Below are 54,635 nucleotides of genomic sequence, written 5' to 3'. Positions count from 1 at the left end.
CGTTGGCCCTGGCCGTGGCCGGTGTCGTCCTGCCGGGCCTGCCGACCACGCCCTTCGTGCTGCTGGCCGCCTGGGCGGCCGCCCGCAGTTCGCCGCGGCTCGCGGGCTGGCTCGAAAGGCATCCGCTGTTTGGGCCGCTGATCTTGAACTGGCGCGCCGGCGGCCGCGTCAGCCGACGGGCCAAGCGCAGCGCGGCGGCGGCCATGGTCGTGTGCGCCGTCGTGCTGATCTGGCTGTCGCCCTCCCGCTGGGGGGCCGCCGCAGGGATCGGCGCCATGGCCTGCGTGCTGATCTGGCTCTGGCGGCGGCCGGAGCCTTGAGACTCGGATCGTGTCAGCGGCCGGGGGCATCGACGTGGATGGCCGCCTCGGCGGCACGCCAGGCTCGCGTCGCGCGCCGACAGGGGTTCAGGCCGACGGCCGTTCGCCGCGCGCCATCCGCGCGTCGATGTCGTCCAGCAGCGGCATCAGTTCCGCCACGCTGTCGATCACGTAGTGCGCCCCGGCGCTCTTCAGCTCCGCCGTCGCACGGGTGCGCACTGCTGTCTGGCCTGCGGCATCGAGCGCCTGCCACTCGGCCAGCGTCAGGCCCGCCGCATTGCCGCTGATCGCCAGCCCCACTGCCCAGGCGCCGGCATTCAGGCCCTCCTGCACGCCCACGCCGGTGTCGTCGACCTTCACCACCGTATGGGCCGGCCACACGCCGAGGTCGGCGAAGCAGCGGTACATCATCAAGGGCGAAGGCCGGCCGGCCGCCAGGTCGCCCGCGCACACGAGGTTGTCCGGCACATAGCCGGCTTTCGCGGCGATGGGCGTCACCACCTCCATGATCGGCCGGTTGTAGCCGGTGGTGGAGCCGATGCGCAGGCCACGCGCACGCACGGCGGCCACGGTGTCGAGCGCGCCCGGGATGAAGTCGCAGAAGTCGGGCACCACGGCCGCGTTCATGGGCGTGAACACCTCGTAGAGCTCGTCGATGTCGGCCCGCGTGAAGCCGCGGCCGAAGCGCGCCTCCCACTGGGCCGCCACGCTTGGCAGTTGGCTGAGCGCATGAATGTGGTCCCACTTGGCCACGCCCATGGGGCCGCGCGCCTCGGCGATGCTGAGGTCGATGCCGTAGCGCTCGAACAAGCGCACGAAGGCGCCCATGGGCGCGCAGGAGCCGAAGTCGATGATGGTGCCGGCCCAGTCGAAGACGACGGCCTGGAGTTTTTGCTGGTCAGTCATGGGATATGCGGAGGTCCGGCCTACCAAGCGGCGAAGACTTCTTCGGCGATGCCGAAGGCCGTGCTGGCGCCGGTGCCGCTGGTGACGATCACCAGCCGGGTGGCGTCGTCCGGCGCGTCGATCAGGCAGTCAGTGTCGGGCGACGAGGGATAGGTGCCCACCCAGCGTTGGGTGACGGTGTAGTCGGGCAGGTGCAGCGCCTCCTGCATGTGACGCAGCATCAACGCGTCTACCTGCGTGTCGGCGAAGGGTTCAAGCACCGGACCGTAGTGGTGGGAGTCCCCCACCACCAGCGAGCCGTCGGCGCTCTGCACCACGATCAGGTGGATGCCATGAGCCAGCGACCCGCCCTCCTCCGCCTCCAGCTGGGCCCGCAGCGCCTGCGCCGCCGGCAGCTTGCTGTAGCCGTGGTAGCGCACCAGGCTCAGGTCGGCCATGACCGAGCCGGGCAGCTTGAACCCCTTGGGTGGCTGAACACGCAGCATGTGCAACTGACACAGCTGCAGGCGATGCGGCGCCAGCCGCTCGGCAAACAGGCCGTTCAGTTCGATGTTGGTGCAGACGACCACGCGCTCCGCATGCAGCGTGGCGCGGGCGGTGCGCACGCGCGGCGTCGCCACCTCCAGCACCTGTTCGCTGAAGCGGAAGACCACGCCATGCGCCTCGGCCAGCCAGGCCGCCAGCAGGCCGATGGCGGTGCGCGACTCCACACGCGCCTCGTGCGGGCTGTAGAGGACCGCACGGGCCGGGCCTTCGGGCCCGTCCAACCGCAACGTCGGTGCGCGCTGCGCGGCCTCGGCCACGTCCAGCAGTTCGCAGCCTTCGGCCATCTCGGTGTCCATGAACTGCTCCAGCACCGCCAGCGCCTTGTCGCGGAAGGCCGTGAGGTACAGGCCCTGGTGGACCACCTCGACGCCAGCCTGCGGCGCCACCTCGCCCCACACCTCGCGTGCGCGTCGGGCGCGGCGCCAGGTGTCGCCGGCGCCCTGTCCGGTCACGGTCACGAAGCCGAAGTTGCGGATGGACGCACCGACGCAGGCGGCGTCCTTCTCGATCACGCAGACATTGAGGCCGCGCCGCGCGGCGGTGTACGCATGGGCCAGGCCGACGATGCCGGCACCGACCACGATCAGGTCGAAATGGGTGTTGCTCATTCGTGGGAATCCCTTTGGCTCATCGCAGCCGCCAGCGCTGGGTGCGGCGGTCCACCCAACGGCCGAGCAGCAGGTACAGCACGTTCACGATCGCCGAGGTCCCGGCGATCAATACCGCCATGGCGGCGGCAGCGCCGATCTCGCCCGCCTCGTCGAGGTTGAGGATGGCGACCGAGGCCAGGCGCGTCTCGGGCGAGTACAGGAAGACGACCGCCGAGATGGTGGTCATCGCGTTGATGAAGAAGTAGCGCGACACGTCCAGCAGCACGGGCAGGCAGATCGGCAGCGTGACGCGGCGCACGGTGGTGAACACCGGCACCTTGAGTGAGGCGGCGACGGCCTCGAACTCGCCGTCGATGGCCTTCAGGGCCGTCACCATGGTCAGGTGACCCGTCGTGTAGAAGTGCACCACCGTGCACAACACCAGCAGGCCCATGGTCTGGTACAGGCCATTGAGCGGGTTCCACGGCGCGTTGAAGAAGAATATGTAGCCCAGGCCGAGGACCAATCCCGGCACCGCCATGGGCAGCATGGCCATCAGCCGGATCAGGGGACGCAGCACATCCAGGCCGCGCGTCTTCTCCAGCAGGTAGGCGCCGCAGAACACCACGGCTGTGCCGACCACGGACGTACAGGCTGCCAGCAGCAGGCTGTTGAGCACCGCGCCGCCCAGTTCGGCATCGACGATGCCGGCGACGTAATGGTCGAGGCTGGGCGTGAGGTTGTAGGGCCACAGCTTGGCAAAGGAAGCGAACACCGCCATGCCGAACATCGCCACCATCAGTGCGCACACGAGCAGGCAATAGGCAGTCATGGCAGCATCGAAGCCCTTTGCAGGCCGGGGCGCCAGCGCCACGGCGCGCGCCGTGAGCATGGCCGTCTGCTTGCGCTGCACCAGGTGATCGACCGCGAAGGTCAGCAGCGCGGGCGCCAGCAGCAGCAGGGCGACGACGGCGCCACGCTGGAAGTCCTGCTGGCCGATCACCAGCTTGAACACGTCGGTCGCCAGCACGTTGAAGTTGCCGCCGACCACCTTGGGGATGCCGAAGTCGGTGATGACCAGCGTGAACACCACCAAGGCGGCGGAGATCAGCCCGTACTTCGCGCCCGGGAGCGTGATGGTGAAGAAACGCCGCAGGGTGCGCGTGCCCATCGCGTCGGCGGCTTCATAGAGCCGTGCGTCGGCCAGCGACAGCGCCGTCACCAGAATCATCAGCGCATGCGGAAAGGTGGCGAAGCATTCCGCCAGCACGATGCCCGGCGCGCCATAGATGCTCTCGAAGCCCAGCGCCTGCCACAGCCCCTTGGCCGCGCCCTGGTTGCCGAACCAGTAGATCAGCGAGATGGCCGACAGCAGCGAAGGCGCAAGCAGGGGCAGCAGCGTGATGCTGCGCAGCAGGCCCTTGGCGGGCATGCAGCTGCGCGTGAGCGCATAGGCGAAGCCGAAGGCCAGCGGGATGACGAGCGCCGTCACCAGCGCGGACACCCACAGGCTGTTCCAGAGGCTGCCCAGCAAGGCGGGCGATGCGAGGTAGGCACGGAAGTGGCCCCAGCCCGAGCGCTCCTCGGTCTGCTGCAATGCCTGCGACAGGATGGCGCCCAAGGGCAACAGCAGGCCGATGACCAGCAACAGCGCCACGGCCACCAGCAGCAAGTGCGCCACACGGTCGCTCCAGTGCACATACAGCCGGACGGCCGGCAGGCGGATCGCGGTCTGCATGCTCAGGCCTCCGCCGCGGGGAAGGCCCGCAGCCGGTCCAGCCGCAGCGCGAAGCGCAACCGACGGCCCTGCTGCACGCCGAACTCGTCCATCTGGTTGAGCGAGAACTGCAGCTGCAGCGGCCCCGGCAGCCCCTCCACCACCAGCTCGGCCAGGCAATTGCCGCCGAGGAACTCGATGTGCGCCACCGTGCCGATGCACAGGCCCGGATGGTCCGCGTCGAAGCCGGTCATCGCCCGGTCTTCCGGACGCAGGTAGAGCATCACTTCCCGGCCCGGTCGGTAGTCGGCGCCGTGGCCAGCCTCGACCTGCCAGCGCCGGTCGCCGCACCGGAACCAGCGCCCGCCCTCGGCCACGGCGGGCAGCCGGTTGACCTTGCCGACGAACTCGGCCACGAAGGGCGTCGCGGGCTCGCGATAGACCTGCAACGGCGTGCCCACCTGCTCGATCACGCCATGGTTCATCACCACGATGCGGTCGGCGATGGACAGGGCCTCTTCCTGGTCGTGCGTCACCATGATGGTGGTGACGCCCAGCCGGCGCTGCAGCGCACGGATCTCGTTGCGCAGGTGCACCCGCACGATGGCGTCGAGCGCCGAAAGGGGCTCGTCCAGCAGCAGCAGGCCTGGCGAGGCGGCCAGTGCGCGCGCCAGCGCTACCCGCTGCTGCTGGCCGCCGGACATCTGCGCCGGGTACTTGCCGCCGCTGCCGGGCAGGCCCACGAGCTGCAGCAGTTCGTCGACACGCGCGGCGATGTCCTTGCGCGGGCGCCGCTGGTTGACCAGCCCATACGCCACGTTGTCCGCAATGCTCAGGTTGGGAAAGAGCGCATAGGACTGGAAGACGATGCCGTAGTCGCGCTGTGCAGGCGGCAGGCGCGAGATGTCGGTACCGCCCTGCCAGAGCTGGCCGCCCGTCTGCACTTCCAGCCCCGCGATGATGCGCAGCAAGGTGGTCTTGCCACAGCCCGAGGGGCCGAGGAAACACACCAGCTCGCCCTGCGGAATGGTCAAGTCGATGGACTCCAGCGCCGTGAAGGCGCCGAAGCGCTTGTGCACGCCCTGCAGCCGCAGGTAGTCGGCCTGGGGCACGCTTTCAACCAGGGACAGCGGCGCCGGCGCAGCACCCATGCTGCGGTCGGCCGCATGGACATGCGCCGGCGCGTTCATCACTTCTTCGCCTCGCTCTTGGCGTCGTAGCGGCGCGTCCACTCGGCCAGGGTGCGCTCGCGGTTGGTGGCGGACTTCTCGAAGTCCATCTTGATCAGGCGGGCCTCGTAGTCGCCGGGGATGCCCGCCAGCTTGGGGGCCACGCCCGGCTGGGCAGTCACGGCGAAGTTCTTGCCGTAGAGCAGCATGGCGTCCTTCGACGTCGCCCAGTTCGCCAGCTTCTTCGCGGCGTCCAGCTTCTTGGTGCCTTTGTAGATGCCGACGGCCTCCAGGTCCCAGCCCAGGCCCTCCTTGGGGAACACCAGCTCGATGGGCGCGCCCTTGGCCTTGTTGGTGTAGCCGCGGTACTCGAAGGAGATGCCCGCCACGTATTCGCCGGAGGCCGCCATGTTGCAGGGCTTGGAGCCGGAGTGCGTGTACTGCGCGATGTTCTCGTGCAGCGCATCCATGTACTTCCAGCCGCCGCCCTTGCCGGCGTCGTCGCCCCACAGTTGCAGCCAGGCCGCGACGTCGAAGTAGCCGGTGCCCGACGAGGCGGGGTTGGGCATCACCACCTGGCCCTTGTACTCGGGTTTGGTGAGGTCCTTCCAGGTGGTGGGGACGGGGATGTTCTTCTTCTTGGCTTCGACCGTGTTGAAGCACACGACGGCACCGAACACGTCCATGCCGACCCAGGCGGGCGGGTTCTTCTTGTCGCGGTACTGCGGCATCACCGCGTCCAGGTTCAGTGGCGCATAGGGCTCGAGCATGCCCTGCTTGTCGAACAGCGCCATGCTGGAGGCGGCCACACCCCACACCACATCGGCCTGCGGATTGGCCTTCTCGGCCAGCAGCTTGGCAGTGATCACACCGGTGGAGTCGCGCACCCACTTGATCTCGATGTCGGGCTCGACCTTGTTGAAGGCACTCTGGTAGGCCTTGAGCTGGTCGGTCTCCAGCGCGGTGTAGACCGTCAGCTGGGTCTTCTGCGCGAAGGCCGCGCCGGTAGCGGCCAGGCCGATGAGGGCGGTCGCGATGGTCTTGACGGAAAAGTGCATGGGCAGGCTCCTCGATGAAATGACCGGGCGAATGTGCCGCCGCGAAACGACATCTTCGTGACACGGTCGCCAAGCAAAATCGGGGCCTGCTCCACCTCTTTGTCTATTGTTCTTTGTAGATCGTAGACAATCTACGCTCTCGAACCTACCATCGCGCCATGCCTGCCGCCCCTGCCAAGAAGGTCTCTTCCCATCCCGTCATCGCACAGCTTCAGTGCCATTCGCTGGCGAATGTGGTGCAGGCAGAAATCGAACGCATGATCCTGGACGGCGAGCTCGGCCCCGGCGCCAAGCTCACCGAGGCCACGCTGGCCGACCAGTTGGGCGTCTCGCGCGGGCCGGTGCGCGAGGCCTTCCGCATGCTGGAGGAAGGCGGCCTGGTACGCACCGAAAAGAACCGCGGCGTCTTCGTGCGCGATGTGCCCATCGAGGAAGCGCTGGAGATCTTCGAGGTGCGTGCCGTGATGGACCTGTATGTGGGCCGCAAGCTGGCCGAGACAGCCGCCCCGGCCCAGGTGCGCGAACTGCGGCAGCTGGTCGAGGCCATGGACCAGGCGGTGAAAGCGGGCGACGCCAAGGACTACCACCGCTTCAACCTCGCCTTCCATGACCGCCTGCTGGAGCTGGCCGGCAACGCCAAGCTGGTCGCCACCTATCGCAAGCTGGTGAACGAGCTGTCGCTGTTCCGCCGGCAAAACCTCACCGACGAATCGATGGCCGTCTACTCGCGCGAGCATCGCGCCATCCTCAAGGCCATCGCCTCCGGTGACCCGGATGCCGCGGGCCAGGCCATGTACCAACATGTGATGAACAGCCGCGAGCGCACGCGCCTCAACTGGGAGAAACAGCGCGGCTCGACCACGGGCAGCGGCGGTGCCTCGCTCGCCGCGTCCTGAGGCCCGCCATGTTGACCCTTCACGACATCGAGAACCTCTTCGCGCGCCGCGGCGCCGAGCAGTACAGCGGCGAACCCGTGACCCAGTTGGAACATGCGCTGCAGAGTGCCTACCTGGCCGAGCAGGAAGATGCCGACGACGCGCTCGTCACGGCCGCCCTGCTTCACGACATCGGCCACCTGCTCAACGACCAGGGCGAGACGCCCACGCTGCGCGGCATCGACGACCGGCACCAGTTCCATGCCCTGCCCTTCCTCCGCGGGCTCTTTCCGGATCGGGTCCTCGACGCCATTGCCTGGCACGTCGACGCCAAGCGCTACCTGTGCGCGACCCGTCCGGACTACTGGGCCGCCCTCTCGGACGACTCCAAGCGCAGCCTGGTTCTACAGGGCGGCGTATTCAGCGACGAAGAAGCCATGCGCTTCATGCAGCGCCCGCATGCGCAGGAGGCGGTCCGCCTGCGGCTGTGGGACGACACGGCCAAGCAGGCCGACCTCGCCACCCCCGACCTGCCGCACTACCTGGCGCGCGCGCGTCGCTGCATGCTGGCCCCAGGCGCATGACGCTGACGGGCCCTGTCGCGCTGGCCGTGCTGTTCGGCGCGGTGCTCCATGCCAGCTGGAATGCACTCATCAAGTCGGCGTCGGACAAGTCGCTGGACACGGCACTGATCCACAGCCTCGGACTGTTCATCGCGCTACCCATCCTGGCCTTCACCGGCCTGCCGGCCACCGCTTCGTGGCCTTATCTGGCCGCCTCGGTCGTGATCCATGTGGGCTACTACGTGGCCCTGGCCGGCGCGTACAAGCACGGTGACCTGGGGCTGGCCTACCCGGTGATGCGCGGCAGCGCGCCACTGCTGGTGGCCCTTAGCAGCCTCACGGTGATGGGCGAGCGCCTCTCGGGGCTCGCATGGTTCGGTGTGGCCGGCATCTGTGCTGGCGTACTCACGCTCGGTCTTTCACCCGGTCATCTGCACACGTCAGGGCACCGCGGCAAGGCCCTGGGCTTCGCGCTGGCCAACGCCTGCATCATCGCGCTCTATACGGTCGTGGACGGCCTCGGCGTGCGGGCCAGCGGCAACGCCGCCGCATACGTCGCCCTGCTCTTCGTCTTCGACGGCCTGCCCTTCATGCTGCTGGTGCTGTGGCGGCGCGGTCCGCAGGGGCGGCGTGATGCTCTCGCCTACATGCGTGGCCGCCTGGGTGTGGCGTGGCTGGGCACGGCGGCCTCGCTGGCCAGCTATGGCATCGCGCTCTGGGCCATGACGCGGGCGCCCGTGGCGGTGGTGGCGGCACTGCGCGAGACCTCGGTGCTTTTCGCCGCGCTCATCGGCACGCTGTGGCTGCGGGAGCGCTTCGGGCTGCAGCGCGCCCTCGGTACCGCCGTGGTGGTCGGCGGCGTGATGGCACTGCGGTTCGGATGACACGGGCGCGCAGCGCACAAAAGGCGGCGCCCCGTCGAGCACAGGGTCAGCGCTTGACGCAATCCGCGTAGTAGCGCTTCTTGCCCTTCTCGTCCACGCGGGCCACCAGGCCGTGGATGTCGGTCTCGAACCCCGGGCACTCCAGGTTGAACTGGCGCGCGAACTTCAGGTAGTCCACGATCTTCTTGTTGAAGACCTCGCCCGGGATCAGCAGCGGAATGCCGGGCGGATACGGCGTGATCAGGCTGGTGGTGATGCGGCCTTCGAGGTGGTCGATCTCCACGCGCTCGGTTTTGCGGTGCGCGATGTGGGCGAAGGCCTCGCTGGGCTTCATGGCCGGCTCCAGGTCCGACAGGTACATCTCGGTGGTCAGCCGGGCGATGCCGTACTTGGCATACAGCTCGTGCACGCGCTGGCACAGGTCGCGCAGGCCCATGCGCTCGTAGATGGGATGCTGCTGGCAGAACTCCGGCAGGATGCGCCACATGGGCTGGTTGCGGGCATAGTCGTCCTTGAACTGCTGCAGCGCCGTCAGCAGCGTGTTCCAGCGGCCCTTGGTGATGCCGATGGTGAACATGATGAAGAAGCTGTACAGGCCCGTCTTCTCCACGATCACGCCATGCTCGGCCAGGAACTTGGTGACGATGCTCGCCGGGATGCCGGTGGGCGCGAACTTGCCGTCGAGGTCCAGGCCGGGCGTCACGATGGTCGACTTGATCGGGTCGAGCATGTTGAAGCCGTCGGCCAACTTGCCGAAGCCGTGCCAGTTGCGCGCGCCGTTCTTCTTGCCGCCGTTGCCGGCGCGGGTCTCGCCCTTGATGATCCAGTCGTCGGCGCGACCGATGCCTTCCTCGACCAGGTGCTCCGGGCCCCAGACCTTGAACCACCATTCGTCCTTGCCGAACTCCTCCTCCACCTTGCGCATGGCGCGACGGAAGTCCAGGGCCTCGAGGATGCTCTCTTCCACCAGCGCGGTGCCGCCGGGCGGCTCCATCATGGCGGCCGCCACGTCGCAACTGGCGATGATGGCGTACTGCGGGCTGGTGGACGAATGCATCAGGTAGGCCTCGTTGAAGAGGTCCCGGTCCAGCTGGCGGTTCTGCGAGTCCTGCACCAGCACATGGCTGGCCTGGCTGATGCCGGCCAGCAGCTTGTGCGTGGACTGGGTGGCGAACACCAGCGATTCCTTGGGCCGCGCACGGCGCTTGCCCATGGCGTGGTACGGCCCGTAGAAGGGATGGAAGGCCGCATGCGGCAGCCAGGCCTCGTCGAAGTGCAGCGTGTCGACGTAGCCGTCGAGCATCGTCTTGATGGTCTCGGTGTTGTAGATCACGCCGTCGTAGGTGGACTGCGTGAGCGTCAGCACGCGCGGCTTGACGGTGTCGGCGTCGACGTCCTTGAGCAGCGGGTTGGCGCGGATCTTGGCCTTGATGGCCTCGGGCTCGAACTCGCTCTTGGGGATCGGGCCGATGATGCCGTAGTGGTTGCGCGTGGGCTTCATGAACACCGGGATGGCGCCGGTCATGATGATCGCGTGCAGGATCGACTTGTGGCAGTTGCGGTCCACCACCACCACATCGCCGGGCGCCACCGTGTGGTGCCACACCATCTTGTTGGACGTGGACGTGCCGTTGGTGACGAAGAAGCAATGGTCGGCGTTGAAGATGCGTGCCGCATTGCGCTCGCTGGCGGCCACCGGACCGGTGTGGTCCAGCAGCTGGCCCAGTTCCTCCACCGCATTGCAGACGTCCGCACGCAGCATGTTCTCGCCGAAGAACTGATGGAACATCTGGCCGACGGGGCTCTTGAGGAAGGCCACGCCACCAGAGTGGCCCGGGCAGTGCCACGAATAGGAGCCATCTTCCGCGTAGTCGATCAGTGCCTTGAAGAACGGCGGCTGCACCGTCTCGAGGTAGCTCTTGGCCTCGCGGATGATGTGCTTGGCCACGAACTCCGGCGTGTCCTCGAACATGTGGATGAAGCCATGCAGTTCGCGCAGGATGTCGTTGGGCAGGTGCCGGCTGGTCTTGGTCTCGCCGTAGATGTAGATCGGCACGTCGGTGTTCTTGCGTCGCACCTCGCCGATGAAGGTGCGAAGGTTCAGCACGGCCGGGTCGAGGTCTGGGCCGATGGTGAATTCCTCGTCGTCGATCGACAGGATGAAGGCGCTCGCCCGGCTCTGCTGCTGCGCGAACTGCGACAGGTCTCCGTAGCTGGTCACGCCCAGCACCTCGAAGCCCTCGCTTTCGATGGCCTGGGCCAGGGCGCGGATGCCCAGTCCGGAGGTGTTCTCGGAGCGGAAGTCCTCGTCGATGATGACGATGGGAAAGCGGAATTTCATGGGCTGTCGGGCTCCGGCTTTTGGGGGGTGCGCAAAGAAGGCGCGAAGTGTAAGGAATCCAGATGACGGCCGCGTCATGCGACGTGCCCCAGAATGTGGGGCTTCCCGCCACCTCTTTGCTGTAGGAACTCGTCCATGGCTCAATCGACGCTCTGGTGGCTGCTGGCCGGTGCAGCCGTCGCGCTGGAACTGGTCTCCGGCACCATCTACCTTCTGCTGACGGCCGTAGCCTTCGCGGCCGCGGCCGTCGCAGCGCATCTGGGTGCCGCGCTGCCCGTCCAACTGGTCGTGGCCGCCGTGGTCGGCGTGGGCACGGTGGGCGCCTGGTATCTCAAGCAGCGCGCGCGCCCCGCTGGACCGCCGCCGCAGGCCAGCCCCGACATGAACCTCGACATCGGCGAACGCGTGCACGTCGACGCCTGGCTCGCGGATGGCACGGCGCTCGTGCGTCACCGGGGTGCGCAATGGACGGCCGTGCTCCGCGCTAGCGGCCGCGGCCAGCCGGGAGCGCACCGCGTCGTCGAGTTGCAGGGCAACCGTCTTGTGCTGGAGCCTCTCTGATCATTCGGGACTGCGCCGAGCTCGCGGAACCTTTCAATCTCACTTCATCGAACTGCCATGGAAATCGCCCTCGTCATCCTGGTCATCGCCGTCATCTTCATCTGGCAGTCCATCAAGTTCGTGCCCCAGCAGAACGCCTGGGTCCGTGAACGGCTGGGCAAGTACCACAGCACGATGACGCCGGGGCCCAACTTCCTCATCCCCTTCATCGACCGCGTGGCCTACAAGCACAGCCTGAAGGAGATCCCGCTCGATGTGCCCAGCCAGATCTGCATCACGCGTGACAACACGCAGCTGCAGGTGGACGGCATCCTCTACTTCCAGGTGACCGATCCGATGCGGGCGAGCTACGGCTCCTCCAACTACATCGTGGCCGTCACCCAGCTGGCGCAGACCTCGCTGCGCAGCGTGATCGGCAAGCTGGAACTGGACAAGACCTTCGAGGAGCGCGACATCATCAACGCCCAGGTCGTGGCCGCCATCGACGAGGCCGCGCTCAACTGGGGCGTGAAGGTGCTGCGCTATGAGATCAAGGACCTGACGCCGCCCGCCGAGATCCTGCGCGCCATGCAGGCGCAGATCACGGCAGAGCGCGAGAAGCGGGCGCTGATTGCCGCCTCCGAGGGCCGGCGCCAGGAGCAGATCAACATCGCCACTGGCGAACGCGAGGCCTACATCGCCCGCTCCGAGGGCGAGAAGCAGGCGGCCATCAACAACGCACAGGGCGAGGCCGCCTCCATCACCGCAGTGGCCGAGGCCACGGCGCTCGCGATCGAGCGCATCGCGGCCGCCATCCGGCAGCCAGGGGGCGATCAAGCCGTGCAGCTGAAGGTCGCCGAGCGCGCCGTCGATGCCTACAGCAAGGTCGCGGCGGACGCCAAGACCACCCTGATCGTGCCCAGCAACATGACCGACACCGCCGGATTGATCGCCTCGGCGATGCAGATGGTTCGCGCGGGCCGCAGCGGCTCAAATCCGGGTTAGAATCATGGGCTCCACGGAGCGGTGGATGAGTGGTTTAAGTCGCACGCCTGGAAAGCGTGTGTGGGTTAATAGCCCACCGCGGGTTCGAATCCCGCCTGCTCCGCCAAATACGAAACCCGTTGCATGCGCAACGGGTTTTTTTTATGTCTGCAGCGCTGCCATCTGCTCCCCAGAGATGCTCCACTTTTGCGCAATTGTCGACTGTCTTAATTTTTGCGCACACTTTTGTTTACAGCGCAACGAGGGCGAGTTCACAATCGCGAAACAGCACGTAAGGAGCGCAACAGCATGGACAGCAGGTCAAACAGCGGCGCGGGTGATGGGGGTTCGGATCCGCGCGGGGGATCCACGGAATCCGGAGGAGGCGATCTCCGGCACCTTTTCCAATCCAAGATGTCCGAGGGTGCCAAGCGCAACTATCTGCTGAAGTTGCGAAACGCCGCGTTCGGACGTCTGCGCGAGCGCTCCGCCCGCAAACGCCAAGTCTGATCCGCCTCGCGCCAGAGTGCGCAGGCTGCCCTGACAGTCGCCCCGCCAGGCCTCCTGCGCTGCCAGACACGACCCGGCACGCACAGCCGTCCAGGATCGTTCGCGGTGAGGCACCGGTACTCACTCGCGAATCCGCGCCGGCGTATTGATTCCTCGCACCGCCGCAACCCGAAGGCATGGCGCCACCACGCGCTGAGCCACTCCTGCAGACGCCCTGCCCCGCCTGTTGAAACGCCCGTGGTGCGTGGGGCAAGAACTGCCCGAAAGAATGGCCGCCCCGTAACTCCGAGGCAACGGCCAAGGCATGACCAATGACGAACTCGCAGCCAAGCTCAACACGCTGCGCAACGAAGTACTGACGATGCGACTTGAACGACGGGGCCTGCTCTTCGCCCTCATGGCCATCATTTCCACCCACCCCCGGCACGAAGACTGCCAGTTCCTGCTCGACCACTACCTGAACGGCCACCTGGAAAAGTCCGAGACGGGGCGATCGCTGCCGGATGGCGCCAGGGAACATCTGCGGGCCTACGTGCGCTCCCTCCAGGACGCCGCGTCGCCCCATACCCCGGAGGCCGTCCAGGCCCTGCGCTCCAAGCTCTTCCCGTGGGAAAGCGATCCGCCGTGACCTGGAGGCCCCCGCTGCCGCACGACCGGCACACCTGCCGATAGGATGGCGGGCCGGCACGCCACGGACGCCTTACTCGGCTCGCCGCTGGCCCGTGCTCCCCCGCCACCTCAACCCGTTGACCGACTGGGATCAACGTCACCTCATGAAAATCGCCACCTGGAACGTCAACTCTCTCACGGCCCGCCTGCAGCATGTGCTGGATTGGCTGATCGCCAACCCCGTCGATCTCCTGTGCCTGCAGGAGCTCAAGATGACCGACGACAAGTTTCCGCTGGAGGTGCTCAAGTCCGCCGGCTACGAGGCCGCGAGCTTCGGCCAGAAGACCTACAACGGCGTCGCGCTGCTGAGCCTGTCGCCGCTGCGCGAGGTCCAGCGCAACATCGGCGGCTTCGAGGACGAGCATTCGCGCGTGATCAGCGCGACCGTCGACACGCCCACCGGCCCGCTGCGCGTGGTCAACGGCTACTTCGTCAACGGCCAGGCGCCGGGCTCCGACAAGTTCGCCTACAAGATGCGCTGGCTGGACGCACTGCGCGACTGGCTGCGCGCCGAGATGGCCGCACATCCGCGGCTGGTGCTCCTGGGCGACTTCAACATCACGCCGGAGGACCGTGACAGCTACGACCCGGTGGGCCTCAAGGAGACGATCCACCACACGACCGAAGAGCGTCAGCATTTCCAGGCGCTGCTGCAACTGGGCCTGGTCGACGGCTTCCGCCTGTTCGAGCAGCCCGAGAAAAGCTTCTCGTGGTGGGACTACCGCATGCTCGGCTACCAGAAGAACCGTGGCCTGCGCATCGACCACATTCTGGTCAGCGAGCCGCTGGTTCCCGAGGTGCGTTCATGCACCATCGACCGTGTGCCGCGCAAATGGGAGAAGCCCAGCGACCATGCCCCCGTGGTGATGGAGTTGGGCGGCTGAGCTTGTACCGCGGGCCGGCAGTGCCGGACGCGATCAGGCGTCGTCCTGATCCAGTCCGAGTTCGGCGATCTTTCGCGTGATGGTGTTGCGGCCGATGCCGAGCTTCTGCGCCGCCTCGATGCGGCGGCCACGCGTGAAGGACAGTGCGGTCAGGATGAGATGCGATTCGAAGCGCCGCGAGAGGGCATCCCAGACGTCCGGCTGACCGGCCGCCAGCATCGCCTGCGCTTCCGCGTCGAGCCCCTGCTCCCAACTGGCCGTCGCAGCCGCGGCCACCGTCGCCATGGGCGTCGCCGCTGGAGCCGCTGCGACCATTGGCATGGACACCGGCATTGCCGCGGCAGCGCCAGCGGCAGGCTCGAAGGCGGCCGTCTCCACCGGCGTCGTGACGGACGGCACGCCCGCCTGGAGCGGCGCGCCTGTGCCGAGGCCCGCCTCCGACGCCGCGTTCGACAGCACCTCGGGCGGCAGGTCCTTCGGCTCGATCAACTGGGCTGGCGCCATCACCGTGAGCCAGTGGCAGATGTTTTCCAGCTGCCGCACGTTGCCCGGGAAGTTGAAGGCCGACAGCTGCGACAGGGCCGCATCGGAGATGCGCTTGGGCTCCACGCCCAGTTGCTTGGCACTTTGCTGCAGGAAGTGGCGCGTGAGCGAAGGCACGTCCTCCTTGCGCTCGCGCAAGGCCGGCAGCCGCAGGCGGATGACGTTGAGGCGGTGGAACAAGTCCTCGCGGAACACACCCTGCTTCACCCGCTGCTCGAGGTCCTGGTGGGTGGCCGCGATCACGCGCACATTGGCCTTGACCGCGTTGTGCCCGCCGACCCGGTAGAAGTGCCCGTCCGACAGCACGCGCAGCAGGCGGGTCTGCAGGTCGAAGGGCATGTCGCCGATTTCGTCGAGGAACAGCGTGCCGCCGTCGGCCTGCTCGAAGCGGCCGCGGCGCATGGTCTGTGCGCCCGTGAAGGCGCCGCGCTCATGGCCGAAGAGCTCGCTCTCCAGCAGGTCCTTGGGGATCGCCGCCGTATTGATGGCCACGAAGGGCCCGTTGGACCGAGGCGAATGCTTGTGCAGCGCGCGCGCCACCAGTTCCTTGCCCGAGCCCGATTCGCCGGTGATCAGCACCGTCACATTGCTCTGCGACAGGCGGCCGATGGCGCGGAACACGTCCTGCATCGCAGGCGCCTGGCCGAGCATCTCGGGCGTGGCCTGCATGCGCTCCTCGGCCACCTCCTCGCGCTGGCTCTCGTCCACCGCGCGGCGGATGAGCTCGACCGCACGCGGCAGGTCGAAGGGCTTGGGCAGGTACTCGAAGGCGCCCCCCTGGAAGGCCGACACGGCGCTGTCCAGGTCGGAGAAGGCCGTCATGATGATGACCGGCAGGCCGGGATGCTTCTGCTTGATCTTGTCCAGCAGGTCCAGGCCCGAACCACCCGGCATGCGGATGTCGCTGACCAGCACCTGCGGTCCCTGCATCTCGTCGTCGTTGGCGGCTTCGAGCGCGGCGAGGACTTCGCGGGTATTGGTGAAGCTGCGCGTCGGCAGGTCCTCTCGCAACAGCGCCTTTTCAAGCACGAAGCGTATCGATTGGTCGTCGTCCACTATCCAGATCGGCTTCATGCAGCTCCTTGTTGTCCTTTCCTGCTACGGCAGCGGTATCAATATCGTGAAGTCGGTACGGCCGGGCACGCTGTCGCATTCGATGACCCCATGGTGCTGTTGCACGAAGGTCTGCGCCAGCGTCAGGCCCAATCCGGTTCCGCCTTCACGGCCCGAGACGAGCGGATAGAAGATGCGGTCCTTGATCGAGTCCGGGACGCCCGGGCCGTTGTCGATGACATGCAATTCCAGTGCCAGTCGCCACCACTGCTTGTTGAGGATGACCTGGCGGGCGATGCGCGTGCGGAAGGTGATGCGTGCATCGCCGGCCGCACGGCGCTCGGCCAGCGCCTGCGCCGCGTTGTGCGCGATGTTGAGCGTGGCCTGGATCAGCTGTTCGCGATCCCCGCGGAACTCGGGAATGGACGGATCGAAGTCGCGCTCGACCTCCAGGTCATGCGGAAACTCCGCCAGCAGCACCGAGCGCACGCGCTCGCAGACCTCGTGGATATTGACGTCGCCCACCACATGAGGCCTGCGGTGCGGGGCCAGGAGGCGATCCACCAGCGATTGCAGGCGGTCGGCTTCATGGATGATGACCTGCGTGTACTCGATCAGGTCGCGCGACTCGATCTCCATCTGCAGCAGTTGCGCCGCGCCGCGGATGCCGCCCAGCGGGTTCTTGATCTCGTGCGCGAGGTTGCGGATCAGCTCCTTGTTGGCCTGGGCCTGGTCGAGCAGCCGCACCTCGCGATCCTGCCGCACCTGCTGCTCCTGCGGCGACATCTCCAGCAGCAGTTCGGCCTTGCGGTCCGTCTGGGCCAGCGTGACCTGCACGGGCAGCGGCTCCTGCGTACCACGGCGCAGCTGTGCTTCGTAGCGCAACGTGGCGAAGTCGTTGGTGCGGGCGCCATCGATGGCCGTGCGCAAGGTCCCGGCATCGACGAAGAAGTTGCCCAGGGCTGCGCCTTCGAGCGTGCGACGCGATGTGCCCAGCGCATCCTCCAGGGCCGAATTGGCGAAGACGATGGTGCCGTCGTGGCGGATCACCACCACCAGGGTGGCAAGCAGATCGAAGGCCTGGAAGCGCTTGCTGGCGCGCGCAACCGTACCGAAGGCCATCAGCGCGACGCCGGCAGGCGGTCCAGTTCACGGCGCAGACTGGCCAAGTCGGCCTCGTTGCGCGCAATCTCGGCCTTCATCTCGGCCACGCGGTCCAGGTACTTCTGGTAGTTTCGCGCCTCGCTGCCCTGCTTCTCCGGCTCGCCGTTGTTGTAGTCCTTCATCAGTTCGGACTGGCGCGCCTCCAGCCGGCGCAGTTCGCCTTCAAGCACGCGACGGGCGTCGCTGTCGCGCGCCCGCTGCTCCGGCGAATCGACGCGAGGGCCGCTGCCGGCGGGCCGCGGGGAGGCGGTGGACGAAGGGGTGGACGCGCCGGCGGGCCGCGTCCCTTGCACGACGGTCACATTGCCGCCTTCGACGACCTTGCAGCCACGGCGTTGCGCATCGGCGGCGTTGTTGGTGTATTCGTTGCCGCAGCGCCAGATGCGCTCCTGCGCCTGCACGCCAAGAGAGCCGCCGAGGCCGAGCAACACAAGAAGAGGCAGGTAGGGTTTCATCATCGCGACCGGAGAGAAAGAGCTTGGCGCGCCATGGGCGATGCCACGCAACATTGTCTTGCAATTGGAAGACAGGCCGGCAGGCCGGTTCCCGCACCAAAGAAAAAGGACGGCCCGGGGGCCGTCCTTGTGCGCGATACCGCCGGGCGCCGAAGCGCCCGTGGCCATCACAGCGAGTAGTACATGTCGAACTCGACCGGGTGCGGAGCCATGCGGAAGCGCGTGACTTCGCCCATCTTCAGGTCGATGTAGGCGTCGATCATGGAGTCGGTGAACACGCCGCCCTTGGTCAGGAAGGCACGGTCCTTGTCGAGGTACTCGAGGGCTTGGTCCAGGCTGTGGCAGACGGTCGGCACCAGCGCGTCTTCTTCGGGCGGCAGATGGTACAGATCCTTGGTGGCGGCTTCGCCCGGGTGGATCTTGTTCTCGATGCCGTCCAGACCAGCCATCAGCAGGGCCGAGAAGCACAGGTACGGGTTGGCCGAGGGATCGGGGAAGCGCGCTTCGATGCGGCGACCCTTCGGGTTGGCGACGAAGGGGATGCGGATCGAGGCCGAGCGGTTCTTGGCCGAGTAGGCCAGCTTCACCGGCGCTTCGAAGCCAGGGACCAGCCGCTTGTAGCTGTTGGTGCCGGGGTTGGTGATGGCGTTCAGTGCACGGGCGTGCTTGATGATGCCGCCGATGTAGTACAGGGCGGTGTCCGACAGGCCGGCATAGCCGTCGCCGGCGAACAGGTTTTTGCCGTCCTTCCAGATGGACTGGTGCACGTGCATGCCGGAGCCGTTGTCACCGGCGTACGGCTTGGGCATGAAGGTGGCGGTCTTGCCGTAGCTGTTCGCCACGTTCCAGACCACGTACTTCAGGACCTGCGTCCAGTCGGCGCGCTCGACGAGTGTCGAGAACTTGGTGCCGATCTCGTTCTGGCCAGCGCCAGCCACTTCGTGGTGGAACACTTCGACCGGGATGCCCAGGCTTTCCAGCACCAGCACCATCTCGGCGCGCATGTCCTGGGTGCTGTCGACCGGCGGAACGGGGAAGTAGCCGCCCTTGGTGGTGGGACGGTGGCCGCGGTTGCCGCCTTCCATCTTCGCGCCGCTGTTCCAGGGGGCTTCGTATTCGTCGATCTCGCTGAACACGCGGCCGGCCTCATTGCTCCAGCGCACGCTGTCGAAGATGAAGAACTCCGGCTCGGGACCGAAGTAGGCGGTGTCGCCCAGGCCGGTGGACTTCAGATAGGCCTCGGCCTTCTTGGCGACCGAGCGGGGGTCGCGGTCGTAGGGCTTGCCGTCGGCGGGCTCGAGGACGTCGCACTGCAGGAACAGCGTCGTCTCTTCGTAGAAGGGGTCGATGTTGGCCGTGCTCGGGTCGGGCATCAGCTGCATGTCGGAGGCTTCGATGCCCTTCCAGCCGGCGATCGAGGAACCATCGAAGGCATGACCCGCGGTGAACTTGTCTTCATCAAAGGCCGAAACCGGCACGGTGACGTGCTGCTCCTTGCCGCGGGTGTCGGTGAATCGGAAGTCGACGAACTTGACCTCGTTTTCCTTGACGAGTTTCATGACGTCGGCGACGGTCTTTGCCATCAGGTTCTCCTGGGGGATTGGAAGGGTTGACGAAATTTGCGAGCAGGACGAACGCAGGTTCTATGCCATTTTCATTCGTTGTCCTACGCGGCACGTACGGCAGCGTTTGACGCTGGCGGTAGTAGCGTATGCACCGATATGATGCATCACAACTCAGCGCACCAATTCTGCGCCTATTGATGCACCAAAGTCGGACACACCTTGTTTCAGGCGTGCATATGCCGGTTCAAGTTGGCGCGTCTCGCCCTTGACGCCGAGTTCGATGTGGCGGCCGTACTTCGGGTGATCCACACTGGGCAGGCTGAATACCTTGATGCCCGAGAACTCGCGCTCGACCGCCTCCATGAGGGGCGTGAGGCTGGCTTCCATCGCACCGAAAACGATCAGCGAACGCTCGGCGATCGCCACCTCACGGTGCAGGGGCGCGTAGCGTTGGTCCAGCACCCACTCGACCATGGGCCACGCCATGACAGGGAAGCCCGGCACGAAATGCACATCGCGGACGCTGAAGCCGGGGATCTTGTTGTACGGGTTGGGGATGATTGAGGCCCCCTGCGGAAACACGCCCATATTTAGGCGATGCACGTTGTCGGCGCGGTCGGGCTCGTAGGGCACCCCCTGCTCGCGTGCGGTGTCCTGCATACGCTCGCGAATCAATTCGGCGGCCTCGGGGTGGAGCGCGAGGGGCACGCCGAGCGCCGCGGCTGCGCACTGGCGGGTGTGGTCGTCGGGTGTGGCCCCGATGCCGCCGGTTGAGAAGACGATGTCGGACCCGGCGAACGCCCGTCGCAGGGCCGCCGTGATGCGCGCGGGATCGTCGCCAACGTATTCGGCCCACGACAGCGACAGCCCCCGCGCACCGAGCAATTCGATGACGCGGGCCATGTGTTTGTCGGTGCGCTTGCCCGAGAGGATCTCGTCGCCGACGATGATCAGGCCGAAGGCGGGGCGTTCAGTGGAACTCATGGTGCGGGGGGATCGGAGGAAGGCAGGGCCGGCGGGGCGACGTCAGGCGGCGATCCCGCGGACGGAAGCAGTGTGGATGGCCCAGCGCCCGCCGCCTCCCGCCGCAGCTGCGACAGCGCCTCCAGCGCGTAATGGGCGAACCAAAGGGCGGAGAAGGCGAACACCAGCGTGTAGATCCACATCGCCACGGGAATCAGGATGAAGAAGGCCGCCGCGAACACCAAGCCGGAGGCCCAGACGATGCTCGGCGCCGCGCCGAGATAGCCGCACAGGATGCCGATGGTGAGCAGGCGCAGTCGATGGCGGCGCACGATGATGCGCCGCTCGTCTGCACTGGCATGCTCGGCCAGGGCGTCGAAACTCATCACGCGGCAGGTGAGCCAACCCCAGATCAGCGGTGGCAGCACGAGCACCAGCGGCGGCACCAGCCACAGCGGCATCGACACGAGCAGGGCCACCACAGCTGCCACCGTCAGCGCCACCGAGCGCACCACGCTGGCAACCATGCCTGCACCGTGCTTCTTTTCCAGGGTCGGAAAGCGCCGTTCGGCCACGAGACGCGTCAGTGCGGGCGCCATGAAGGCCGCCACGACGACCAGCGACACAATCGCCAGCACCGGGGTTGCGGCCAGCAGCACGATCAGGGGCGCCAGCAGGTTGCGGACATCGCCGACGAAAAGACGTTGGAGCCAGTTCCAGAAGCCGGCCAGCAGGGGCCAGGCATCCAGCGCGCCGCGCATCCAGCCGACCGCAGGCTCCCAGTAGAAGTAGGACAGGCCCACCGAGACCGCCACCATCAGCGCCAGCGGCACGAGCGACAGCAGGATGACACGCGGATGCAGGCAGTAGGCGGCCGCGCGCCAGCAGGAATCAGCGAGAAGACGCATCGGCGCGCAGCATAACCGCTGCCCGTGCGCCCTCGATGGAGCCGGGTGCGTCAGGCACGTCCCACAAGCCGTCGCAAGCCGAGCCACTGCTGCGACCAGAAGCCCCTGCCGTAGTCGCGCAGGCGGCCCTGGGCATCGGGCTCCACCTGGTCGCGGACGCCCGTGGGCAGATACCGCAGATCGAAGTTGGCGGTGCGCAGCAGCATGTCCCACCATGGCAGGAGCACGCCGAAATTGCAGCCCCCCAGCACGCCGGGGCGGCCCACCTCCTCATGGCCCACGCCGATCGCATGATGCAGCCGATGGAAGCGCGGGCTGACCCACAACCGCTCGCCCACTCGACCGAAGTGCAGCCGAAGATTGGCATGTTGCAGGCTCTGGCTGAGTTGGGTCAGCGCCACCAGGACGACGAACTGTCCAGGCGGCACACCGATGAGCTGGGCGACCACGACGACGATGGTGCTGTGGATGATGTCGTCCAGCAGGTGATTGCGGGCGTCGCTCCACATCGTCATCTGCCGCTGCGAATGATGCAGCGCATGCAGCCGCCACCACCAGTCGATGGTGTGCTGCCCGCGGTGGATCAGGTACTCGACGAAATCCAGCACGACCAGGTACAGCAGGAAGGTGACCCATGGCCGATCGGTCACACCGGGCCATAGCGCGTCGAGCTGCATCGTGCCCCAGCCAGCGGCACGCACGTGGCCGAGCGCCATGTCGAACAGCGGCTGCAGCACGAAGAAGATCCCCACCCGAAACAGGCCCAGCCGGTGGATCAGTGTGTAGATCACATCCACACGCACGGCCCGGCGGTCCCGCAACGGCTCCACCGGACGCCAGCGCTGGAGCGGCGCGAAGATCGCCAGCATCACGGCGATCTCGAGCAGGCCCACCAGCAGCCAGCCGGTGGCATCGAAGCCATCCTCCAGCAGGTTGCCCATGCCCGCCGCGAACATCACCGGCTGGACCACGGTTTCGAACAGCCACTGTTGCATCAGGCCGAACGGGTCGGTCAGCCAGGCATGCCAGTCCATCGGAAGCTCTCCGTCCTTGTTCGTGACTCAGGGGTGCGCCGCAATCCAGGCGCGGTAGTCAGGATGATCGCGCAGTGTGCGGAAGCAGAAGCCGCGTTGCTGCAGGCCCGCAACCAGCGGCTCGAGCACGGCTGGCGCCCACGGATCCTGGCGCGACCAGATGCCCAGATGGGCCAGCAGGATGTCGCCGGGGCGGATGCGCTCCAGCGCCTGGGCCAGCAGCTTCTGGTTCGGATACTTGTCGCTGGGCAACTCGTCGCCCAGAAAGCCCGCAGGCGACCAACCCACGTACATGTAGCCGCACGCGCGTGCGGCCTCCAGAAGCTTGGGCGAGGTCTTGCCGCCCGGCGCGCGATACAAGGGCAGCGGCGTCTTGCCGGTGATCTGCGCCAGGCGCTCGCTGGACTTGCGGATGTTTTGGCAATACTGCGCCTGCGTCCAGGTCAGGCGCTGACCCGATTGCGGTCCAGCCGACGGCTGGATGATGAAGCGCTTCTGGCCGTTCTCGTCAGGCAGGTCGGCGCGCCAGTAGGCGTGGTCGTAGGTGTGCGAAGCGAACTCGTCGCCGTCGGCTGCCCTCGCCTTCCACCACGGTGCCCAATGGTCGTCCAGGCTGTCGCCCCCGTCCTTGGTGCGCTCGGCGGCGGCAAAGAAGGTCACATGCACATCGTGGCGTTTGAGCACATCGGCCACCAGCGGCGCCACGCCCATGTGGCCCGTGTCGAACGTCAGGTAGACCGGCTTGCTGCAATCGGCCGCAGCCGCAGCGACGACGGATGCGCCGCCCGCGGCAGCCACCACCGCGACAGCCACGCGGCGGGCGGCGCGGCCCAGGCGTTCAACGCGCATGGTCGAGGGTCCAGACACCGTGCGGCGACTTGCCGACGGGTACCTGCTTCATGAGCTGGCCGGTCTGCAGGTCCACCACGCTGAGCTTCTTGGCCCAACGCGAGGTCACGTAGAGGCGCTTGCCGTCGGCGGAGACATCCATGCAGTCGGGGCCGCCGGGCACGGCGTAATTGGCCACCACCTTGAGGGTGGCGAAATCGATGCGGCTGATGGTGTTGGCCACACGGTTGCTGACGAACACCGTCTTGCCATCGCCCGCCGCCCGGAAGGCGTGCGCGCCCTTGCCCGTCGGCAGGATGCTCACGGCCTTCGGCTCGCGGCCTGCCACGTCGAACACCTGTACGCCCTCGCCGCCGGTCAGGCCGACCAGCAGCGTCTTGTCGTCATGGACGCCGAAGATGTCGGCAGGCATCGGCCCGGTGGCGACGCGCCAGCGAATGGTCTGGGTGGGGATGTCGACGGCGATCAACTCGTCGCTGTCCTGCATCGAGACATAGGCCGTGGTGCTCTTGGAATCGATCCAGATGTGGCTGGGTGTCTTGCCGGTGACGAGGCGCTTGGCCAGTTGCAGGTTACTGCCATCCCAGCGGTAGATGTCGACATGGTTCAGCCGGTTCGCGGCGGTGACGAACCACTTCATGTCGGGGGAAAAGCGCAACTGGTAGGGGTCGATGATGCCGTTGACGGTGCGCTGGATCTCGCCCGTCTTCGGGTCGAAGAAGGTCAGCGAGTCGCCAGCCGAGTTGGCCACGATGACCGAGCGCTGGTCCGGCGTCAGGTAGATGTGGTGAGGCTCCTTGCCCACCGAGACCCTGCGCATCTCGGTCCAGGAGGTGGGATCGATCAGGCTCACGGTCGCATCCAGCGAATTGAGCACGAAGATGGGCGGGGGAGCCGCCGCCGCGAGGCCCGGCAGACAACTGCAGGCCAGGGACAGCAAAACGGCCGCGAGGCGGCCGGCACGAAGGGAATGAGCGCGCAAGATTCAACCTGTGGAGGCGGGACGAAAAATACTAACGGTCAGCCCCCAGCAGAGGATGACTTCGTGGTCAGCTTCTTGACCTGGAACAGCGATTCGACCTCTGCGGCGGTGAGCCAGCGCCACTCGCCCGGCGCGAGCTCCGGGGGCAATTGCAGTTGCCCGACACGCGCCCGGTGCAGCGCCTCGACGCGATTGCCTGCTGCCGCCACCATGCGCTTGACCTGGTGGTACTTGCCCTCGTCGAGCGTCAACTGCAGCAGTCGCTCCTCCAGCCGCTCGGCGGCCAGCGCCCGCACCGGCCTGGGATCGTCATCGAGCACCACGCCTTCGCACAGCCGCGCCAGTTGCGCCTCATCCAGCGGGTGCTTCAACGCGGCCTCGTACACCTTGGGAACATGGTGACGCGGCGAAGCCATGCGGTGCAGGAACTTGCCGTCGTCCGACAACAGCAGCAAGCCGGTCGTGTCCTGGTCGAGCCTTCCAACGGCCTGAACCCCGTCCACACCGCCCTTGACCGGCCGCTGGCGCAACGGATCCGGCAGCAGCGTGTAGACCGAAGGCCAGGTCGAAGGCTTTTGCGAGCACTCCGTCCCCGCCGGCTTGTTCAGGACCACGTAGGCCTTGGCGTGGTATTCCCACGGCTTGCCCTGAACCGTGTAGCGAAGACCTTCCTGGGCGTCGACATCGAAGGCAGCGTCGGTGACGGCCTGTCCGTCGAGCGTGACGTGGCCATGCTGGATCAGGCCGGCGCACACGCGCCGCGTTCCGAACCCCTGGCTGAAAAGCAGTTCTTGCAGTTGCATGGTGGGCGCGGATGTTAGTCGACGCCCATCCGCGTGCTGGACCACAATCCGGCGCAGCACGCCCCGGGTCGGCCGGGAACGCGCCCTACTTCACCGCATCGAAGCAGCCATGCTCCATCATCTTCTCCGCTCCCTTGCGGCAGCCGCGCTCGCCGGGACCGCCGCCCTCGCCTTCGCGCAGCCGCAACTCGATCTGCCCCGCGTGCCCCTCACGGCCGGCATGTACCGGATCGATGCGCAAGTGGCCGCCACGCCGCAGCAGCGGCAGACGGGCCTGATGTTCCGCGAGAACCTGCCCCAGCAGGAAGGCATGCTCTTCGTGTTCGAGGAGCCCGCCGTGCAGTGCTTCTGGATGAAGAACACGCTCGTGCCGCTGACGGCCGCCTTCGTGGCCGACGACGGCCGCATCGTGAACCTGGCCGACATGCAGCCGCAGACCACCGACAGCCACTGCTCCGAGGCGCCGGTGCGCTACGTGCTCGAAATGAATCAGGGCTGGTTCGCCAAGAAGGGGCTGCGCAAAGGTGCCAAGCTGGCGGGAGCGCCGTTCGCGGCCGGTCGCTGATCGCCGCCCATGCGCCCCGGCTCGCGCGCCTGGACGCTGACAGCCTCGCGCGCCTTCCTACTACGCGAGGGCGTCGAGCACCACCTACATCGATGCCATCCAGGCCCAACGATCCTTCAGACCAGACCCCGGCGGCAATGTGGCAGCCGGGCCCCTGGCAACACTCAAAGGATCTTTCGATGTTCGAACAAGCACAAGGCGCTTTCCAACGCGTGGCAGGCAAGGCCCAGGATGCGCTGGGCGAAGTGACCAACGACTCGGGCATGCAGGCCGAGGGCAAGATGCGCGAGGCACAAGGCGTTGTTCAGCAGAGCTATGGGCAGGCGCTGGACGAAATCCGCGAAATGGCCGTGAAGCACCCTCTGGGACTCGTCGGCGGCGTCGCCGCTGCGGCGTTCCTGATGGGAATGATCTGCGCCCGCCGCTGACGCGCTTCAGTCCGTAGACCGAAAGAACGCCTCGGCTGCAGCGCTCGCTGGAGTGCTGTGGCCAGGCCTACTCATCTCCTGGGCGGCAGGTTCACGCCTTGCCGCTCTTTGGCGTTTGACCGCGTACATCGCCGCGTCCGCATGGCCGAGCAACTCCTCCGCATCCTTCCCATCGGCCGGGAAGCGCGCGGCCCCGATGCTCGGCCGTACCACCAAGGTCGCATCGCCCACCACAAAGGGCTGGATGAAGGCTTGCTCGATGCGGCTGCTCAACAGGTAGGCGCCGCGGCCGCCGACGTCCTGCTCCAGCAGCACCACGAATTCGTCGCCGCCAAGCCGCGCCAACACATCGGCGCTCCTAACCGTTGCACCCAGCCGGTCAGCCACGGACTGCAGCAGGTGGTCGCCCATCGCGTGGCCCATGCTGTCGTTCACCCGCTTGAATTCGTCCAGATCGAGGAAGAGCAACGACAGCTCCAAATCGCGCTCCTGCGCCGCGCGTACCGCGGCGGACAGGCGCTCGACAAAGGAGCGGCGGTTGAGCAATTGGGTCAACTGGTCTCGCTGGGCGAGGGTCTGCAGACCCACATGGAGCCGCTTGCGTTCGATCGCGGTCGCCACCTGGGATGCGATGAAATGCAGCAGTTCGGCGTCGGCGGCCCCATAGCCCTTCTCGGGATCCTCGCTGCGCAGCACCAGTGCGCCGATCGGCCCGTCCTGCGTGGGCAGCGCGGCAGCCAGCAGCCCCGGTGGCGACTCGCAATCCCCCTCCTCGGTTGACGCCTGGCCAAGCAGACGCGCCAGCCAGGGCGCATCTGCCGGGCTCACCGGCCCAGGCGCCCTGCCCATCACGTCGACCTGGTAGGCAGGGTGCAGCAACTGCCTTGCGTCATCGAAGAGCAGTACCGCGAAGTTCCTCGCGTCGAGCAAAGTGCCGACGATGCCGTGCACGCTTTCGAACAAGGAGAACAGGTCCTGAGCCGTATGCGCAGCTTCGGAGATGGCGTAGAGCGCCGCCTGCAAGGCGCGACTCTGATGCAGCTCGGTGATGTCGTGCGCGACGGCCACGCGCAGGCCGGCACTCTCCACCCACTGTGCCGTCCACCGGACGTGGACGACGCCCCCATCCTTGCGGATGTAGCGGTTCTCGAAGTGGAGTTGCAGATGTCCCTGCATCACCCGACGGGCGGCCTCCAGGGTGGGCGCCCGATCATCCGGATGCACGAACTCCATCATGTTCCGACCCACGACCTCTTGCGTGCCGTAGCCGAAGATTCGCTCGAACGCCGCGTTCACGAAAACGAAGTCACCCGACGGCGTGACCGCACAGACGGCATCGAGCAACAGGTCCAGGAAGTTTTCGGAAACGAATCGGCGCATGGGCATGGGAAGCCGGGCTTGAAACCCAGAGGCCCATTGTCCCGCCATTCGCCCCCAAAGGAGGGCTTGAGCGTGTCACGCCCCGCCGATGGAGACACACCACCGCAGTGATACGGACGAAAAAAACGCCACCGGATGGTGGCGTTTTCTTGGAATGGTGGTGGGCGGTGAGGGCTTTGAACCCCCGACCCCAGCAGTGTGAATGCTGTGCTCTACCCCTGAGCTAACCGCCCGAGGAGAAAGACTTTCGTCTTTTCCTTCAGTTTCGTGCAGTGCTGCGCGAAGCCTTAGATTATGCCATGCTTTTTTGATCTTGCAACCGAAAGATGGTTTTTCCGCCGCTGGCCTTGTCCAGGTCGAGCAACGCCTGCTCATGCGAAGCGAGTTCGTCCACGGTCGCGGCCAGCACAGGCAGGCTGAACTGGCGCAGATCCACATCGACGACGATGCCCTGCTCCTCGCTTTCGCCCGTGTCGATGTCGATCAGCAGCGCGTCCTGGCCGCGCGTGAGATTGATGTAGACGTCGGCCAGCAACTGCGCGTCGAGCTTGGCGCCATGGAAGGTCCGGTTCGACCGGTCCACGCCGAAGCGATCGCACAACGCATCGAGCGAGTTGCGCTTGCCGGGGAAGAGTTGCTTGGCCATGACCAGGGTGTCGGTCACCTCGGCCACGTAGTCGCGCAACGGTTGCAGGCCCGCCCGCTCGAATTCCTTGTTGAGGAAGCCAACGTCGAAGGCCGCGTTATGGATGATCAGTTCGGCCCCGCGCAGGTACTCCACCACGTCGCGCGCCATGGTGGCGAACTTGGGCTTGTCGCGCAGGAACTCGGTGGTCAACCCGTGGACCCGGAGCGCATCCTCGTGGCTCTCGCGTTCCGGGTTGAAGTACAGATGCAGGTCGTTGCCGGTCAGCTTGCGGTTGACCAGTTCGACGCAACCCAGCTCGATCACCCGGTCGCCGTTCTCCGCCGACAGGCCGGTGGTCTCCGTGTCGAGGACGATCAGGCGCGACATGCACTCTCCTTGCAGGGCATCCCGGGGTTGGAAGACGCCGCCATAGTCAGTGGTTTTCCTTGGCGTGGTTGATCGTGTACTTGGGAATCTCCACGACCAGATCCTTCTGCGCCAGGATCGCCTGACACGACAGGCGCGACTGCGGCGTCAGGCCCCAGGCACGGTCGAGCAGGTCTTCCTCTTCTTCCTCGGCCTCGTTCAGAGAAGCGAGGCCTTCTCGCACGATCACATGGCACGTCGTGCAGGCGCAGCTCATCTCGCAGGCATGCTCGATCTCGATGCCGTTTTCGAGCAGCGCTTCGCAGATGGAGGTGCCTGCCGGCGCCTGGATCTCGGTGCCCTGCGGACAGTACTCGGCGTGGGGAAGGATCTTGATGATGGGCATGGGTATCAAACGGATTCGATGCTGCGGCCCGCCAGCGCCTGGGCGATGCCCTTGTTCATGCGTTGCGCGGCGAAGGCCTCAGTGCCATGGGCCAGCGCCTCGGTGGCCTCGGTGATGGCCGACTTGTCGTCGCCATCACGCACGGCAGCCAAGGCGTCCAGCAACTGATCGATGGTCTGACGCTCCGGCGCGCTCAGAAGCGCGCCGTCGGCTGCCAGTGCGGTGCGGGTCGCCTGCAACATGCGGTCGGCCTCGACGCGCGCCTCGATCAACGCGCGCTGCTGCATGTCGGCTTGCGCGGTCGCAAAGCCCTCCTGCAGCATGGTGGCGATCTGGTCGTCCGACAGGCCATAGGAAGGCTTGACGGTGACGCTGGCCTCGACGCCGCTGCTCTGCTCCTTGGCGGAAACGGAAAGCAGGCCGTCGGCATCCACGGTGAAGGTCACGCGGATGCGCGCGGCGCCGGCCGCCATCGGCGGAATGCCACGCAGCGTGAAGCGCGCCAGGCTGCGGCAGTCGGCAACCAGATCGCGCTCGCCCTGCACCACATGCAGCGCCAGCGCAGTCTGGCCGTCCTGGTAGGTGGTGAAGTCCTGCGCCATCGCGGTGGGGATGGTTGTGTTGCGCGGCACGATGCGCTCCACCAGTCCGCCCATGGTCTCGAGGCCGAGCGACAGCGGGATCACGTCCAGCAACAGCAGGTTGCCCGCGCCATCGTTGCCAGCCAGTTGATTGGCCTGGATCGCCGCGCCGAGCGCCACGACCTCGTCCGGGTTGAGGTTGGTGAGCGGCGGACGCCCAAAGAAATCGCCCACGGCCTGCCGGATCTGCGGCATGCGCGTGGCGCCACCCACCAGCACGATGCCCTGCAATTCGTTCGGCGCCAGCCGTGCATCGCGCAGCGCCTTGCGCACGGCCGCGAGGGTACGCTGCGTCAGGGGCTGCGTGGCGGCGTCGAAGTCGGTGCGCGTGATGGTCAGCTCATGTGTCGCACCTGCCAGTTCGACCGTGAGCGGCGCCGTGTCGGCACCGGTCAAGGCCTCCTTGCAGTGACGCGCGGCAACCAGCATCCGTGCCCGCTCCTCGTCGTTGCCCGGAACCCGTCCCAGGCGCTGGCTCACCAGGTCTGCCAGCGCATGGTCGTAGTCGTCGCCGCCCAGGGCCGAGTCACCGCCGGTGGCAATGACCTCGAACACGCCCTGCGTCAGCCGCAGCACCGAGATGTCGAAGGTGCCCCCACCCAGGTCGTAGACGGCATAGACACCCTCGCTGCCGTTGTCGAGCCCATAGGCGATGGCAGCGGCGGTGGGCTCGCTGATCAGGCGCAGCACATTGAGCCCTGCCAGTTGCGCGGCATCCTTGGTGGCCTGTCGCTGGCCCTCGTCGAAATAGGCCGGCACGGTGATGACCGCGCCGTACAGGTCGCCGTCGAAGGTGTCTTCTGCGCGGTAGCGCAGCGTGGCCAGGATCTCCGCGCTCACCTCCACGGGCGACTTGGGGCCGGCGACGGTCTGCACCTTCACCATGCCGCCCTCATCGAGGAGCGTGTAGGGCATGGCAGACCGGTTGGCGATGTCGCCCAGCCCGCGGCCCATGAGCCGCTTGGCCGAAGTGACGGTATTGGCCGGATCCGAAGCGCGCGCATCCAGGGCCGCAAAGCCGATCTGCCGCCGCTGCGCATCCAGGTAGCGCACCGCCGATGGAAGGATCACCCTGCCCTGCTCGTCGGGCAGGCATTCGGCGACGCCGTTGCGCACCGAGGCAACCAACGAATGGGTGGTGCCCAGGTCGATGCCGACCGCGATGCGCCGCTGATGCGGGTCCGGCGCCTGGCCGGGTTCGGAGATCTGAAGAAGTGCCATGGAGAAAACTATTGTCCCAGCCGGTCGAGCCGCTCATCGAGTTCTGTCGAAAAGCGTTCGATGAACATGAGGGCTCTGACCTGCTGCGCTGCGGCGGGGTAGTCGCCCTTCTCGTCGATCAGCCAGTCCAGGCTGGAGAGGGCGCGAGCGCGGGCGGACTGCACCTGCTGCTGCAAGGCATCGAGCGCCGACGCGTCGCCTGCTTCTTCCAACTCCTCGCGCCAGCTCATCTGCTGCATGAGGAAGTCCGCCGGCATGGCCGTGTTGTTCTCGGCCTGCACAGGCGCGCCGTTCATTTCGCACAGGTAGGCCGCACGGCTCAACGGATCCTTCAGTCGCTGATAGGCCTCATTGATGCGCACGGACCATTGCATGGCCAGTCGCTGCGCCGCCGTGCCCTGCGCCGCGAAGCGATCAGGATGCGCCTCGCGCTGCAATTCCTTCCAGCGCGCATCCAATGCACCCCGGTCCTGCCCGAACGTGGGCCGCACCGCGAACAGCGTGAAGTCATCGTCGGTCAATTGCATGGGCCATTCCTCGTGCTGCCAAGAAAAAGCCGCCAAGCCCTTTCGGGTGGCGGCCCCGCTCCTTCCGAGTCGCAATCAGACGCGGAAGCTCTCACCGCAACCACAACGGTCGCGCTCGTTCGGGTTGTTGAAGCGAAAGCCTTCGTTCAGCCCTTCGCGCACGAAATCCAGCTCCGTGCCATCGATGTAGGCCAGACTCTTGGGATCCACCAGCACCTTGACGCCATGCTCCTCGAAGATGACATCCTCCGGCGCCGACTCGTCCACGTACTCCAGCTTGTAGGCAAGACCGGAGCAGCCCGTGGTCTTGACCCCCAGTCGCACGCCGATGCCCTTGCCACGCTTGCTCAGGTAGCGGGAGACATGGCGCGCCGCAGCTTCGGTCAGCGTGATCGCCATTGCGGTTGAAGCTCCAGTCACGAGGCGAGGGCTTCGGCGCCGGTCTTCGCGCCAACTTTGGCGCGATAGTCGTTCACGGCGGCCTTGATGGCATCTTCCGCCAGGATCGAGCAGTGGATCTTGACCGGCGGCAGCGCCAGCTCTTCGGCGATCTGCGCGTTCTTGAGCGAGGCGGCCTCGTCGAGCGTCTTGCCCTTCACCCACTCCGTGACAAGCGACGACGATGCGATGGCAGAGCCGCAGCCATAGGTCTTGAAGCGCGCGTCCTCGATGACGCCGGTGTGCGGATTCACCTTGATCTGCAGCTTCATCACATCGCCGCAGGCGGGCGCACCCACCATGCCGGTGCCGACGGTGTCGTCGCCCTTGTCGAAGGAGCCGACGTTGCGGGGGTTTTCGTAGTGGTCGATGACCTTGTCCGAATAAGCCATGGGGTCCTCTTCTTTCTTGGTGGATTCAGTGGGCCGACCACTGGATCGTGCTCAGGTCGACGCCATCCTTGTACATCTCCCACAGCGGGCTCAACTCGCGCAGCTTGGCGACGTTGTGGCGGATGGACGCGATGGCGACGTCGATTTCTTCCTCGGTCGTGAAGCGGCCGATGGTCATGCGCAGGCTGCTGTGGGCCAGCTCGTCGCTGCGACCCAGGGCGCGCAACACGTAGCTCGGCTCCAGGCTGGCCGAGGTGCAGGCCGAACCCGACGACACCGCAAGGCCTTTGATGCCCATGATCAGCGACTCGCCTTCGACGAAGTTGAAGCTGATGTTCAGGTTGTGCGGCACCCGGCGCTCCAGGTCGCCGTTGATGAACACCTGCTCGATGTCGGACAGGCCGTCGATCAGCCGCTTCTGCAGCGCGCGGGCCTTGGCCAGGTCCTGCGCCATCTCTTCCTTGGCGATGCGGAAGGCCTCGCCCATGCCCACGATCTGGTGGGTGGGCAGCGTGCCCGACCGCATGCCGCGCTCGTGGCCGCCGCCGTGCATCTGCGCCTCCAGGCGCACGCGCGGCTTGCGGCGAACGTAGAGCGCCCCGATGCCCTTGGGGCCATAGGTCTTGTGCGAAGCCAGGCTCATCAGGTCGATGGGCAGCTGGGTGACGTCGATCTCGACCTTGCCGGTGGCTTGCGCCGCATCGACGTGGAAGATCACGCCCTTCTCGCGGCAGGCGTTGCCCAGCGCGACCATGTCCTGCACCACGCCGATCTCGTTGTTGACGAACATCACGCTCGCCAGGATGGTGTCGGGGCGGATGGCGGCCTTGAACTTGTCCAGGTCGAGCAAGCCGTTTTCCTCGACGTCGAGGTAGGTCACCTCGAAGCCCTGGCGCTCCAGCTCGCGCATGGTGTCCAGCACCGCCTTGTGCTCGGTCTTGACGGTGATGAGGTGCTTGCCCTTTTCCTTGTAGAAGTGGGCTGCGCCCTTCAGCGCCAGGTTGTCGGACTCGGTGGCACCGGAGGTCCAGATGATCTCGCGCGGATCAGCATTGATCAGGGCGGCGACGTCGCCGCGGGCCTTTTCCACCGCCTCTTCCGCCTCCCAGCCCCACGCATGGCTGCGCGAAGCGGGGTTGCCGAAATGCTCACGCAGCCAGGGGATCATGGCGTCGACCACGCGCGGGTCGACCGGCGTGGTTGCGCCGTAATCAAGATAGATCGGGAAATGAGGAGTGACGTCCATGGCTCGCTCGTGCTGGCGTGGATACGGAAACAATCACGAACGGAGGAGCCGGCAGCGACAGGCCGCCGCGGCTCGCCCGCCGTGCATCAGGACTTGGCGAAGGCGTTGCCGAGGGCGAACACCGAGTTGGGCGCATTCACCCGGATCGGCTTGACCACCGGCTGGCTCGAGATCGCCCGCTTGACGGCCGGCTTGTTCTCGACCTGCACGCCCTTGGCGATCTGGTCGTCCACCAGCTTCTGCAGCGTGACAGAATCCAGGAACTCGACCATCTTCTGGTTGAGCGAGGCCCACAGCTCATGCGTCATACAGCGGCCGGCTTCGCCCATGCAATTTTCCTTGCCGGCGCAGTGGGTGGCGTCGATCGGTTCGTCCACCGATACGATGATGTCGGCGACGGTGATGTCGGCCGCCTTGCGACCCAGCGAATAACCGCCGCCGGGGCCGCGGGTGGATTCCACCAGCTCATGGCGACGGAGCTTGCCGAACAGCTGTTCCAGATAGGACAGCGAAATCTGCTGCCGCTGGCTGATTGCGGCCAGCGTGACCGGACCGGAGTTCTGGCGCAATGCCAGGTCGATCATGGCGGTGACCGCAAAACGGCCTTTGGTAGTGAGACGCATCGCAAGCTCCTTCAGTTGGCTTACCGTTAAACAACACCTGGGATCCACAGGATCCGGTGGCGCCCGTCTCCGCCCTGCCCGGCATCCCACCCATCGAAAGGTAGGAGCCGGCCCTTCATCGCGAAGTTCTTTGTTCTTGAGTGTTTCGCTCAAGTATAACAGAAACCCCGAGCCGTGCTCGGGATAACTCGGGTTTTTCCTCTTACTTGCGTCCGCCAACCGGAAGCACCGCGATGTTGTCGCTTCCGGCGGCGCCGAACGCCTGCTCGCGCAGCAGCGCCAACTGGTCGCGCACCCGGGCCGCCTTCTCGAACTCGAGGTTGCGGGCGTGCTCGAGCATCTGCTTTTCCAGCCGCTTGATTTCCTTCGCCACGTCGCGCTCGCTCATGTCCTCGACGCGGGCGCGTTCGACCTCGCGCTTGCCCGCCTCCTTGGCCGACTTCTCGCCGTAGACGCCGTCGATCAGCTCGCGCACCTGCTTGACGATGCTGCGCGGCACGATGCCATTGGCTTCGTTGAAGGCGATCTGCCGCTCGCGGCGGCGCTGCGTCTCGCCGATCGCCTTGTTCATCGACGCCGTGATGATGTCGGCATACAGGATGGCCTTGCCGTGCAGATTGCGCGCGGCGCGGCCGATGGTCTGGATCAGGCTGCGCTCGGCGCGCAGGAAGCCTTCCTTGTCCGCATCGAGGATGGCAACGAGCGACACCTCGGGAATGTCCAGGCCCTCGCGCAGCAGGTTGATGCCCACCAGCACGTCGAAGCTGCCCAGGCGCAGGTCGCGGATGATCTCCACCCGCTCCACGGTGTCCACGTCACTGTGCAGATAGCGAACCTTCACGCCGTTGTCGCTCAGGTACTCGGTGAGCTGCTCCGCCATGCGCTTGGTCAGCGTGGTGATCAGCACGCGCTCGTTCTTCTCGACGCGGATGCGGATCTCGCCCAGCACGTCGTCCACCTGATGGGTGGCGGGGCGCACCTCGACCTCGGGATCGATCAGGCCGGTCGGCCGCACCAGTTGCTCGACCACCTGACCGGCATGCTCCTGCTCGTAGGCAGCGGGCGTGGCCGAGACGAAGATGCACTGGCGCATGCGGCGCTCGAATTCCTCGAACTTGAGCGGCCGGTTGTCCAGCGCCGATGGCAGCCGAAAGCCGTATTCCACCAGCGTGGTCTTGCGCGCCCGGTCGCCGTTGTACATGGCGGCGAGCTGGCCGATCATCTGGTGGCTTTCGTCCAGGAACATCAGTGCGTCCTTGGGCAGGTAGTCCGTCAGCGTGGCCGGCGGGTCGCCGGGCGCGGCGCCGGACAGGTGGCGCGTGTAGTTCTCGATGCCCTTGCAGTGGCCGATCTCGGCCAGCATCTCCAGGTCGAAGCGAGTGCGCTGCTCCAGGCGCTGCGCCTCCACCAGCTTGCCGGCGCCGACGAGTTCCTTCACGCGGTCGGCCAGCTCCAGCTTGATGGTGTCGACCGCGCGCAATGTCTTGTCGCGCGGCGTGACGTAGTGGCTGGACGGGTAGATGGTGAAGCGCGGAATCTTCTGCCGCACACGGCCGGTGAGCGGGTCGAACAGCGACAGGCTCTCGATCTCGTCGTCGAACAGCTCGATGCGGATGGCCAGCTCGCTGTGCTCGGCCGGGAACACGTCGATGGTGTCGCCGCGCACCCGAAAGGCGCCGCGCGAGAAGTCCTGCTCGTTGCGCGTGTACTGCATGCGGATGAGCCGGCCGATCACGTCGCGTTGGCCGATCTTGTCGCCCACGCGCATGATGAAGCGCATCTCGGTGTAGTCCTCCGGGGCGCCGATGCCGTAGATGGCGCTCACCGTCGCCACGATCACCACGTCCCGCCTCTCCAACACGCTCTTGGTGGCCGACAGGCGCATCTGCTCGATGTGCTCGTTGATCGACGAGTCCTTTTCGATGAACAGGTCGCGCTGCGGCACATAGGCCTCGGGCTGGTAGTAGTCGTAGTAGCTGACGAAGTACTCCACCGCGTTCTTCGGGAAGAACTCGCGGAACTCGCTGTACAGCTGCGCCGCGAGCGTCTTGTTGGGTGCGAATACGATGGCCGGCCGGCCCAGGCGCGCGATGACGTTGGCCATGGTGTAGGTCTTGCCCGAGCCCGTCACGCCCAGCAGCGTCTGGAAGACCTCGCCGTCCTGAATGCCCTCGACCAACTGCTCGATGGCCTTGGGCTGATCGCCAGCGGGCGGATAGGGCTGGAACAGCTCGAAGGGCGAATCGGGGTAGCGGACGAATTCGCCCTGGCGCGGCGCGGCGGCATCGTCGGCGGTCTGAAGGTCTGCGGTCATGGTGATGAGGCTCCGGGGCAGCAGTCCAACTGTGGGGCGGCCGGTAAAATTCCAAGCGAACCGGCAAGGCTACCCCAAAGGCGATGCCCGGTTCTGCACCCAGCCTCGCCGGCCGCGAGGCTCGCCCCAGCATCCAAAGGACTTTCTCCATGTCTCTCTTCTCCGCCGTCGAGATGGCGCCGCGCGACCCCATCCTGGGTCTGAACGAACAATTCGCCGCCGACACCAACCCCAACAAGGTCAACCTGGGCGTGGGCGTGTACTACGACGACAACGGCAAGCTGCCGCTGCTGGAATGCGTCAAGAAGGCCGAGGCCGACATGATGAAGGCCCCCTCGGCCCGCGGCTACCTGCCCATCGACGGCATCGCCGCCTACGACAACGCCGTCAAGGCCCTGGTGTTCGGCGCCGACAGCGAGCCAGTCAACTCCGGCCGCGTGGCGACCATCCAGGCCCTGGGCGGCACGGGCGGCCTGAAGGTCGGCGCCGACTTCCTCAAGAAGCTTTCGCCGTCGGCCAAAGTGCTGATCAGCGACCCGAGCTGGGAAAACCACCGCGCGCTATTCACTCAGGCCGGCTTCGAGGTCGGCACCTACGCCTACTACGACGCCGCCAAGCGCGGTATCGACTTCGACGGCATGCTGGCCGCCCTGCAAGGCGCGGCCGCCGGCACCGTCGTCGTGCTGCATGCCTGCTGCCACAACCCGACCGGCTACGACCTCACGCCCGCGCAGTGGGACCAGGTGGTCGAGGTGGTCAAGGCCCGCCAGCTGACGCCCTTCCTGGACATGGCCTACCAAGGTTTCGGCTACGGCATTGCCGAGGACGGCGCCGTGATCGGCAAGTTCGTGGCCGCCGGCCTGACCTTCTTCGTCTCGACCTCCTTCTCCAAGAGCTTCAGCCTGTACGGCGAGCGCGTGGGCGCCCTGTCGGTGCTGTGCGAGAACAAGGAAGAAGCAGCGCGCGTGCTGTCGCAGCTGAAGATCATGATCCGCACCAACTACAGCAACCCGCCGACGCACGGTGGCGCCGTCGTGGCGGCTGTGCTGGGCAACCCCGAGCTGCGCGCCCTGTGGGAGAAGGAGCTGGGCGAGATGCGCGTGCGCATCAAGGCCATGCGCCAGAAGCTGGTGGACGGCCTGAAGGCCACCGGCGTGGAGCAGGACATGAGCTTCATCACCAGTCAGATCGGCATGTTCAGCTACTCGGGCCTGACCAAGGACCAGATGGTGCGCCTGCGCAACGAGTTCGGCGTCTACGGCACCGACACGGGCCGCATGTGCGTGGCCGCACTCAACAGCAAGAACATCGACCACGTCTGCGCGAGCATCGCCAAGGTGGTCTGAGGCGTTGCGGCCGCTGCCTCCTCTCGGAGGTGGCCGCGCACCAAAGAAAAAGGCAGCACGGGGATCCATGCTGCCTTTTTCTTTGCAGCCCGCCAGCATAGGACCGGCGGGCCGTCCTCACCCGACGATCAGGCGAAGTTCTTTTCGGCGAATTCCCAGTTGACCAGCTTGGCCAGGAAGGTCTCGACGAACTTGGGACGCAGATTGCGGTAGTCGATGTAGTAGGCGTGCTCCCAGACGTCGACGGTCAGCAGCGCCTTGTCTTCGGTCGTCAGGGGCGTACCGGCGGCGCCCGTGTTGACGATGTCGACGGAGCCGTCGGCCTTCTTCACCAGCCAGGTCCAGCCCGAGCCGAAGTTGCCGACGGCGGACTTGACGAAGGCTTCCTTGAAGGCGTCGTAGCTGCCCCATTTGGCCTCGATGGCCTTGGCCAGCGCGCCAGAAGGGGCGCCGCCGCCTTGCGGCTTCATGCAGTTCCAGAAGAAGGTGTGGTTCCAGATCTGCGCGGCGTTGTTGTAGATGCCGCCGCTGGACTTCTTCACGATTTCTTCGAGCGTCATGCTCTCGAATTCGGTGCCCTTCTGCAGGTTGTTCAGGTTCACCACATAGGCGTTGTGGTGCTTGCCGTAGTGGTACTCCAGCGTTTCCTTGGAGTACTCGGGGGCCAGCGCGTCCATCGCGTACGGCAGGGGAGGCAGAACATGTTCCATGTGAAGCTCGTTCGTGGGTTGGTTGACAGAAACCGTGGGATTCTAGGAAGGATTGCCGCTGCCTGCGTCGGACGACGTCCCTTGCTGGAGGGTGATGACCTGCAGGTTGGCCGTGCCATCCGCCAGTGTGGCGTTCACGGATTCGCCCGGACGCAGTTGGGCCACGCGGGTCACGGTGCGTCCCTTGGCATCCGTCAGCCAGGCATAGCCCCGCTGGAGCACCACCGCAGGGTCGAGCATCTGGAGACGCAACGCAGCACGCTCCAGCCGATCAGAACGGTTGCGCAAGCTGGCCCGACCCGCGGCGGGCCATCGCCCTTCAGCGGCATCGAGCCGACGCTGCGCCTGATGCAGCCACGCGGTGGTGGCGCGATGCAGACGCTGGTCCCACTGCGCCAGCACCGCCTGCTGCCGCGCCGCGAGCCCGGAGGGTCGGCCAAGCCGGGAGGCAGCCTGGTCGAGCCGCTGCGACAGCCGGTCCAGCCGGCCTTGCAAAGCATCTCGCAGATCGTCTTCGAGCGCATCCAGCCCCTGGAGCCAGCCATCGCGCGAAGGCGCGACGAGTTCGGCGGCGGCGGTCGGCGTGGGTGCGCGCAGGTCGGCGCAGAAGTCGGCGATGGTGAAGTCCGTCTCATGTCCCACGCCGACGACCACAGGCACAAAGCTGGCCACGATGGCGCGCGCCAGTTGCTCGTCGTTGAATGCCCACAGGTCTTCCAGCGAGCCGCCGCCCCGCACCAGCAGGATGGCATCGGGCCGCGGTTCGATCTCCTGCAAGGCCGACAGGGCAGCGACCAGTTCGCCCGGCGCCTGGCCGCCCTGCACGGCCGCTGGCGCCACCACCACCTCCACATGCGGGGCGCGTCGGCGCAGCGCAGTCACCACATCGTGCAAGGCCGCCGCACCGAGGGAAGTGACCAGCCCGATGCGGGCGGGAAACATCGGCAACCGTCGCTTGCGCAAGGGTTCGAACAGCCCCTCGGCCTCCAGCTTCGCCTTGCGCTGCACGAACTGCTCGAACAACGTGCCCTGGCCCGCCCTGCGCAGGCTCTCCACCACCAGTTGCAGGTCGCCGCGGGCTTCGTACACCGTCAGCCGTCCGCGCAACTCGACAAGATCGCCATTGCGCACATCGAAGTCGACCAACGATGCTGCACGGCGGAACATGGCGCAGCGCACCTGCCCCTGGCCATCCTTCAGCGAGAAATAGCAATGGCCGCTGGTGGCGCGAGAAAAGCCGCTCACCTCTCCCTGCACCGCCACCGGGTTGAAGCGCGCATCGAGCGCGTCCGCCGCGGCCCGGCACAGCGCCCCCACAGCCCACACGCGCGGCTGGATGCCCAAGCCTTCAGCCATGGCCCGCCGCCTTGCGTCTTCCACAAGTACCGCGGGCACTGACGCGCGTGCGGCGCATGCCACTGGAGAGCCACGGTTTGTGGTGCAAGTGCTTGATGGAGAAAGAAAAACGACTGCTCAAAATCTGATCGTCCTGACGCCGGGCCCGTCAATGCTGGGCGCGCCAACGTTGCCCGCAGGGTTAGCCACAAAGTTATCCACAGAAAATGTGGGCGGCTGCAGCGCAGACGCCCCGGGTCGCGAGAAACATTCGGTCATAATTTTCGGCTGTTGGGCAGCGCTTCGCGACCACGCAGGAGGAACCTTGTTTTCGATCTTAGTCGCCGCAGGCTGGCCCATCGTGCCGCTGCTTTTGTGCTCGATCATCGCCACTGCGCTCGTCATCGAGCGCTCCGTCAGCCTCAAGGCGGCCAAGGTGCTTCCACCGCAGTTGCTCAACGAGGCCATCGCCGTTTCCCAGGACGGCATTCCTCCCGCCGACGTGATCGCCAAGCTGGAAAGGAATTCGGCGCTGGGCGAGATGCTCGCCAGCGGCTTCCGTGCCGCCCAGGCCGGCGCGGGCCATCCGGCGGATGAAGCGCGCACGGCCATGGAGACCTCGGGCCGGGCGATCGCCCACCGGCTCGAACGCTATCTGCCGGCGCTCGCCACCATTGCCTCGGCGGCGCCACTGCTCGGCCTGCTGGGCACCGTCATCGGCATGATCGAGATCTTCGGCTCGCAGGCACCGGGAACCGGCGCGGCCGGCAATCCGGCGCAACTGGCGCACGGCATCTCCATCGCGCTCTACAACACGGCCTTCGGCCTGATCGTGGCGGTGCCCACGCTGATCTTCTGGCGCTACTTCCGCAGCCGCGTCGACGGCTATCTGCTGCACCTCGAACTGGCCGGCGAGCGCTTCGCCCAACACTTGGCCGGGTTGCGGGCGGCCCCCCGCCCATGAGCGCGCCCCTGCCGGGGGGCGCCCGCCCCGCCTCCGCGCCGGGGAGTCGCCGCAGCGGACGGATTCAACTGCGGGCCGCGTCACGCGACGAGCCGGAGATCAACCTGATCCCCTTCATCGACGTGCTGCTGGTGATCCTGATCTTTCTGATGCTGTCGACCACCTACAACCGGTTCACCGAGATGGAAGTCCGACTGCCCACGGCCGACGCCGAGACGGCCACCACCCGCCCGCGCGAGATCGTGGTGGCGGTGGCGGCGGACGGCCGGTATGCCGTCGACCGGCAGGCACTGCCGGACCGCAGCGTGGAGGCCCTGGCCAGCGCCCTCGCGCCGCTCGCCAAGGTCGACGCCGGCGCTCCGGCGCCGATCCTCATCATCAGCGCAGATGCCGCCGCCGCCCATCAGTCGGTCATCACCGTGATGGAGGCGGCGCGGCGTGCGGGGCTGATGCAGATCACCTTTGCGACGCAGACCTCGGGCAAGGCGGCCCGCTGACGTGCTGACGGCCGACGTCTGGGAGCGCCGCGGCGCACGGGCCTGGATGCTCCGGCCGCTGGCGTGGCTCTTCGGCCTGCTTGCAGCCGTTCGGCGGCAGGCGTATGCCCGTGGCTGGCGTACGGTGCACCGGCTGCCCGTGCCCGTTGTCGTGGTCGGCAACGTGGTGGCAGGCGGCGCAGGCAAGACACCCGTGGTGGTGTCGCTGGTCCGGCATGCGCAGGCCCAGGGCTGGTCGGTTGGCGTCATCTCCCGAGGACATGGGCGGCGCACGCGGGAGGGGCAGGTCGTCCACGCCGACAGCGATCCGCGCGACGTGGGGGACGAACCTCTGCTGATTCATCGCGCGACTGGCGCGCCCGTGGTGGTCGATGCCGACCGGGTGGCCGCCGGGCGCCGGCTCCTGGCGCTGCACCCGGACACCCGCCTCATCGTCGCCGACGATGGTCTGCAGCACCTGCCGCTGGCCCGCGATGTGGAGATCTGCGTGTTCGACGACCGCGGCGTCGGCAACGGCTGGCTGCTGCCGGCAGGCCCGCTGCGCGAGCCCTGGCCGCGCCAGTGCGATCTGGTGCTGCACACCGGCGAGCAACCGGCCTTCGCGGGCTTCCGCGGACATCGGGCGCTGGCAGCGCACGCGCTTGACCAGCGGAAGCAGCCCGTGCTCCTGCCCGAACTGGCGGCGCGGGACGATCTGGTGGCAGTCGCGGGCATCGCCCAGCCCCAGCGTTTCTTCGACATGCTGCGGGCGCAGGGCCTGCGACTGCAGCGCTGCATCGCGCTGCCGGATCACCATGACTACACGGACTGGGCACCGCCCGAGGGCGTGCAGCTGCTCTGCACGGAAAAGGATGCGGCCAAACTCTGGACACGCGCGCCCTCGGCGCTGGCCGTGCCGCTGGAGTTCTCCATCGAGCCGGCCTTCTTCGAGGCCCTCGACGCGCGGCTATCATCCCTCGATGGATCCGAAGCTGCTTGAACTGCTGGTCTGCCCGGTCACCAAGGGACCGCTGCAATGGGACGCCGCGCGTCAGGAACTGTGGTCGCGCAGTGCACGCCTCGCCTACCCGGTGCGCGATGGCATTCCTGTGATGCTCGAAAACGAGGCGCGCCCGCTCACGGACGAAGAACTCGGCCTGTGAGCTTCACCGTCCTGATTCCGGCGCGCATGAAGTCGACGCGCCTGCCCGATAAACCCCTGGCGGATATCGGCGGCCTCCCGATGGTGGTGCGAGTGGCGCAGCAAGCCGCACGTTCGGGCGCCAGCACCGTGTGCGTGGCCTGCGACGATCCGCGCATCGTACAGGCCTGCGAGGCAGCTGGTGTGCAGGCCCTGCTCACCCGCGCCGACCATCCCAGCGGCAGTGACCGCCTGGCCGAGGCCTGCACCCTGCTCGGGTTGGCCGACGACACCATCGTGGTCAATGTCCAGGGCGACGAGCCGCTCATCGACCAGACCCTGATCGACGCCGTCGCCCAGTCGCTGGCCGCCCGCCCGGACACGCCCATGGGCACGGCGGCGCACGCCATCGAGGACGAGGCCGACTTCGTCAACCCCAACGTCGTGAAGGTGGTGCTCGACGCGGCAGGGCAGGCGCTCTACTTCAGCCGTTCTCCCCTGCCTTTCTGGCGCGACGGCGGGTTGCCGCCCAGGCTTTCCGCGGACCACCCGGCGCTTCGCCACATCGGCATCTACGCCTACCGCGCCGGCTTCCTGCGCAGCTTCCCGGGCTTGGCAGCTTCACCGCTGGAGCGCGTCGAATCGCTCGAACAGCTTCGGGTGCTGTGGCATGGCCATCGCATCGCCGTGCACGTGACCCCGCACGCACCGGGCACGGGTGTCGACACGCCCGAGGATCTGGCCCGCGTGCGCCTGCATTTCTGAAGGGGTGGCGGACGCCCATCGGTGCGGGGGGCGCATGCTATCCTCGCCGGGATGGCGCGCCCGGAGGAGCCGGCACTGCTCGCCCACACGATTTCCATAAAAAGCTTCCGAGGACACCATGAGACTCATCCTGTTGGGCGCGCCGGGCGCCGGCAAAGGCACACAGGCCACCTTCATCTGCCAGAAGTTCGGCATTCCCCAGATCTCCACCGGTGACATGCTGCGCGCCGCCGTGAAGGCGGGCACGCCGCTCGGACTCCAGGCCAAGGCCGTGATGGACGCCGGGGCGCTGGTGAGCGATGACCTCATCATCAACCTCGTCAAGGAACGTATCGCACTGCCCGACTGCGCAAATGGCTTCCTGTTCGATGGCTTTCCGCGCACCATTCCCCAGGCCGATGCGATGAAGGCGGCCGGCGTCAAGCTGGACTATGTGCTGGAGATCGACGTCCCCTTCTCCGACATCATCGAACGCATGAGCGGTCGGCGCTCGCACCCGGCCTCCGGCCGTACCTATCACGTGCGCTTCAACCCGCCGAAGGTCGAAGGCAAAGACGACGTGAGCGGCGAAGACCTGATCCAGCGCGAGGACGACAAGGAAGAGACGGTGCGCAAGCGTCTCGACGTCTACAGCCAGCAGACGCGCCCGCTGGTGGACTACTACGCGAAGTGGGCCGAGCAGGACCCCGTCAACGCGCCCAAGTACCGCGCGATCAGCGGCGTGGGCACGGTCGACGAGATCACACGCCGCGCGATGGCTGCGCTCGAGGGCTGACCCTCACGCCCCGGGGCTTACGCCCTCGGCATTCCCACGCCAAAGGCCGGCCGCAAGGCCCGGCCTTTTTGCTTCATGCAGGTCGATGGCGGCTGTCCATCAGATGGAGCATGAGCGAGATGCGCGCCTTCACCGGGGACAGGTCGAAGGCATGGGGACAACGATCCTCGCCACTCGACAGCACCGCCCCGTCCGCACAGCGGGTGGCACGTACCACGGCGATTCCCGCAGCCTGCGCCTTCGCGAGCGCCTCCTGGAGGCTCTCGTGGACTGTGCCATTGCCAGTCGCCGCCACCACGATGCCATCCACGCCGCCGGCCTGGACAAGCGCATCGACCAATGCCGTGTCGGCCCCTGCATGACTGGTGATGATCTGCACCGAAGGCCAGAGATCGGCGGCAGGCAGCCGCTGTGCGGAAAGCCTCGGGGCCAGCACCTCGGGCCACGGACAGACGCGCCGAATGCGCCCCTCCTCCACGAAGCCGACCGGTCCGCTTTCACCCGAGGAAAAGGCATCGAGCCGATAGGTGTGCACCTTGCGCGCCTGCCGGGCGCGATGGATGGTGCCGGCGCAGACCGCAAGCACACCCCGCGCGCGTTCGGCCACCGCCACGGCCAAGGCGTCTCGCAGGTTCTGCGGGCCATCCGGGGCGGCGGAGCTCGCCGGCCTCATGGCGCAGGTGAGCACCACAGGCTTGTGCGCCATCAGCACCTCGCCGAGGAAGAACGCCGTCTCTTCCAGCGTGTCCGTGCCATGGGTGATGACGATGCCGCGCACGCCTGGGTCATCGAGCAGTTGCTGGCACCGGGAGGCCAGCGCCCGCCAGTGCGCATGCGACATGTCCTTGCTGTCGAGGTTGCACACCTGTTCGGCGGCCCAGGTGATGCCTTCAGGAATCGGCACGTCCGCAAGGAGTTCGCCGACCTCCACCTGTCCGGCCACGTAGCCGAGGTTGTCGCCAGCAATCGCCGCACGTCCGGCAATCGTGCCTCCGGTGCCGAGCACCACGACGCGGGAGAGATGGGCGGGGGTGAGATGAGGACTTGTCAACGGTTTGAAAACTGGTTAAAAATACAGACACTGGATATGCACACAGTATGTGCATCAACCGCTGGAGCCGCAGACACATGCTCAAAGTGCCCACTCCCACCGCGTCGGTCAAGCTTACCGCCCGACAGCAGCAGATTCTCGAGTTGATCCGCGCCACCATGGCTCGCACGGGCGCGCCACCGACACGCGCCGAGATTGCTGCCGAGTTGGGCTTCAAGTCCGCCAATGCTGCCGAAGAGCACCTGCAGGCCCTCGCGCGAAAGGGCGTCATCGAGCTGGTGAGCGGCACCTCGCGTGGCATCCGGCTCAAGAGCGAGGCGCTGCGCAACCTGCAGGAGAGCCGCACGCCGCAGTTCTCTCTGCCCATTCCTGGACTGTCGCAGCTGTCCCTCCCGCTCATCGGCCGCGTCGCCGCTGGTGCTCCCATCCTGGCGCAGGAACATGTCGACCAGACCTATTACGTCGAAAGCACGCTGTTCCAGCATCGCCCCGACTACCTGCTCAAGGTGCGCGGCATGTCGATGCGCGACGCCGGCATCATGGACGGCGACCTGCTTGCAGTGCAAAGCACCCGCGAGGCACGCAACGGCCAGATCGTGGTGGCCCGGCTGGGCGACGAGGTCACCGTCAAGCGGCTCAAGCGGCTCAAGGACGTGGTCGAACTTCATGCCGAGAACCCCGACTACCCCACCATCATCGTCCAGCCCGGCGAGCCGTTCGAGATCGAAGGCCTGGCCGTCGGCCTGATCCGCAACACGATGCTGATGTAGCCCCCACCGTCATTTGCTGCTGCCGCGCCAGGTGGCGGGCGTATGGCCGGATGGCCATCACCCTGGTGCGTCGGCTTCGCTTCTCAATCCTGCCTGTGTCCAAACCCCTTCCGATCCTCAGGAGTTCAACATGGGAACCGCTCTGCTCGCCTTGTCCAGTCTTTTCGCCCCGATCCAGTCCTGGGTTGCCCGCCACTCCGATGCCCGCCGCAGCAGTGGACTCAATGCAACGGAGCTGCATTATGTGAATGTCCGCCCTCGCCCCGGCCGGGAGATGCGGCATGCCGCAAGCAGCCGGCGCGATGCAGCCGAGCGCCCCCCGCTGCGCGTCGTGCGGGTGGTGGAGCCGGGAGAGCAGCGCTCCCACGGTTCGAGACTGGTGATTGCCGGCCGCATGGCCGACGTCTGCGCCGAGCTCGACCGCCTCGTCGAGAGGGAATTGCGCGAAGCCGCCCGGCCATCTGGCAGCACGCTGCACTGACGTCGCGCGACAGACGCTCGTCCTTTCGAGGACGAGCGGAAGACCGCCGGAGCCGGAGGCAAAATGGGCGGCCATGAACATCGTGATCCTCGACGACTACCAGGACGCCGTACGCAAGCTGCGCTGCGCCTCCAAGCTGGACGCCTACACCGCCAAGGTCTACACCAACACGGTCAAGGGCATCGGGCAGTTGTCGGTCAGGCTGCGGGACGCGGACGTGATCGTGCTGATCCGCGAGCGCACCCAGATCTCCCGCCAGCTCGTCGAGAAGCTGCCACGCCTCAAGCTGATCTCGCAGACGGGCCGCGTGGGTGGTCATGTGGACGTGAATGCATGTACCGAGTACGGCGTGGCCGTGGCCGAAGGCACCGGCTCTCCCCTGGCACCGGCCGAACTCACATGGGCACTGATCATGGCGGCCACGCGCCGCCTGCCGCAATACATCAGCAACCTCAAGCACGGCGCGTGGCAGCAGTCCGGGCTCAAGTCCGCGTCGATGCCGCCCAATTTCGGCCTGGGCTCCGTGCTCAAGGGTAAGACGCTCGGCATCTGGGGCTATGGCCGCATCGGCCAATTGGTGGCGCGGTACGGACAGGCCTTTGGCATGCAGGTTGTGATCTGGGGCCGTGACGCGAGCTGCGAGCGCGCACGCAACGACGGCTTCCAGACGGCGCCCAGCCGCGAGGCGCTCTTCGAGATGGCGGATGTGCTCACCCTGCACCTTCGGCTGAATGACGACACGCGCGGTCTGGTGAGGCTGGAGGATCTGTCCCGCATGAAGCCGACGTCGCTGTTCGTCAACACCAGCCGGGCTGAACTCGTCGAGTCCGACGCCCTGCTCGCTGCACTCAACCGTGGACGGCCGGGCATGGCGGCCATCGACGTCTTCGAGAGTGAACCGCCCCTTCAAGGCCATGCGCTGCTGCGCCTCGAGAACTGCATCTGCACGCCGCACATTGGCTACGTCGAGCAGGAGAGCTATGAGCTCTACTTCGGCCAGGCCTTCGACAACGTCGTGAGCTTCATCCGCGGCAATCCCACGAACATCGTCAATCCCGGGGCGCTGCAGGTGCGCCGGTGAGGCGCGAGGCGCCCTGGCCTGGGGCGCTGTGGGCCTTGCTCTTCGGCAATTTCGCCATCGGCACGGGCGTGATGGTGGTGCCGGGCACGCTGCCCGAGTTGGCCGCTTCATTTTCGACCTCCATCGCCGCGGTGGGGCAGTTGATTACCGCCGGCGCATTGGTGGTGTGTGTCGGCGCCCCGCTGCTGGCCGGCCTGGTGGCGGGCTGGGACAGACGCCGTCTCCTCGCCGTCTCGCTGGCCTGGTTTGCCCTTGGACACCTGGCGTCTGCGCTGATGCCGACGCTGGGCGCCCTGCTACCTGTCCGCATGGCCACGCTGGTCGCGCCCGCGGTCTTCACCCCCCAGGCGGCCGCTTGCGTAGGCATGCTGGTGCCACCGCACAGGCGCGCAGCGGCCGTGGCCTTCATCTTCCTGGGATGGTCCCTGGCCTCGGTGCTCGGATTGCCGATGGCCGCCTACCTCGGCGGGCATTGGGGCTGGCGCGCGGCCTTCGGCGTCATCGTCGCCCTGACGGCGATTGGCGCCCTGTGGGTCTGGCGCACCATGCCGGCCGGGGTCAAGCCTGCCCCGCTTTCGCGCGAAGGCTGGTTGCAGGTGCTGCGTCATCCGATCCTGATGCCCGTCGTGGGCATCACGCTGCTTCAGGCAGCGGGGCAGTTCGTGCTCTTCAGCTATTTCGGGCCGCTGCTCGTCCAGCGACTGCACGCGGGCCCAGGCGAACTCAGCCTGATCTGGTTATGGATTGGCCTGTGCGGCGTGGTGGGCAATCTGCTGGCCACGCGCTACATGGACCGGTTGGGCAGTGCCGGGATGGCGATGCTCGCGATGGCGCTGATCAGCGTCAGCCTGCTGTTGTGGCCTTTGGGCCTGGCCTTGGGCTGGACGGCGCTGACGGCCGTCCTGCTGCCCTGGGGCCTGGGCTGCTTCGCCGCCAACTCGTCGCAGCAGGCCAGGCTGGTGGGGCTGGCCCCCACGCTGGCCTCTGCGTCCATCGCGCTCAACAGTTCCGCGATGTACATGGGTCAGGCGGCAGGCGCAGGGCTGGGGGGCTGGCTGCTCGCCCGCGGCACGTCTTCGTGGATGAACTGGTGTGGCTTGGCGTGCCTGGTGGCCGCCATGCTGCTGAGCCTGAATCTGGGCCGACGCGGCCGCGCTACCGCCTGAGACACGGCGGGCGGGCGACCGGCCGACCCAGCCGACCCAGGCTCAAGGTGTCGGCGGCTTCTTGATGGACGCGCCCGGCCGGATGCTGTCCTCGAGTTCCGGATCGAAGAGCTGGAAGTCCGGCGGCACCGGGTCGAAATCGTTCGGCACGGTCAGCGCCGGATCGGCTTCGTGTGCGGCGGGTGGCGCCGGCTCGGCGGGGAGCGTGCGACCCTTCAGCGCCTTGGGGATGGTGTCGATGGACGACGCTTCCAGGTCTGAAAGGTCGAAGTCGATCGTGCCGGGCGGCGGCCCTGCCACGACAGGAGTCGCCGCGCCCCCGCCTGTCCCCGCCGCCAGCGGCAGCGGCGCGGTCGGCGGCTGCGAGACGGCCATCGGCGCCAGCAACCCCATCGCCGAGGTCGTCCCGGCATCGCTGGCCATCATCATGCTGCCGTTCGCGATGCGCTCCTGGGCGGCGCCATACAGGGCCAGCAGCTCACGATACGCGGGCAGGTCGAAGGGCGAGCGGCCCTGCGAGTCCACGGCCTGGAACAGGAAGCCTTCGATGACGCCCAACACCTCCCGGCGCGGCCACGCCTTCTCGATGCGCTCGACCGCCTCGGGATAGGCCGCCAGCGAACGACCTTCGTCCAGGAAGTCGTCATAGGCCGGCAACTCGAGCCCCAGCGCCTTGCGGCATTCGCGCCGTGTGGTGTCGTAATCGGCCTTGCGCCCCTGGGAATGCAACAGCCGCAGCAGTTCCATGTACATGAGCGGGCTGGTGACGCCGTACTCGTCCAGGTGATCGGCCAGCACGCCGACGGCCTGATCGAACTGCCCGAGCGACAGGCAGAACTCGGCCTGCTGCTGCACGTCGAGCAGTCTGTCGGCGCTCACCGGCTCGGGCCCATCCGGGGGAAGCGTGGAAATGGTGTCCGGCCCCGGGTCGGCCGCCACCGCCACGGGGGCAGGCGTGGCACCGGCGCCCGCGATATCGCCGGCAGCGGCGACGGCTGCCAGGCCAGCGGGCTTGATTGGCGGATCCGCAGGCAGATCGGCATCCGGCTCCACCTCGCTGGGCTGCCACCAGGATGCCTCCGCCGCCTGGCGCCTGGCACGGCGCCACAGCACGCCGGCCACGGCGAGCAGCACGGCCAGCAACAGCAGCAACGGCCAGAGCCACCACGGCCTTTCCGAGGCGGCCTCGCGGGCCTGCGCCAGCTCGGTCCTGAGGCTTTCGATGGTGCGGTCGCGCTGGGCCATCTGTGCGCGCAGCGCCGCGCTCTGGCGGTCGGCGGACTGCGCGTCCTGGGGGGCGCTCGCCGCACCGGCCGGCGTGGCGGCGGCATCGCTCGCACCACCCTGAGGCAGTGGCGCAACGGCACCGGCCTCGATGTTCCTCAGCCGGGTGGCGATCTTGAGCCAGGCGGGCGGCAATGTGTAGTCGTCTGCAGCGCCGGACGCGGCAGCGATGCCGGCAGCACCGGCGGCCGCAGCCGCTGCGCGGGGATCGAGCGCATCTACACGCAGCCGTCCGCCGGTGGTGACCGCGGGGGTCCGCGGTGCGGCCCGGACCGCACCACCGGCACGTGGCGCCGGTGCGGTGTCGCGCGTGCGCGCGCCGGTGGAGGCACTGCGCCCCTCGGTGCTGCGCGCCCCGGAGCGCGGCGGCTGAGCACCCATGGGCGGCAGCGACGCGCCCAACGCTCGCTCGGCGCGGTCGGCATCGATGGCCGAAACCGGGGGCGGGTCGGCCAGCAGCGCGAACTCACGCACCATCGTGGCGCCGCAACCCACACGCACATTCACTGTGATGACCGGCTCGTCGATCGGCCGGGTGGTGCGGATGCGCAGCCAGGGCGCGTCCGGCGAACGCCCCGGCTCCACGGTGGTGCCGAAGTCGCGGTCGGAGAGCGTGGCATCGCCCAGCTTCACACCGACCGAGGGACACGCACCGCCGCTGCCCTCCAGTTGCACGGGCACGCGCAGATCGAGCGGCTTGCCGATCCACACCGCCCCTTCCGGCCGGCCGATCGTCAACGCCGAGGCGGCAACGGGAAGCACAAGCCCCAGTCCGAGTACAAACGAAGCAGTCGATGCAGGTTTCGGAGGCACAGCGGGGCGTCGAGGGGAAGTAAAAGGTTTAAATATTTTCACACCACCCTGACGTTTATGAACAAACAAGATGCATATTTCTAACAGGGCTGGCGCCTCCGCCCCGCATCCCGACGCAATTGGCCTCGCCTCGACGCCATTTCCCCCGCATTGCGACACCCTCCCGACGATGACAATCGCCGGGTTTTTTGTATTTCTGGAGACAACTGCCATGCCTCTTTCGCCCCGGCCCGACGCTGCCACGGAGCCTTCCCGATGAGCGCGGAATTGAAGAGCACCACGCAGGGCCGCACGATGGTGCTGACCCTGTCCAATCCTGCCCAGCGCAACGCGCTCGGCCCCGAGATGTATGCCGCCGGCGTCGAGGCCCTGTACGGCGCTGGCAGCAATGCCGAAATACGCTGCGTGGTGCTGGTCGGCGAAGGCCGCTGGTTTTGCGCAGGCGGGTCACTGCAGCGGCTGCAATCCAACCGGGAGCGCGATCCCAGCGTGCAGGCCGAAAGCATCGACGCACTGCACAACTGGATCGAGGCCATCCGCAGTTTTCCGAAGCCGGTGATCGCCGCCGTGGAAGGTGCCGCCGCCGGCGCGGGGTTCTCGTTGGCCATGGCGTGCGATCTGGTGATCTCGGCGCGCGATGCCGTGTTCGCGGCGTCATACAGCAACGTTGCCCTGTCCCCCGATGGTGGCCTCAGCTGGCATCTGGCGCAGTGGCTGCCGCGACAACTGGCCACCGAATGGCTGATGAACGGTGAGCGCATCACCGCATCGCGCCTGCACGAACTCGGCCTGGTCAACACGCTGACCGAGACCGGCAATGCGCTGGACGAAGCGATGGCCCTTGCCCAGAAGCTGGAGGCCCGTGCTCCCAATGCGCTGGCCAGCATCAAGGAGCTTCTGGGCGAGGCCCGGGGCCGCACGCTCGGCGAGCAGTTGGGCCAGGAGCGCGAACACTTCGTGCGCAACCTCCACCATGCCAACGCCGGCATCGGCATCGGCGCTTTCCTCGGCAAGACCACGCCGAACTACCAATGAGCATGCTGGTCGCCCCTGCGACAAGCCCGCAAGATCCAGTCACGCAAACGACACGCCATGGATGACCCCATTCTTACCATCGAAGAACGAGAAGCCATCAACAGTGGCCGCTGGTTCACTTCACTCTCCCCTTCGCTCCGTCACGACATCCTCCGATGTGCCTTCGTCAAACGCTACAAGGACGGCGACCTGATCGCCGCACGGGGCGATCCGCCAGACCAGTGGATCGCCTGTGCGAAGGGCGCGGTGCGTGTGAGTTCGACGGCGGTCTCGGGCAAGCAAGTGACGCTGACGTACGTCGAGCCGGGCATCTGGTTCGGGGACGTCGCGATGTTCGATGGCGACCGGCGCACGCACGACGCCTATGCGCATGGCGACACGACCATCCTGTGCGTGGCACGTGCGGACTTCAACAAGATCCTCACCGCCCACGTGGAGTTGTACGAGGCGCTGATGCGCCTGCAGGCGCGACGCATCCGCACGCTCTTTGGCCTGGTGGAAGACCTGAACACCCTGCCCCTTCGGGCGCGGCTGGCCAAGCAGCTGGTGCATCTGGTGCGCAGCTACGGCGTCCCCAATCTGGCCGACGGAAGCCAGACGCGCATCGGCCTGCAGCTGGCACAGGAAGAGTTGGCGCAATTGCTGGGTGCCTCGCGTCAGCGCGTCAACCAGGAACTCAAGACGATGGAGCGCGAGGGCGCGATCCGCATCGAGCCGGCGGGGCTGGTGGTGCTGGACCGCGACGCGCTCACCCGCATCTCGCAGGCGGACAGCTGAGCGCGCCGTGCGGGGCGCGACAGGGCCGCCCCGCTCCCTTTCAAGAACAAAGAAAAAGCCAAGAGACATGAGCCAGGACTTCAGCACCTTCGTCGGCACCCGCGCGGTGTCCTCCCAGCATGCGGTCGACGTGCAGGCTCTCGAAGCCTGGCTCACCACGCACGTGGAAGACTTCAAGGGCCCATTGAGCATCGAGATGTTCAAGGGCGGCCAGTCCAATCCCACGTACAAGCTGCTGACGCCCGGCCGTCAGTACGTGATGCGCGCCAAGCCAGGCCCGGTGGCCAAGCTGCTGCCCTCGGCCCATGCCGTGGAGCGCGAATACAAGGTGATGCATGGCCTGGCAGGCTCCGATGTGCCCGTGCCGAAGATGCTGGCCCTGTGCGAGGACGAATCGGTGATCGGCCGCGCCTTCTACGTCATGGAGTGCATGCAGGGCCGCGTACTGTGGGACCAGACGCTGCCCGGCATGTCCAATGCCGAGCGCACCGCGATCTACGACGAGATGAACCGCGTCATGGCGGCGCTGCATACGGTCGACTTCGCCTCTCGCGGCCTGGGCGACTACGGCAAGCCCGGCAACTACTTCGAGCGCCAGATCGGCCGCTGGAGCAAGCAGTACAAGGCCTCCACCGATGGCGCCGGCGAGTTGTCGCAGCCCATCGACGAGATGGAGCGCCTGCTCGAGTGGCTGCCGGCCAACATTCCGGCCAGCGCACTCGATGCCTCGAAGGTGTCGATCGTCCACGGCGACTACCGCCTCGACAACATCATGTTCGCGGCCGATCAGCCGCGCGTCATCGCGGTCCTGGACTGGGAGTTGTCCACGCTGGGCCATCCGCTGGCCGATTTCAGCTACCACTGCATGTCTTGGCACATCCCGGCAGGCACCTTCCGCGGCATCGGCGGGGTGGACTTGGCGCCTCTCGGCATTCCGTCCGAGAAGGACTACGTGCGCCGCTACTGCGAGCGCACAGGGCTCACCACCCCCGAGGCGCTGGCGCAGGACTGGAACTTCTACCTCGCCTACAACCTGTTCCGTATCGCCGCCATCCTGCAAGGCATCGCCAAGCGGGTGGAAGCCGGCACCGCCTCCAGCGAGCAGGCGGTCAATTCCGCCAAGGGCGCCCGTCCCATGGCGCAGTTGGCCTGGCAATTCGCCCAGCGCGCCTGAGGACAGCGCCGCTTTTCACGACCCGACACCCACCACCGGAGACAGCATGGAGTTCGATTTTTCCCCCAAGGTCAAGGACCTGCAGAAGCGCGTCAGCGACTTCATGGACGAGTACATCTTTCCGGCCGAGGCGGAGTATGCGCAGGAGATGGAAGCCAATACGGCCGCCGGCAAGCGCTGGACGCCGCTGCAGGTGATCGAGCGCCTGAAAGACAAGGCCCGCGCCCAGGACCTGTGGAACCTGTTCCTGCCCAACGATACGGCCGAGTTGGCCAAGAAGAAGGGCGGCGGCCTCACCAACATGGAGTACGCGCCGTTGGCTGAGTTGATGGGCCGTGTGCCATGGGCATCCGAGGTCTTCAACTGCTCGGCGCCCGACACGGGCAACATGGAGACCATCGCACGCTACGGCTCCGATGCGCATCGCGAGCAATGGCTGACGCCGCTGCTCGACGGCAAGATCCGCTCGGCCTTCGCCATGACCGAACCCGCCGTGGCCTCCAGCGATGCCACCAACATCGAGACCCGCATCGAGCGCCAGGGCGACGAGTACGTGATCAACGGCCGCAAGTGGTGGATCTCGGGCGCCGGCGACCCGCGCTGCAAGGTCTTCATCACCATGGGCAAGTCCGACCCGGAGGCGCCCAAGCATTCGCAGCAGAGCATGGTGCTGGTGCCCGAGGGCACGCCCGGCATCAAGATCCTGCGTCCGCTCAACGTGATGGGCTACGACGACGCGCCCCATGGCCACATGGAGATGGTGTTCGAGAACGTGCGCGTGCCGGCCAGCAACATCCTGCTGGGTGAAGGCCGAGGCTTCGAGATCGCCCAGGGCCGCCTAGGCCCAGGCCGCATCCACCACTGCATGCGCCTGATCGGCCTGGCCGAACGTGCGCTGGAGCTCATGTGCCGCCGCGCGTCTTCCCGCGTTGCCTTCGGCAAGGCCGTGGCCGCGCAGACGGTGACGCAGGAGCGCATTGCCGAAGCACGCTGCCGCATCGACATGGCCCGCCTGCTGACGCTCAAGGCCGCCTGGCTGATGGACGTCGCCGGCAACAAGGTCGCCAAGACGGACATCGCCATGATCAAGGTGGTGGCGCCCAGCATGGCCTGCCAGGTGATCGACTGGGCAATGCAGGTGCATGGTGGCGGTGGCATGAGCGATGACTTCCCGCTGGCCTATGCCTACGCCAATGCCCGCACGCTGCGCTTCGCCGACGGCCCGGACGAAGTGCACCGCAATGCCATTGCGAAGTGGGAACTGGGCAAGTACGCGGCGGACAAGACGCCGATCGAGCCGCCCGTCACGCGCTTCTGAGTTCAGGGCCGCACAGAGACAAGAGCCGCTGCAGCCTCGACGGGCTGCAGCGGCTTTTTGCTTCCAGGGTCGCGTCACTGCCGATCGAGCGCGATCACGCGCGGACGGCAGCAGGCGAGCTAG

At 66.8% G+C, this 54,635-nt stretch carries 55 protein-coding genes, 2 tRNA genes and 1 pseudogene (2 of these 58 cut by a window edge); 26 read left to right on the top strand and 32 right to left on the bottom strand.

The window, feature by feature from the left end; translation table 11 throughout:
* A protein-coding gene (locus ACT54X_RS05695) for a YbaN family protein (protein ID WP_294364998.1) crosses the window boundary here: on the top strand, nt 1-320 show its 3' portion. It extends 100 nt beyond the left edge of the window; the window shows 320 of its 420 coding nt (coding positions 101-420); its start codon lies beyond the left edge, outside the window; its stop codon occupies nt 318-320.
* An 87-nt stretch (nt 321-407) separates the two neighbouring features.
* Here the strand turns inward: ACT54X_RS05695 and phnX are convergent, their stop codons facing one another.
* From phnX to ACT54X_RS05670, 5 genes are read right to left on the bottom strand one after another with little or no spacing between them, the layout of a single operon-like run.
* On the bottom strand, nt 408-1,226 hold the full coding sequence (gene phnX, locus ACT54X_RS05690; protein ID WP_294364997.1) for a phosphonoacetaldehyde hydrolase: 819 nt from the start codon (nt 1,224-1,226) through the stop codon (nt 408-410).
* Nucleotides 1,227-1,246: 20 nt separating this feature from the next.
* Nucleotides 1,247-2,380: a TIGR03364 family FAD-dependent oxidoreductase gene (locus tag ACT54X_RS05685; RefSeq protein ID WP_294364996.1), complete on the bottom strand. Its 1,134-nt coding sequence runs from the start codon at nt 2,378-2,380 to the stop codon at nt 1,247-1,249.
* 19 nt (nt 2,381-2,399) lie between these two features.
* Nucleotides 2,400-4,100, bottom strand: coding sequence for a putative 2-aminoethylphosphonate ABC transporter permease subunit (locus tag ACT54X_RS05680; RefSeq protein WP_294364994.1), 1,701 nt, complete (start codon nt 4,098-4,100; stop codon nt 2,400-2,402).
* A 2-nt stretch (nt 4,101-4,102) separates the two neighbouring features.
* A complete protein-coding gene (locus tag ACT54X_RS05675) occupies nt 4,103-5,230 on the bottom strand; it encodes a putative 2-aminoethylphosphonate ABC transporter ATP-binding protein (protein WP_294365925.1) in 1,128 nt (375 codons plus the stop codon).
* Nucleotides 5,231-5,268: 38 nt separating this feature from the next.
* Nucleotides 5,269-6,306: a putative 2-aminoethylphosphonate ABC transporter substrate-binding protein gene (locus ACT54X_RS05670; RefSeq protein WP_294364991.1), complete on the bottom strand. Its 1,038-nt coding sequence runs from the start codon at nt 6,304-6,306 to the stop codon at nt 5,269-5,271.
* A 158-nt stretch (nt 6,307-6,464) separates the two neighbouring features.
* On the opposite strand from ACT54X_RS05670, the gene ACT54X_RS05665 reads away from it, so the two are divergent.
* Genes ACT54X_RS05665 through ACT54X_RS05655 form a run of 3 tightly spaced genes read left to right on the top strand, consistent with a single transcriptional unit; the run spans nt 6,465 to nt 8,628 of the window.
* The gene (locus tag ACT54X_RS05665; RefSeq protein WP_294364988.1) at nt 6,465-7,202 is read left to right on the top strand and encodes a phosphonate utilization associated transcriptional regulator; all 738 of its coding nucleotides are present in this window, start codon (nt 6,465-6,467) and stop codon (nt 7,200-7,202) included.
* An 8-nt stretch (nt 7,203-7,210) separates the two neighbouring features.
* Nucleotides 7,211-7,765 carry a phosphonate degradation HD-domain oxygenase gene (locus ACT54X_RS05660; RefSeq protein WP_294364985.1) on the top strand — a complete coding sequence of 185 codons (555 nt, stop codon included), beginning with the start codon at nt 7,211-7,213 and terminating at the stop codon, nt 7,763-7,765.
* Nucleotides 7,762-8,628: an EamA family transporter gene (locus ACT54X_RS05655; protein ID WP_354318983.1), complete on the top strand. Its 867-nt coding sequence runs from the start codon at nt 7,762-7,764 to the stop codon at nt 8,626-8,628. Before ACT54X_RS05660 ends, ACT54X_RS05655 begins: the two co-directional genes overlap by 4 nt.
* A 46-nt stretch (nt 8,629-8,674) precedes the next feature.
* Here the strand turns inward: ACT54X_RS05655 and ACT54X_RS05650 are convergent, their stop codons facing one another.
* Entirely contained in the window at nt 8,675-10,969 is a 2,295-nt protein-coding gene (locus ACT54X_RS05650) for an arginine/lysine/ornithine decarboxylase (protein ID WP_294364981.1), read from the bottom strand.
* Nucleotides 10,970-11,104: 135 nt separating this feature from the next.
* Here ACT54X_RS05650 and ACT54X_RS05645 point away from each other — a divergent pair, with 135 nt between their 5' ends.
* The 5 genes from ACT54X_RS05645 (at nt 11,105) to xth (ending at nt 14,556) form a co-directional block, all read left to right on the top strand.
* Nucleotides 11,105-11,530 carry an NfeD family protein gene (locus ACT54X_RS05645; RefSeq protein ID WP_294364979.1) on the top strand — a complete coding sequence of 142 codons (426 nt, stop codon included), beginning with the start codon at nt 11,105-11,107 and terminating at the stop codon, nt 11,528-11,530.
* Between the two features lie 57 nt (nt 11,531-11,587).
* A complete protein-coding gene (locus ACT54X_RS05640) occupies nt 11,588-12,514 on the top strand; it encodes an SPFH domain-containing protein (protein WP_294364976.1) in 927 nt (308 codons plus the stop codon).
* Nucleotides 12,515-12,529: 15 nt separating this feature from the next.
* Nucleotides 12,530-12,620, top strand: a tRNA-Ser gene (locus tag ACT54X_RS05635).
* A 687-nt stretch (nt 12,621-13,307) separates the two neighbouring features.
* Complete coding sequence (locus ACT54X_RS05630) at nt 13,308-13,631, top strand: hypothetical protein (RefSeq protein ID WP_234194213.1); 324 nt, start codon at nt 13,308-13,310, stop codon at nt 13,629-13,631.
* Nucleotides 13,632-13,776: 145 nt separating this feature from the next.
* Nucleotides 13,777-14,556 (top strand): exodeoxyribonuclease III, encoded by a 780-nt coding sequence (xth, locus tag ACT54X_RS05625; RefSeq protein ID WP_294364973.1) that lies wholly within the window; start codon nt 13,777-13,779, stop codon nt 14,554-14,556.
* A gap of 33 nt (nt 14,557-14,589) precedes the next feature.
* Here the strand turns inward: xth and ntrC are convergent, their stop codons facing one another.
* The 10 genes from ntrC to ACT54X_RS05575 all read right to left on the bottom strand — a co-directional run bounded on the left by ntrC (nt 14,590) and on the right by ACT54X_RS05575 (nt 24,875).
* Nucleotides 14,590-16,173, bottom strand: coding sequence for a nitrogen regulation protein NR(I) (gene ntrC, locus ACT54X_RS05620; RefSeq protein ID WP_294364972.1), 1,584 nt, complete (start codon nt 16,171-16,173; stop codon nt 14,590-14,592).
* Nucleotides 16,174-16,197: 24 nt separating this feature from the next.
* Nucleotides 16,198-17,274: a nitrogen regulation protein NR(II) gene (gene glnL, locus ACT54X_RS05615; protein ID WP_114804115.1), complete on the bottom strand. Its 1,077-nt coding sequence runs from the start codon at nt 17,272-17,274 to the stop codon at nt 16,198-16,200.
* A complete protein-coding gene (locus tag ACT54X_RS05610) occupies nt 17,274-17,771 on the bottom strand; it encodes a hypothetical protein (RefSeq protein ID WP_294365923.1) in 498 nt (165 codons plus the stop codon). Before ACT54X_RS05610 ends, glnL begins: the two co-directional genes overlap by 1 nt.
* Nucleotides 17,772-17,938: 167 nt before the next feature.
* The gene (gene glnA, locus ACT54X_RS05605; RefSeq protein ID WP_234194210.1) at nt 17,939-19,354 is read right to left on the bottom strand and encodes a type I glutamate--ammonia ligase; all 1,416 of its coding nucleotides are present in this window, start codon (nt 19,352-19,354) and stop codon (nt 17,939-17,941) included.
* A 153-nt stretch (nt 19,355-19,507) separates the two neighbouring features.
* Complete coding sequence (locus ACT54X_RS05600) at nt 19,508-20,320, bottom strand: competence/damage-inducible protein A (protein WP_294364964.1); 813 nt, start codon at nt 20,318-20,320, stop codon at nt 19,508-19,510.
* Nucleotides 20,317-21,207 carry an EI24 domain-containing protein gene (locus tag ACT54X_RS05595; RefSeq protein WP_294364961.1) on the bottom strand — a complete coding sequence of 297 codons (891 nt, stop codon included), beginning with the start codon at nt 21,205-21,207 and terminating at the stop codon, nt 20,317-20,319. The genes ACT54X_RS05600 and ACT54X_RS05595 overlap by 4 nt, the downstream gene beginning before the upstream one ends.
* A 50-nt stretch (nt 21,208-21,257) precedes the next feature.
* Nucleotides 21,258-22,241, bottom strand: a complete 984-nt coding sequence (locus ACT54X_RS05590) for a sterol desaturase family protein (RefSeq protein WP_294364958.1) — start codon at nt 22,239-22,241, stop codon at nt 21,258-21,260.
* A gap of 27 nt (nt 22,242-22,268) precedes the next feature.
* Nucleotides 22,269-23,090, bottom strand: coding sequence for a polysaccharide deacetylase family protein (locus tag ACT54X_RS05585; protein ID WP_294364955.1), 822 nt, complete (start codon nt 23,088-23,090; stop codon nt 22,269-22,271).
* Nucleotides 23,080-24,075: a YncE family protein gene (locus tag ACT54X_RS05580; protein WP_476345662.1), complete on the bottom strand. Its 996-nt coding sequence runs from the start codon at nt 24,073-24,075 to the stop codon at nt 23,080-23,082. Before ACT54X_RS05580 ends, ACT54X_RS05585 begins: the two co-directional genes overlap by 11 nt.
* Nucleotides 24,076-24,110: 35 nt before the next feature.
* Nucleotides 24,111-24,875 carry a pseudouridine synthase gene (locus ACT54X_RS05575; protein WP_294364952.1) on the bottom strand — a complete coding sequence of 255 codons (765 nt, stop codon included), beginning with the start codon at nt 24,873-24,875 and terminating at the stop codon, nt 24,111-24,113.
* A 109-nt stretch (nt 24,876-24,984) separates the two neighbouring features.
* Between ACT54X_RS05575 and ACT54X_RS05570 the strand changes: the two genes are divergently transcribed.
* Both ACT54X_RS05570 and ACT54X_RS05565 read left to right on the top strand, forming a co-directional pair.
* The gene (locus ACT54X_RS05570) at nt 24,985-25,440 is read left to right on the top strand and encodes a DUF192 domain-containing protein (protein WP_294364945.1); all 456 of its coding nucleotides are present in this window, start codon (nt 24,985-24,987) and stop codon (nt 25,438-25,440) included.
* Nucleotides 25,441-25,619: 179 nt separating this feature from the next.
* On the top strand, nt 25,620-25,868 hold the full coding sequence (locus ACT54X_RS05565) for a CsbD family protein (RefSeq protein ID WP_234194202.1): 249 nt from the start codon (nt 25,620-25,622) through the stop codon (nt 25,866-25,868).
* Between the two features lie 6 nt (nt 25,869-25,874).
* Here ACT54X_RS05565 and ACT54X_RS05560 read toward each other — a convergent pair whose 3' ends face one another.
* From ACT54X_RS05560 to uvrB, 11 genes are all read right to left on the bottom strand, one after another.
* Nucleotides 25,875-27,254, bottom strand: coding sequence for a sensor domain-containing protein (locus tag ACT54X_RS05560; RefSeq protein WP_476345462.1), 1,380 nt, complete (start codon nt 27,252-27,254; stop codon nt 25,875-25,877).
* Nucleotides 27,255-27,406: 152 nt separating this feature from the next.
* Nucleotides 27,407-27,481 (bottom strand) — tRNA-Val (locus ACT54X_RS05555).
* 59 nt (nt 27,482-27,540) lie between these two features.
* A complete protein-coding gene (gene dnaQ / locus ACT54X_RS05550; protein ID WP_294364935.1) occupies nt 27,541-28,263 on the bottom strand; it encodes a DNA polymerase III subunit epsilon in 723 nt (240 codons plus the stop codon).
* A 46-nt stretch (nt 28,264-28,309) separates the two neighbouring features.
* Nucleotides 28,310-28,648, bottom strand: a complete 339-nt coding sequence (fdx, locus tag ACT54X_RS05545) for an ISC system 2Fe-2S type ferredoxin (RefSeq protein WP_017756979.1) — start codon at nt 28,646-28,648, stop codon at nt 28,310-28,312.
* Between the two features lie 5 nt (nt 28,649-28,653).
* The gene (gene hscA / locus ACT54X_RS05540) at nt 28,654-30,510 is read right to left on the bottom strand and encodes a Fe-S protein assembly chaperone HscA (protein ID WP_294364929.1); all 1,857 of its coding nucleotides are present in this window, start codon (nt 30,508-30,510) and stop codon (nt 28,654-28,656) included.
* 8 nt (nt 30,511-30,518) lie between these two features.
* Nucleotides 30,519-31,037, bottom strand: a complete 519-nt coding sequence (gene hscB, locus ACT54X_RS05535; RefSeq protein WP_294364926.1) for a Fe-S protein assembly co-chaperone HscB — start codon at nt 31,035-31,037, stop codon at nt 30,519-30,521.
* Nucleotides 31,038-31,112: 75 nt separating this feature from the next.
* Nucleotides 31,113-31,436: an iron-sulfur cluster assembly protein IscA gene (gene iscA, locus ACT54X_RS05530; protein WP_017756982.1), complete on the bottom strand. Its 324-nt coding sequence runs from the start codon at nt 31,434-31,436 to the stop codon at nt 31,113-31,115.
* Nucleotides 31,437-31,453: 17 nt separating this feature from the next.
* The gene (gene iscU, locus ACT54X_RS05525; RefSeq protein WP_294364922.1) at nt 31,454-31,867 is read right to left on the bottom strand and encodes a Fe-S cluster assembly scaffold IscU; all 414 of its coding nucleotides are present in this window, start codon (nt 31,865-31,867) and stop codon (nt 31,454-31,456) included.
* A 25-nt stretch (nt 31,868-31,892) separates the two neighbouring features.
* A complete protein-coding gene (locus ACT54X_RS05520; RefSeq protein ID WP_294364919.1) occupies nt 31,893-33,113 on the bottom strand; it encodes an IscS subfamily cysteine desulfurase in 1,221 nt (406 codons plus the stop codon).
* 86 nt (nt 33,114-33,199) lie between these two features.
* Entirely contained in the window at nt 33,200-33,736 is a 537-nt protein-coding gene (gene iscR, locus ACT54X_RS05515) for a Fe-S cluster assembly transcriptional regulator IscR (protein WP_017756985.1), read from the bottom strand.
* Between the two features lie 202 nt (nt 33,737-33,938).
* Nucleotides 33,939-36,050 carry an excinuclease ABC subunit UvrB gene (gene uvrB / locus ACT54X_RS05510; protein ID WP_294364913.1) on the bottom strand — a complete coding sequence of 704 codons (2,112 nt, stop codon included), beginning with the start codon at nt 36,048-36,050 and terminating at the stop codon, nt 33,939-33,941.
* Between the two features lie 149 nt (nt 36,051-36,199).
* On the opposite strand from uvrB, the gene ACT54X_RS05505 reads away from it, so the two are divergent.
* Nucleotides 36,200-37,396: an amino acid aminotransferase gene (locus ACT54X_RS05505; protein WP_294364911.1), complete on the top strand. Its 1,197-nt coding sequence runs from the start codon at nt 36,200-36,202 to the stop codon at nt 37,394-37,396.
* Nucleotides 37,397-37,524: 128 nt separating this feature from the next.
* Here the strand turns inward: ACT54X_RS05505 and ACT54X_RS05500 are convergent, their stop codons facing one another.
* Entirely contained in the window at nt 37,525-38,106 is a 582-nt protein-coding gene (locus ACT54X_RS05500; RefSeq protein ID WP_114804109.1) for a superoxide dismutase, read from the bottom strand.
* A gap of 42 nt (nt 38,107-38,148) precedes the next feature.
* Complete coding sequence (gene xseA / locus ACT54X_RS05495) at nt 38,149-39,462, bottom strand: exodeoxyribonuclease VII large subunit (protein WP_294364902.1); 1,314 nt, start codon at nt 39,460-39,462, stop codon at nt 38,149-38,151.
* 304 nt (nt 39,463-39,766) lie between these two features.
* On the opposite strand from xseA, the gene ACT54X_RS05490 reads away from it, so the two are divergent.
* The 6 genes from ACT54X_RS05490 to adk all read left to right on the top strand — a co-directional run bounded on the left by ACT54X_RS05490 (nt 39,767) and on the right by adk (nt 43,562).
* Nucleotides 39,767-40,405 carry a MotA/TolQ/ExbB proton channel family protein gene (locus ACT54X_RS05490; protein ID WP_294364898.1) on the top strand — a complete coding sequence of 213 codons (639 nt, stop codon included), beginning with the start codon at nt 39,767-39,769 and terminating at the stop codon, nt 40,403-40,405.
* A gap of 62 nt (nt 40,406-40,467) precedes the next feature.
* A complete protein-coding gene (locus ACT54X_RS05485) occupies nt 40,468-40,902 on the top strand; it encodes an ExbD/TolR family protein (RefSeq protein ID WP_370645994.1) in 435 nt (144 codons plus the stop codon).
* A gap of 46 nt (nt 40,903-40,948) precedes the next feature.
* On the top strand, nt 40,949-41,881 hold the full coding sequence (lpxK, locus tag ACT54X_RS05480) for a tetraacyldisaccharide 4'-kinase (protein ID WP_294365920.1): 933 nt from the start codon (nt 40,949-40,951) through the stop codon (nt 41,879-41,881).
* Complete coding sequence (locus tag ACT54X_RS05475) at nt 41,862-42,044, top strand: Trm112 family protein (RefSeq protein ID WP_017756993.1); 183 nt, start codon at nt 41,862-41,864, stop codon at nt 42,042-42,044. Before lpxK ends, ACT54X_RS05475 begins: the two co-directional genes overlap by 20 nt.
* The gene (gene kdsB / locus ACT54X_RS05470) at nt 42,041-42,787 is read left to right on the top strand and encodes a 3-deoxy-manno-octulosonate cytidylyltransferase (RefSeq protein ID WP_294364888.1); all 747 of its coding nucleotides are present in this window, start codon (nt 42,041-42,043) and stop codon (nt 42,785-42,787) included. The genes ACT54X_RS05475 and kdsB overlap by 4 nt, the downstream gene beginning before the upstream one ends.
* Nucleotides 42,788-42,905: 118 nt before the next feature.
* Nucleotides 42,906-43,562: an adenylate kinase gene (adk, locus tag ACT54X_RS05465; RefSeq protein ID WP_043116162.1), complete on the top strand. Its 657-nt coding sequence runs from the start codon at nt 42,906-42,908 to the stop codon at nt 43,560-43,562.
* A 73-nt stretch (nt 43,563-43,635) separates the two neighbouring features.
* Here the strand turns inward: adk and ACT54X_RS05460 are convergent, their stop codons facing one another.
* Nucleotides 43,636-44,571 (bottom strand): asparaginase, encoded by a 936-nt coding sequence (locus ACT54X_RS05460; protein WP_294364884.1) that lies wholly within the window; start codon nt 44,569-44,571, stop codon nt 43,636-43,638.
* A 119-nt stretch (nt 44,572-44,690) separates the two neighbouring features.
* Between ACT54X_RS05460 and lexA the strand changes: the two genes are divergently transcribed.
* The 4 genes from lexA (at nt 44,691) to ACT54X_RS05440 (ending at nt 48,111) form a co-directional block, all read left to right on the top strand.
* Nucleotides 44,691-45,383: a transcriptional repressor LexA gene (lexA, locus tag ACT54X_RS05455; protein ID WP_043116164.1), complete on the top strand. Its 693-nt coding sequence runs from the start codon at nt 44,691-44,693 to the stop codon at nt 45,381-45,383.
* Between the two features lie 130 nt (nt 45,384-45,513).
* On the top strand, nt 45,514-45,864 hold the full coding sequence (locus tag ACT54X_RS05450) for a hypothetical protein (RefSeq protein ID WP_294364871.1): 351 nt from the start codon (nt 45,514-45,516) through the stop codon (nt 45,862-45,864).
* A gap of 73 nt (nt 45,865-45,937) precedes the next feature.
* Nucleotides 45,938-46,945, top strand: a complete 1,008-nt coding sequence (locus ACT54X_RS05445; protein ID WP_234194186.1) for a D-2-hydroxyacid dehydrogenase family protein — start codon at nt 45,938-45,940, stop codon at nt 46,943-46,945.
* The gene (locus tag ACT54X_RS05440) at nt 46,942-48,111 is read left to right on the top strand and encodes an MFS transporter (protein WP_476345452.1); all 1,170 of its coding nucleotides are present in this window, start codon (nt 46,942-46,944) and stop codon (nt 48,109-48,111) included. The genes ACT54X_RS05445 and ACT54X_RS05440 overlap by 4 nt, the downstream gene beginning before the upstream one ends.
* 42 nt (nt 48,112-48,153) lie before the next feature.
* Here ACT54X_RS05440 and ACT54X_RS05435 read toward each other — a convergent pair whose 3' ends face one another.
* A complete protein-coding gene (locus ACT54X_RS05435) occupies nt 48,154-50,421 on the bottom strand; it encodes a hypothetical protein (protein ID WP_476345450.1) in 2,268 nt (755 codons plus the stop codon).
* A gap of 42 nt (nt 50,422-50,463) precedes the next feature.
* On the opposite strand from ACT54X_RS05435, the gene ACT54X_RS05430 reads away from it, so the two are divergent.
* The 4 genes from ACT54X_RS05430 to ACT54X_RS05415 all read left to right on the top strand — a co-directional run bounded on the left by ACT54X_RS05430 (nt 50,464) and on the right by ACT54X_RS05415 (nt 54,512).
* On the top strand, nt 50,464-51,243 hold the full coding sequence (locus tag ACT54X_RS05430) for an oxepin-CoA hydrolase, alternative type (protein ID WP_294364857.1): 780 nt from the start codon (nt 50,464-50,466) through the stop codon (nt 51,241-51,243).
* A 57-nt stretch (nt 51,244-51,300) separates the two neighbouring features.
* Nucleotides 51,301-52,020, top strand: coding sequence for a Crp/Fnr family transcriptional regulator (locus ACT54X_RS05425; RefSeq protein ID WP_017760000.1), 720 nt, complete (start codon nt 51,301-51,303; stop codon nt 52,018-52,020).
* A 67-nt stretch (nt 52,021-52,087) separates the two neighbouring features.
* Nucleotides 52,088-53,194: a phosphotransferase gene (locus ACT54X_RS05420; protein WP_294364850.1), complete on the top strand. Its 1,107-nt coding sequence runs from the start codon at nt 52,088-52,090 to the stop codon at nt 53,192-53,194.
* A gap of 46 nt (nt 53,195-53,240) precedes the next feature.
* Nucleotides 53,241-54,512, top strand: a complete 1,272-nt coding sequence (locus ACT54X_RS05415; protein WP_017759659.1) for an acyl-CoA dehydrogenase family protein — start codon at nt 53,241-53,243, stop codon at nt 54,510-54,512.
* A gap of 119 nt (nt 54,513-54,631) precedes the next feature.
* On the opposite strand, the pseudogene ACT54X_RS05410 reads toward ACT54X_RS05415, so the two are convergent.
* Nucleotides 54,632-54,635, bottom strand: a pseudogene (locus tag ACT54X_RS05410) (GNAT family N-acetyltransferase) (it continues 475 nt past the right edge of the window).

The sequence above is a fragment of the Pseudacidovorax sp. DMC4 genome (genome assembly GCF_056314265.1).
This window is presented reverse-complemented; position numbering and strand designations above follow the sequence as displayed.

Excerpts from the sequence above, each read along its gene's own strand:
- phnX (WP_294364997.1), bottom strand. The coding sequence starts at position 1,226 with ATGACTGACCAGCAAAAACTCCAGGCCGTCGTCTTCGACTGGGCCGGC.
- ACT54X_RS05685 (WP_294364996.1), bottom strand. The coding sequence starts at position 2,380 with ATGAGCAACACCCATTTCGACCTGATCGTGGTCGGTGCCGGCATCGTC.
- ACT54X_RS05680 (WP_294364994.1), bottom strand. The coding sequence starts at position 4,100 with ATGCAGACCGCGATCCGCCTGCCGGCCGTCCGGCTGTATGTGCACTGG.
- ACT54X_RS05675 (WP_294365925.1), bottom strand. The coding sequence starts at position 5,230 with ATGGGTGCTGCGCCGGCGCCGCTGTCCCTGGTTGAAAGCGTGCCCCAG.
- ACT54X_RS05670 (WP_294364991.1), bottom strand. The coding sequence starts at position 6,306 with ATGCACTTTTCCGTCAAGACCATCGCGACCGCCCTCATCGGCCTGGCC.
- ACT54X_RS05665 (WP_294364988.1), top strand. The coding sequence starts at position 6,465 with ATGCCTGCCGCCCCTGCCAAGAAGGTCTCTTCCCATCCCGTCATCGCA.
- ACT54X_RS05660 (WP_294364985.1), top strand. The coding sequence starts at position 7,211 with ATGTTGACCCTTCACGACATCGAGAACCTCTTCGCGCGCCGCGGCGCC.
- ACT54X_RS05655 (WP_354318983.1), top strand. The coding sequence starts at position 7,762 with ATGACGCTGACGGGCCCTGTCGCGCTGGCCGTGCTGTTCGGCGCGGTG.
- ACT54X_RS05650 (WP_294364981.1), bottom strand. The coding sequence starts at position 10,969 with ATGAAATTCCGCTTTCCCATCGTCATCATCGACGAGGACTTCCGCTCC.
- ACT54X_RS05645 (WP_294364979.1), top strand. The coding sequence starts at position 11,105 with ATGGCTCAATCGACGCTCTGGTGGCTGCTGGCCGGTGCAGCCGTCGCG.
- ACT54X_RS05640 (WP_294364976.1), top strand. The coding sequence starts at position 11,588 with ATGGAAATCGCCCTCGTCATCCTGGTCATCGCCGTCATCTTCATCTGG.
- ACT54X_RS05630 (WP_234194213.1), top strand. The coding sequence starts at position 13,308 with ATGACCAATGACGAACTCGCAGCCAAGCTCAACACGCTGCGCAACGAA.
- xth (WP_294364973.1), top strand. The coding sequence starts at position 13,777 with ATGAAAATCGCCACCTGGAACGTCAACTCTCTCACGGCCCGCCTGCAG.
- ntrC (WP_294364972.1), bottom strand. The coding sequence starts at position 16,173 with ATGAAGCCGATCTGGATAGTGGACGACGACCAATCGATACGCTTCGTG.
- glnL (WP_114804115.1), bottom strand. The coding sequence starts at position 17,274 with ATGGCCTTCGGTACGGTTGCGCGCGCCAGCAAGCGCTTCCAGGCCTTC.
- ACT54X_RS05610 (WP_294365923.1), bottom strand. The coding sequence starts at position 17,771 with ATGAAACCCTACCTGCCTCTTCTTGTGTTGCTCGGCCTCGGCGGCTCT.
- glnA (WP_234194210.1), bottom strand. The coding sequence starts at position 19,354 with ATGGCAAAGACCGTCGCCGACGTCATGAAACTCGTCAAGGAAAACGAG.
- ACT54X_RS05600 (WP_294364964.1), bottom strand. The coding sequence starts at position 20,320 with ATGAGTTCCACTGAACGCCCCGCCTTCGGCCTGATCATCGTCGGCGAC.
- ACT54X_RS05595 (WP_294364961.1), bottom strand. The coding sequence starts at position 21,207 with ATGCGTCTTCTCGCTGATTCCTGCTGGCGCGCGGCCGCCTACTGCCTG.
- ACT54X_RS05590 (WP_294364958.1), bottom strand. The coding sequence starts at position 22,241 with ATGGACTGGCATGCCTGGCTGACCGACCCGTTCGGCCTGATGCAACAG.
- ACT54X_RS05585 (WP_294364955.1), bottom strand. The coding sequence starts at position 23,090 with ATGCGCGTTGAACGCCTGGGCCGCGCCGCCCGCCGCGTGGCTGTCGCG.
- ACT54X_RS05575 (WP_294364952.1), bottom strand. The coding sequence starts at position 24,875 with ATGCAACTGCAAGAACTGCTTTTCAGCCAGGGGTTCGGAACGCGGCGC.
- ACT54X_RS05570 (WP_294364945.1), top strand. The coding sequence starts at position 24,985 with ATGCTCCATCATCTTCTCCGCTCCCTTGCGGCAGCCGCGCTCGCCGGG.
- ACT54X_RS05565 (WP_234194202.1), top strand. The coding sequence starts at position 25,620 with ATGTTCGAACAAGCACAAGGCGCTTTCCAACGCGTGGCAGGCAAGGCC.
- ACT54X_RS05560 (WP_476345462.1), bottom strand. The coding sequence starts at position 27,254 with ATGCCCATGCGCCGATTCGTTTCCGAAAACTTCCTGGACCTGTTGCTC.
- dnaQ (WP_294364935.1), bottom strand. The coding sequence starts at position 28,263 with ATGTCGCGCCTGATCGTCCTCGACACGGAGACCACCGGCCTGTCGGCG.
- fdx (WP_017756979.1), bottom strand. The coding sequence starts at position 28,648 with ATGCCCATCATCAAGATCCTTCCCCACGCCGAGTACTGTCCGCAGGGC.
- hscA (WP_294364929.1), bottom strand. The coding sequence starts at position 30,510 with ATGGCACTTCTTCAGATCTCCGAACCCGGCCAGGCGCCGGACCCGCAT.
- hscB (WP_294364926.1), bottom strand. The coding sequence starts at position 31,037 with ATGCAATTGACCGACGATGACTTCACGCTGTTCGCGGTGCGGCCCACG.
- iscA (WP_017756982.1), bottom strand. The coding sequence starts at position 31,436 with ATGGCGATCACGCTGACCGAAGCTGCGGCGCGCCATGTCTCCCGCTAC.
- iscU (WP_294364922.1), bottom strand. The coding sequence starts at position 31,867 with ATGGCTTATTCGGACAAGGTCATCGACCACTACGAAAACCCCCGCAAC.
- ACT54X_RS05520 (WP_294364919.1), bottom strand. The coding sequence starts at position 33,113 with ATGGACGTCACTCCTCATTTCCCGATCTATCTTGATTACGGCGCAACC.
- iscR (WP_017756985.1), bottom strand. The coding sequence starts at position 33,736 with ATGCGTCTCACTACCAAAGGCCGTTTTGCGGTCACCGCCATGATCGAC.
- uvrB (WP_294364913.1), bottom strand. The coding sequence starts at position 36,050 with ATGACCGCAGACCTTCAGACCGCCGACGATGCCGCCGCGCCGCGCCAG.
- ACT54X_RS05505 (WP_294364911.1), top strand. The coding sequence starts at position 36,200 with ATGTCTCTCTTCTCCGCCGTCGAGATGGCGCCGCGCGACCCCATCCTG.
- ACT54X_RS05500 (WP_114804109.1), bottom strand. The coding sequence starts at position 38,106 with ATGGAACATGTTCTGCCTCCCCTGCCGTACGCGATGGACGCGCTGGCC.
- xseA (WP_294364902.1), bottom strand. The coding sequence starts at position 39,462 with ATGGCTGAAGGCTTGGGCATCCAGCCGCGCGTGTGGGCTGTGGGGGCG.
- lpxK (WP_294365920.1), top strand. The coding sequence starts at position 40,949 with ATGCTCCGGCCGCTGGCGTGGCTCTTCGGCCTGCTTGCAGCCGTTCGG.
- ACT54X_RS05475 (WP_017756993.1), top strand. The coding sequence starts at position 41,862 with ATGGATCCGAAGCTGCTTGAACTGCTGGTCTGCCCGGTCACCAAGGGA.
- adk (WP_043116162.1), top strand. The coding sequence starts at position 42,906 with ATGAGACTCATCCTGTTGGGCGCGCCGGGCGCCGGCAAAGGCACACAG.
- lexA (WP_043116164.1), top strand. The coding sequence starts at position 44,691 with ATGCTCAAAGTGCCCACTCCCACCGCGTCGGTCAAGCTTACCGCCCGA.
- ACT54X_RS05450 (WP_294364871.1), top strand. The coding sequence starts at position 45,514 with ATGGGAACCGCTCTGCTCGCCTTGTCCAGTCTTTTCGCCCCGATCCAG.
- ACT54X_RS05445 (WP_234194186.1), top strand. The coding sequence starts at position 45,938 with ATGAACATCGTGATCCTCGACGACTACCAGGACGCCGTACGCAAGCTG.
- ACT54X_RS05435 (WP_476345450.1), bottom strand. The coding sequence starts at position 50,421 with ATGGCAGTTGTCTCCAGAAATACAAAAAACCCGGCGATTGTCATCGTC.
- ACT54X_RS05430 (WP_294364857.1), top strand. The coding sequence starts at position 50,464 with ATGAGCGCGGAATTGAAGAGCACCACGCAGGGCCGCACGATGGTGCTG.
- ACT54X_RS05425 (WP_017760000.1), top strand. The coding sequence starts at position 51,301 with ATGGATGACCCCATTCTTACCATCGAAGAACGAGAAGCCATCAACAGT.
- ACT54X_RS05420 (WP_294364850.1), top strand. The coding sequence starts at position 52,088 with ATGAGCCAGGACTTCAGCACCTTCGTCGGCACCCGCGCGGTGTCCTCC.
- ACT54X_RS05415 (WP_017759659.1), top strand. The coding sequence starts at position 53,241 with ATGGAGTTCGATTTTTCCCCCAAGGTCAAGGACCTGCAGAAGCGCGTC.